Raw genomic sequence first — 47,506 nt, forward strand, 5'->3', positions numbered from 1 at the left:
GAGTTTGATGCCATCATTGGTGTTCCCACAATTGTTCCCACTAGAAAAGTGGGAACTAGTGGGAACTCAAAAAGCCTTAGTGGAATATCAACGTCAACAAATAATTGATTATAAGCAGGAAAAAGGAACGCATTGGAACACCTAGGAAAACACTATGGCGCCTCCTCGGTCCGCCACCTACCCCTATCTCTGTCAGCGCAATTCTTCTTTCCCTGTTTTCTAGCGTTTTTCCGGGCGCTTGGACTATGCCACCTGCCAGAGAGACGACCGTCATCCCGTGAGCTGGCGCGATTTCCGCGTACCGTCTCCGGAGGTACCATCATGCGCTTCGGTTATGGCTAAAATTCCCTGCTAACAGGGAATTAACAGGGAAATTCTTCGGATTTCGGCTATTTGAGTGATTTTCCGCCCGGAATCCTGATGCGTTATCAATGGGTTGCGAAGGAATTCCCTGTGTAAATTAACAGGGACCTTTTTCGCAATTAACAGGGAACTTTTCCGCGGGAACAGGGACCGCTGTGCTCAGATCAGGGATGTTGTTAACTAGTCTTGAACCCGTACACCCTGGCCTGTTCTTCCCAATCCAATGGCATCGGCTTTCGGATGATCCGTTCCAGTGTCAGATCTGTTGGTTGCTGCCCTTCAAGGATCGCGCGCTGGATCTCAGGGGACAGGAACGCAAGCCTCGATCGGCTCCGAATGTAGGAGATTGTATGACCTGCTGCGAAGGCAATCTCACTGAGCGGCTGGCCGCTCCGCAACGCTGCGACCCAGGTATGTGCCCGGGCCAGAGACCGCAGAAGCGTGCGGTCGGGTTGAGGCGCGCGGTCTCCGACGATGACCTTTCCCTCGACACCGCGCCGGCGCAGTTCGAACGAAGCTTTGAGCGTCAGTATCGAGTGGTCGATCTCGTCGGTCTGCAATTCCAAAACCTCGGCCAGAGCATCGGCTTTCAGCTTCAGGACGATGTCGTTCTTCCGGATACGCCCAGTGTCCAGGATCTCCTGCAGAAGATCTGGTGCGCCCCGGGACAGCCGACGGGCGAGGGGCCGTGCCTTCGCCCCGATAGCATTGTTTCGGTTTAGGTCAGGTGTCGCGCAGATCCGATGGTCGCTTGCATGCTTATCAATATGTCGCGCGATGGCATTCGCCACTTCTCGCTCCAGAGCCATCGCCGGCAACCGCCAGCCTCGGGGATCGGTTCCGCCCGAGATCAACCGGTTTGAGACGTAGTAGCGGATCTGCCGTCCATGACGTCGGGTGTGCGTCGGGGTCAGCCGATCGCCGGCTTCATCGCGCAGTTTTCCGGTGAGTGGCGCACCAGATTGAAGGGACGCTACTTTGCGACCCCGCGGTCGCGCACTTGCAGCCTGTAGCTTTTCCTGGACCCGTTCCCAGATCACGTCGTCGACAATGGGGTCATGCTGCCCGTCCCAGACTTTCGTCTTGTGGCGGATCTTGCCAATGTAGATCGGGTTGGCCGAGCACATAGCGGGTTCATCGAGCGGCATCCAGATTGGGCATTGGAAACGGTCATTGTCCGGCCCAACGAAAAACCCCCTGCATTCGGATCGTTCGCCTTCAGACTGAGTGATACAGCTTTGCTAAAAGACGTTGATGACTTCCTTGCAGAGTTCCTTGGGTCGGGGGCACATCGAAAGATGGTCGCATCTTTTGGCTTCTCGGCGGAAGAAGTCGATTTGGTGGCTGAAAATACCAACAAGCAGTTATCGGCTATCCGCTAACCAACGGCAGCATTGTCAGCATCGAGCCCTAAGCAGATAATCAATCCATTGATGTTACCGCCTGTTTCGATAACCCGACAGTTGTCGTCCGGTCACGACCGACCAAGAACGAAAATACTATGGACAAAAATGCCGCGCGGGATGAAGGGAAAGTCTGTTTTTCTGAAGTTTCGAGAATTGCAGGCAAGCTTTGGTTTTAAGCAGTAAATTTTGCAAAATAGCAACAATGATGTCCAATCGAACCCTTTGGTTCTACATCAATTGGCAAAAGCTGACCTGACCTAAACTTTTTTTGAATACGTGCCAAACTGTGCCAGCATTTGTTAATAGGTAAAGTTAAAGGTTAGGACACGTTATGTCACCAAGACTGATCGAAGATGTCGCTGGCCGTCCGTTTCTGATCAGCAAAATCGAGAAACCGGAATTTAGCCGACGTTTTGCCATCTATTGCCTCGGTAGTGCCACGCGCAACGGGGTAAACTTCGCTCGTATCTCGAGTTAATACTATGGCAGATATCTCACCGGAGGGAGCCATCGCACGCGTACGCGCAGCCAAGTCAATCGGCGCGCGCGTAACTATTCGCTGTACATCGACTTCCGAGTTCAAAGCTATACAGACAGCCATTCGCGAACTCGACAGGCCGAAAAACGTTGGCGTCCGTCTGGAGCTTGAAAGGCCGAAAGCAGGAAGCCTGCAACCACGCGTATTGTTCAGGTCTTAACGCAGTTTGTTCCAACCTGAAGTATAAGCTTCGACGAATAGTGCGAAAGTACACAATCATAAGGTGCCAGTTGGCCACTCCAAAGGCCTTTGAGTACCGCACTGTAACTAGCGGCTGGATCGTCCACAAATCAGACCAGGACATTCCTGCGCCCAACTTCCAGTCATCGCAAAAGGTCTCATCGAAGGGTCAAAGCGGAAGTTGCTTTCTCGAAAATGTCAGGATCATCCTGCACAGTCGCGAGCAATGCGGCACCTTCCAACTTAGCGAGCACCGCTAATGCGTCAGAATGCGGATCGTCGCTTTCCGGAAATGCCCCGGTAAGTCGATCGGCCAATGCCTGAAAGAACCTTTTGGCCGCCTCCGTGACCGGCTCAGGCAGACCTCCGCTTTCGGCTGCAAGCAAACCACAAAGGCACATCTTTCCGTCCTGCCGCAGGCTTTCCGCGAATAGCGCGCGCAGGCGTCCGACCCGTGTATCCAACGGGCATTCATCCAGCGTTTCAAGGAAACGGGACGTGTAATCCCTGGCAAGTCGAGCGACCAGGTCCGCCTTGGTAGGGAAGTAATGATGTATACCTGCGCTGGTCAGCCCGGTGTCGCGTGCAACGTCTCGGAACGAAAAGCCGTTGTAGCCGCCGGTGCGGACCCGCGCCTCGGCGGCGGCAAGGATCTTCTCTTCTGATGTCATGCCATCGCCCTCGATAATTCCCTGTGCGCTGTATCCACCGCTTCAAGGGCGCCTTCGAGGAACCCTCCGTGCGACGGCGCCGTTTCAGTTCCCGCAAAGATCACCCTATGGGAAGGAGTGAGTGCACCATACTCTGGATGGGAGGTTGCCGGTTTGAGGTCGGCAGAAGTGGCGGTTGCCGTGTCGGCGCTCCAATCCTTGAAGAATACGGCGCGAGGATCGGCTGCTTCGGGGCCAAACAGGCGACCCAGTTGCGTCACCGCGAGCGCTTCGAACCCGGATTGCCGAGCCGCGCCGGGCGAGGCAAAGCCGAACAGAGCGCCCTCGGTTCCGTCCAGGGGTGAAGCGTCATGTATTTCCGCCAGCGGACCTTGATGCGAGATTGCGTCGCCATTCAGGCCCGCACCCCGCCAGAATGGGGTGTTGTAAACGGCAACGAATTTGGCATGCCCGGCCATCCAAGTTGGCACATCTGGAACGACCACCCCCATCTGCGCAGCAAGACGCGGCGGCAATGCCAAAACCACGCGGTCGGCGCGCAATGAAAACCCGTCTCCGCTCAGGGTGACGCATCCGTCTTCTTCGATCACACGCCGAACCGGGTGTTCAAGGCGCAGCTTGTCGCCAAGCCTCTGGGCGAGCGCGTCGGTTATCTGGGCGAGCCCGCCGGCAACGCGCAGCGCGCCACCCATCGTGGCCAAGTCGAGATCGCGGCGCACATTCCCCTGCGCATCTTCGAAGACCAATCGACCATCGCTATGTTGCGGAAATACCCGTAGCCCAAGCTTGTTAAGCAGGGCCAGCATTCGGTGGTTGTGTGGCCAGATCCACGAAGGGCCAAGATCATAACCGTCCTGTGAGAGAACGCGACCGCCCGCGCGGTCGCGCGTTTCCAGCAATAGCACGTCGCGTCCTTCAGGCTTCAGCATGTGCGCCAGCGCGAGGCCCGACAACCCCGCGCCGACGATGGCAATTTCTACATCTGGCTTCATGCCACGCGCTCGGCGACGTGACTTAGGTGGCCTGTCTTAACCCAAACGCGCGCCCCTTCTGCACCTGTGGTCGCCTCGAAGCTCGCCCCGACGGGCAGGCGCAACCAATCCCAGCGGGACAGGGTATCGCCACCCTCGTTCAGGCTTCCATCGATCACAAAAATCTCGAGCCCGCCAGAGGCATCAAGCGTGCGTACCGTACCAGCATCCCAGTGTTCCATTGCAACAGTTTCACGCACATCTGTGTGAAGGGGCAACTTGGAAACACCTTCTTCCGTTTCAATCCAGCCCGCATTACCGGTGTCGATCTGCACCTGAGTACGGTCGGTCGGATCGAATTGGTGGAGTTTTACCAAGATCGTCGCGCCGTCCTGTGCTGCGGGTGTATGAGACGAAGTCGGCGGGTTCCGCACGTAGGAGCCAGCCGGAAAATCTCCGTCCTCGTCCTGAAAGGTGCCGTCAAGCACCAAGTATTCTTCGCCTCCGTCATGCGTATGGGCAGAGAAGGCGCTGCCTGGCGCGAAACGGACTATGGTGGTAGCGCGAGCGACTTCCTCTCCAATCCGGTCAAGCATCTTGCGCTCAACTCCGGGCATAGGGGAAGCAACCCATTCGTTCTCGTTGAAGCGCACAAGGGTACGTTTGTTGAAGTCAGCATTCACGCGCATGGTTTGGTCTCCTTTTAGTGTCGCTGTGTACGAGCAGTTTGGTTTTGCTTACCAACTGATAGGTAAGTTGTTTGTATACGTCGCCATTGCAACAGGGATCGCGCGTTCGTGAAGCTTTGACAAAAATCCAACGACTGGCAGCTTGTTGCGCAAAGCGGTCATTGAAGAAGTTTTACGGTTGGCATCATCGAGTCCAAAGCGGATATGACCCGTTGTCTTCCTTCCTCGCAGTTTCTACGGTTTAATTTCGGGATGACGTGACGGGCAGGCGTTGTCGTACCAACTCGACAAACCATTTGACGCCCTGCGCTAACGCATCGTCGTTGAAGTCGTACTCGGGGTTGTGCAAGGGGGCGCTATCCCCGTTTCCAATATTGACAAACGCGCCTGGAGCTATCCGCAAAGCCCGGGCAAAATCCTCGGAGGCTCCCATTCGTGGGGCATCCGGGTTTGTTTTAGCGGAACCGAATACCGCTTCTGCAGCTTTCAAGGCATGCTCAGTCGCACGATCGTCGTTAACTAAGGGGATGAACACACGGTCGTACTTGATCTCAACAGAGCAGCCATGAGCATTAGCAATTCCTTCAGCGATGCGGCTCATGGTTTCTTCTATCCGCAAACTGACATTGTCATCGAAATGCCGGCAATCGCCTTCGACGATGGCTTCACTGGCGATAGCGTTCTTGATATTGTCACCCTGTATCGACGTCACTGAAACTACAGCGAGTTCAGCAGGATCAATCGCCCGAGCTACGATTGTCTGAAGCTCGCTCACAATCGAACACGCACATAAGATCGCATCCCTGCAATCGTGGGGACGCGACGCGTGCCCACCATTTCCGCGCACAACAATCCGAAAACCATCTTCCGCACCCATGAACGGTCCGGGTCGGACTTCGAACGATCCCACTGGCAAACCGGGTTTGTTGTGCAACCCGTAAATCTCGTCAAACGGTATACGCGACCCAAGTCCATCACGGATCATCGCCTTCATTCCCTGACCCCATTCCTCGGCAGGTTGAAAAACAAACTTTACCGTACCGTCGAAACCACCTTCACTTGCCAGAATTGCTGCTGTCCCCAACAATATGGTGGTATGCCCATCATGACCACATGCGTGCATCAGCCCCGGTTTTTCCGAAGAATAGCTTAGGTTAGTCGTTTCGTGGATTTTCAAGCAGTCCATGTCAGCGCGAAGTGCGACTGTACGGTCGCCGTTCCCAAAACGCAGCGTTGCTACAATGCCTGTGTTTCCAACGGCTGTCTCAATGTCCTCGATTCCAAACTCTCGTAGCCTCTGGGCCACGAAGCGCACAGTTTCTTTTTCCTCGAAGCCAAACTCTGGGTTCCGATGCAAATGGTGCCGCCATTGGCGCATCGTCTTGTCGAGTTCAGTAAGAACCAAATTACTATCCATACGACCCATATTTTGTCACCTTGTGCGGGACATCAAGAGCTTTCGTACAAAGGCGGCTCTGTCCGAAAGGCAGAGTTGGACACCTCGCAACGTTGGGTTTGCCATCCGTCTCAAATCAGCCATCTTACGCAATCTTCTGATGAATGTGGCGAGCCCAAAGCGGACCATATAAATTGGCGGTGTTGAGGGTTAGATTTGAGGCAGTAAATCAAAAAGGGGCCTAAGCGATGCATCCTACCGAAAAGGTTGTCCGGCAGTTCCACGAGTCATGGGACATGCGTGACCCTGATCGTGGTGCGGAGGTTATCGCCGAAGATTGTGCGTTCGAAGATGTCGCCCGCGGCGAAATGCTTCCAGGAAAAGATGCATACAAAGCCGACTACTATCGCTGGCGTGAAGCTTTCCCAGATGGGCTTTGCAAAGTGGAAAACGTCATCGTCAGCGATGATGGACAATGGGCCACGGTTGAGTTTCGCAATACGGGCACCCACACAGGAATTCTTCGATCAAGCCTAGGAGATTTTCAGCCGACAGGTAAACGAGCCGAAGTTCGATACTGTTCGGTTATGCGCGTTAAAGACGGGAAAGTTGTTGAGGGTCGCGACTATTATGACAGCGCAACTATAGCCCGACAGCTTGGGTTGGTTCGTTAACTAAAAAATAAGGCTATTGGAAAGTATGCGAAATGTGGGCTGGCATGCGATGCATTGGCTCACTTCAACCGAAGGATCGACGCTTTGACTTTCACGTGCATGTAGTCGACGCTCGACCGGAATGCTCAAAAATCAGTTTCTAGCCCCAAGCAGATATCGATTGTCAGGACAACTCGGTTGCCCTGCTAACATCTAGGCTAAGGTAGAATGTGGATGACATTTTAGGGTTCACGAATTGCAATTTTTATGGTGGCCAGCATCGTAGGCTATTCGGAAATGATGTCTCGCAACCGGAGTAAAAACATAGACGCAGTTTGTCAGTTAAACTCACAAAAACATGAACCGACCTTCGAATTGCTGGATTGTCGCCTCGCTAGGTGTGTTCGCTGAATTTCTTTGGTTGTCGGCGGAGTCGAAGCCGAGCCGTGACCCGAAAATGCAAATTCATGCGCGTTTAGGCCGTTTTTACCCCGAAGCAGCAACTACTATGCAAAAGACGGGTTTGTTCGCGTAACGGGTGATCACGAAAATCCGTGAATGGTTGCATTGAGCCAGTACCGGAAGTGTATTGTAATTGACACTCGTCAACGTTGTTCTCAATCTACCTAGGTTGTCTTCGAGTTTTCTACCAAGCGCCGAAGTGCTGACCCGCCAACAATATGTGTCATTTTAACTCAAATTTACAATTCCAGAATTTCTGACACCTCACGAGCGAGCGAACGTATTTCGTCCGAGGCAGCTCCGGTTTTCTTAACTTCGATTGCACCCAAACCGCGGCCCAGAGCTTCTGCATAGATCACTCTGTTTGCCAGTGATGACTTTAGCTGCATTGCCTCAAGCTCGGCAACTGATTTGGCGACATGTTCACCTACCCGGGTACCAACACGTGTTCGGTTCATCACGATATGCGTTGGTTTCCCAGTCCGGTCGGCCAAATCTAAGATATCATGGGTTGCCCAGACATCAGCCTGGCTGGCTGAGACGGGCACCAGCACCAAATCCGAATCTCGCAACACCCAACGAACGTCACTGTCAGCCTTGGGCGGGGTATCAATCAAAATAACATCGACTTCGCTACCAACTCCACGAATGGCGCGTGAAATCCCGTATGATGTCGCGGTTGCGAACTGGAGGTTTGTATTTTCCCCCAGCGTCTCTTCGCGAATATCCATCCATTTCCCAAGACTGCCTTGGGGATCAGTGTCCAATAGAGCCACGCTTTTGCCTTCGGACAGATACGTGATTGCCAAGTTGGTCACTAGCGTCGTCTTGCCTGCGCCCCCCTTCTGCTGTGCTACACAGATGATACGACCGTTCATATGCTAAGCCTCCAAAGAGTTTTTCTGCGGTGCAGCATATCGTTTAGTGAATGAAAAGGCGATAGGGTCGTCGCATGAAAATTTCTGGCAGAGATTCGAAAACCGGTTGGAACGAAAGTTTACGGCAAACACTAGTTTCGTAGGCAAACAACACTCTCGATCCGCCTAAATTTCATCGGTCTCATTGTCCGCGGCTGTAATGGCAGCAAGGGCGTTTTTCAATTCGATGCGCAGCTGCTTGAAGCGATCATTCCCCATTCGTTTTGATAGTTCACGATCTATCTCTGCAAAGGCATCCATCGCCACTTTGTGCGCCCTTAGTCCCTTTTGGGACCGAACGATGATCTTTGCCCGGCGATCGCTGGGGTCCGGGAATCGGGCCAAATAGCCCAAAGCGATCATTTCATCGACGATTTCGGCCATAGCCTGTTTCGTCATATTGGCCATGCGGGCCAGTTCGGTCAGTCGACACCCGTCCGCTGGCAAGTGAATGAAAACCGGGTTGAACGTGCGGCGGCCATCGGGAAAGGTCTCTTGGATCTTGGCTATGTGCCGATAGTCAATCCACTCGGCCATGTGAAACAGCAAAAATTGAAGAGGTGGATCGCCGGGTCTGCCTTGGCGGAGCATCGCGATACCATCGGCCTGCAGCTCGGTGAGCTGTTCTTCGGAACCAGAAAAATCGGACAAGTCGCTTCCCCTTGACATATCGTCAGGTTGCTTGATTATATTTAGTCAGGCAACCTGACTAAATGAGATTCGCGATGACACTTTCAAACGGATGCAATCACGTCACAATCGTAACAAAAGACGTAGATCGATTTATCGAGTTCTACACAACCATCTTTGAAGCCGAAGTGCGTTTGGATCTGGACGAAGGCATGCTGCGACATGCTTTGATTGATATGGGTTGCGACTTTTGCCTGCACCCGTTTCAGGTGAATTGGCAAAGCGAACATGAAGAAGGGCTTTCCGAGATTTTTGCCCGTGGGCATGTCGATCATTTTGCCCTAAACATCTCAGATGAGAGTTCGTTCGACTTGCTTCGTAAACGTCTCGTTGAATGCGGCGCCAGCGAAGGGCGCGTCCGGGATTTTGGGATAGTACAAGTTTTGTCTTTCCAAGACCCTGACGGAATGGAGTGCGAGTTGGCTCTTTGGAAGGAGGGCGAACCACTGACAATGGCCGAAAGCAAATCCGAAGCTTATGCAGCTTGAATAAGCGAAATTTTACTGACGCAGACCATCCATTTTCACAATGGATCAACAGAAACGGCCTGCATCTGATACCCAATATCGAGTGACGAAACGCCATCGGAAAACCCAACAGATCGCGTTGCGTCACCCCTGGTCAGTAGTCCGGAAATAACCACAGCCTCGAACAATCCATTTATCGAAAATCCTTCCGGGTAGTTGACTACTATCATCTGGTTTCGGGGCGGAGGCGGTGTGTGAACACAAGCTCCTGCAAATGGAACCAAAACAAACTCGGTAATCGTGCTGCCATCGAAGTCCAGAGGCAACACGAACCCTGGAATTTCTATGGATTGGTTCAGAAGGCTTTCATTAAGTTCGCTGCGACTAGCTTTCAATTTTTCGCCAAACGCAGCTAAATCAGCGACTTTGGCAGGACCGTCTATTCCAACACTTTCCAAGGCTGAGATCGCGAGAGTTTCTCCTTGCAGCGCTCTAGGAGATAACACTTTGCCTGCCGTTCGTGCGTTCTTGGTATGAACGAGAACCCCAACTAACCTGGCTTCATCCGCGGTTAGCCCATAATACGGGTTGTCTTTAGACGACAATCTGTCTCCGAGGTCACTCCAATCCACAGGTCGAGCAGAACCTGCGAAACCAGTCGAGGACATGAAGTTTAGAACAAACAGGGCTACCAAGATACGCATGTGCTACGCGTCAATTGGCAAACGGATTAGGTATTGTGATGTCTTCGGTCAACGGCCACTCACGGACAAGCTCTGGCTTCTTCTCAGGTGGATACCAGAGTTCAGGGTCGATCTCGTTGGCCTCAATCGTTTCATTTATCACATCATAGACTTGGTGTTTTGGAGCCGGGAACGTGATCTCGTCGCCTGTATATACTGGACGCGGAACCTGATTGGATTCTCCCGTTACCCCCTCGCGCCACCATACTTTTCCGTCACCATGCAAGTTGAAAACAACGAGATCAGGCGCTCCGAACGCAAACGCTCCTTGGTAGTGGTAGCGTACTTCGGCGACCGTTTCGTTGTTGAAAACATCATCATAGCTGTAGTGAGAGGCGACACAGACTTTAGGCTGCGTTTGCTGGCAAATATAACCTAGGCCATAAGCTGGCGTGTGCGATGTATCGATTGTGTATGCTGCCATTGCAGCTGGCATTCCAAGTGCGCGAGATGTAACTGACACTGTGGCTGTTTGAACTTCGCTGATCAGCATATCCACACCTTCGCAATACTTTATGGTCAGGCTGTTCGGGCGGTTATCGCCGGTGTAGCAAAGGCTTTTGCCGTTCCAGTCCAATCTATAGCTCGTCGCACCATCCTTGGTGTGTGATGTCGGCCAATGGGTAATTTTGACGCCATTTGCTTCATAAACTGTTCCACCCTCATTCATGTAGTCGAATTCCACCACGTTGGGGTTATAGCCCTCACCAATTGGCCAGGCATTAAAGCTATCCTGGTGCCACGCTGTCATCGCCATCATGCTATCGACGAAATGCTGTGTCCCATATTGAGGTTCTGACCCGCTCGGGCCGTAAATATTCAATGGTGTGTAACCGCCTTGAATAGGGCGGAACATCGTAAAGTACGGCAAGTCGCTTACATGATCCATATGGAGATGGGAAATGAAGACGTGATTGATCGTATTGAAGGGAACGGAGAAGCTGTTGTAGTTTCTCAATGACCCAATCCCCATGTCAAAAACGAAACGATCACCATTTCCGAGTTCGACGTAGATACTCATCCCAGATTGATCCTGTGATGGGTAATATGTCGAACCCATGAAGCTTACGCGGATCTCGTTGTCCTGCAATTCCTCAGTTCCTGGATAGTAAAGCATGGCTGCGTTAAAGTGGGACGCGGCTTCGACGTGAGGAACCATCGTTTCGCCTTCAATCCATCGGCCTTCCGGATTTCCTGCTTGGCTGAAGAATTCGATTGCTTTCTGCATCTCCGGGGTTGGCTGCTCTTGTGCCAATGCTTGGATCGGTTGAGAAAAAGTCAGAAGCCCTAAAGCACAAACTTTCTTGAAACTGTTCATGACGAGTGTCCCTCCGATCCCGTGCCAGTTTTTTGCAAGGTTAACTGAGGATATTGAAATTGCAAAACGAGCTTCAGCTACTGAGAATTCAGCAAGTAAGGCGTTCTGATGAAAAACGGAAAGACCGCATTGGGCTCAATGCGAACGTTCAGTGAATCCCGCTCAATGTCTGCCTTGCAGACAAACCGGTCACCTATGCCACGGCCGTGGTGGTCGGGCCATTGATGTTAATAGAAATCTGATGACTGTTAGCTTGGTAGCATGAGCTGTGGTGGTTAGTGTGGTACCCATTGGAAACGAACCGGTCGGGTTTTGAGCAGAGGTTAGGGTGACTACAGATTTGGAAAGCGTGAATGCCGAAGTCGCGATCTTGCGTGAAAGGGAAGCGGCAATGCGCGAAATACTGCAAGCGATCAGCGCGTCGCGAACAGATTCCGGGCCTGTTTTCGAAACGATACTGAAAAATGCAGCACGTCTTTCAGGAGCGCCCTTGGCCAATCTCGTCATCCTGAACGACATGCGCAGTCATTGGACGCTGGAAGCACATTTTGGAGAGGGATTGCGTCATTTAACCGTGGGAAAGACCACGCGTCTTTTGGACAGTAAACTTGTACCCGCTGTTTCAATGCGGACAGCCTCAATCGTACAGGTTGAAGACTTGGTGGATACCGACCTTTACCGCCAAGGTGATCCCGGTCGGGTCGCAATGGTTGAAGTCGAAGGCATGCGGACCATCCTGGGTGTTCCACTTCTGCTCGATGGTGAAGCAATAGGGTGCATCACATTATTCCGACGCGAGGTGAAGGCCTTTACACAAGATGAAATTGAATTGGTGGTAACCTTTGCCGCTCAGGCGGTCATCGCCGTTGAAAATGTGCGCCAGTTCCGCGAAGTGCAAGAGCGGCTCATGCGGGAAAAGGCCAACCGCGAGATATTGGAGGTTATCAGCCTTAACCCTGACAATGAGCAACCAGTCTTCGATGCGATCATCAATCGCGCTGCCAAACTCTGTCGTGCACCGCATGCGGGACTGCTGCTTCGTGATGCTGACGACCGGCACCTTATTTTAGCGGCCGCTAATGTCGAGCAGTCTGGGTATGTGGACTTTCTTCGGGCGAATCCACATTCGATGAAGGATGAAACCTCGCTTTCGGTAGAAGCAGTTCGCTCCATGGAGGTACGCCAGTATCCAGATATCGAAGCGTTGGCGGAAGGCACGGCGATTTCAAATCAACTGAAGAACACTTGGAAACTGGAGCGTATGCGCACATTGCTATACGTGCCGCTGATCAAGGGCGACCGCGCAATTGGTGTAATCGCTCTTTATCGACTTCATGTCGAAGAATTCAGCAACGACGATATTGAGATTCTAAAGCTTTTCGCTGCCCAAGCAGTGATCGCGATTGACAATGTGAGGCAGTTCAAAGAACTCGAGAACCTGAACGCTGAATTGGGCGACCGCGTTAAATCCCAAGTCGGTGAACTTGAACGCTTGGGACGCCTTAAACGTTTTCTACCTTCTGCTGTCGCTGACGCTGTAGTGAGCGCGGGCGACGATAGCATGCTGTCCTCTCATCGTGCTCTGATCGCGACCTTGTTTTGCGATATGCGCGGCTTCACGGCGTTCTGTGAGGCCGCAGAACCCGAGGAAACCATCGAAATCCTCCAAACCTATCATCAGGAAATGAGTGAGTTGATCGACCAGTATGGCGGCGGCGTCGATCAGCGGGCCGGCGACGGCATCATGATTATTTTCAATGACCCTATCCCTTGTGATGATCCCGCGGGCTGCGCAGTGCAGCTCGCGCTGGCAATGCGTTCCAAAATGCGAGAGCTCTGCGCCAAATGGAGAAAACTGGGCCATCGATTGGGCTTTGGTGTCGGTATTTCCTTTGGTTATGCCACGGTCGGCATCGTAGGTTCGGCCGGGCGCTATGACTACACCGCTTCCGGAACATCTATCAATACTGCTGCCCGGCTATGCGACATGGCTGCGAACGATGAGATTCTGATCTCTCCACGCACTTGGGCCGCAGTTGAGGGCGCTATCCAAGCGGAAAGCCGGGGAGAGGTGGAAATGAAGGGTATCAGGGAGCCTGTAGAAGTTTTTGCGGTTGTTGCTGACTAGATTTGAATTAGACAACCAATGCCCGAGAATTTTCGGGCCAAGGAATGTCATCTTCATTGCGAACAGCCATATTGCTTCTTTTCTTTGAAGCGCACTTGCGGGGCATGCTTGGCGAAAGGCTGGTATCTTGATTGACGCAAGCAACAACCCCCAAGTACGCAAAAACTTTAGGAATAAGCGACTTCCAAATCTCCTGTTGTTATCTTGAAAGCGGCCAATCGAATAGAAAGACTAAAGAATATTAACTTTATCACGCCCTAATGGGCTTGCAGTACTTGGAATGATCGGCACATTCTGTCGACATGACAAAGACGGGAAATTGGATTTTTGCATTAACCCTGATGGTGCCGCCGTATGCTCCTGCAAAAGCTTTAGAAATGAGTTGCATCCACCCTGACCGTCCTAACCAAACATACTCGGTTGCTGGTGACCAAGGTGTCTACACTTGGGATGACCACGAGGTCGAACGATCATGGAGGCTAGAGTGCAACGAGCATAAAGAAGGCTCCGCAACGTGTCACAGATCAGAGCGCTTTGGGGAAAGCGGCAGCAGCGTTATAGTTTTTCGAATGTTTCCAGACGGCAGCCTGGTCGAAAGTGGGTATTGGGCTTTGCTAAATACCAGCCGCGTTATCGTTACACCCGGTTTCGTTTGCAGCACCCACCACGAATAATCGACCCTATTTTCGTCTACTGTCTGATTTTGGCGCGGACCAAACGTTCGCTGCGGTTGTTACATCGTCTGGCCCTCGGACGACTCATAAGGTTCCGCATTGACTAGCAAGTTGCTATTTACCTATTATTTCGAGATGATTAGCGGCAAATACTTTGACGATCTATCAGTTGGTGATGTTTTTGATACCGGTGGGATTACGCTTACCGAAGGCTCTATAATCGACTTCGCACTCACGTATGACCCTCAACCATTCCACGTGAACAAAGTAGCGGCGACGGATTCGATTTTCGGTGGCGTCGTTGCAAGTGGCTTTCAAACAATAGCTCTCACCTTCCGACTGTTTCGTGACACTGGTGTGCTAACCGGCACCAACCTAGGAGGCCACGGCATGGACGAGGTGCGGTGGCTCGCACCCGTATTTCCGGGCGACACGCTTCGCGCGCGTATCACGGTCGAGTTGCTCACTCCATCTCGCTCAAAGCCAGATCGGGGAACTGTCCGGTTCCGCTATCAGACGTACAACCAGAACGACGTCGAGGTGCTTAATCTTGTCATGCACCACGTGATGGCTCGGCGGAAGACAAATGATTAAATACATACTTGGCGATAATGTTGGCGCTCTTGAACCTTGGCCGTTTGACAACCCTAAAAGTGCCTACCGTATCGTTTCTGGCAATCCATATGCGTCAGGTCGGCTTGACGCTGGTGGGCCCGGAGATACGACACGGGCCGGTATCTGGCGCTGCTCCAGGGGCGTGTTCGAATGCACAGAGCAGGGCGATGAGCTTATGACGATATTATCTGGACGATGCCAGTTGACGAACAAAATTAGCGGCGAAGTATGTGTCCTGCGAGCAGGAGAAAGTTTGTTCGTACGTGACGGAACGCGGTTGGAATGGGATATAATCGAGGAAGTGACCAAGGTTTTTTTTGGTCACAAAGTGGATGGCTATTGATTTCTTTGAATTATCCAAACTGGGAAAGGAAATCACCTAAAGTTGCCGTAGTGTCATAAAGATTTTGGTGGTGAAACTGCCGTCGCCATCGTCCGACGGTTCCCCGAGATTTTGGCAAACTGGGTATGACCAAATCTCGAGATGTGAGCGTTGATTGCAGACGTCGATCAAGTGGGCATCGCGCTGATACCCCATGTAGTTTTCAGAGCTGAAAAAATCGAGCGGCTCGATTGCGCGGGAAAGGAAGAAAAAGGCCTCTTAGTAGTGCCCCTCATTTCTGTGAGGACGCGTCACCGGATGTGATCCCTCAACTTCAAATAACGCTTCTACGCCTCAACGGCAGTCATTCGAGGCTTTAGGCGCTCAATTCGCGCTGTCGAAATAGGTCATTTTATTTCTTTCACCGAAGACCGTCTGACAATTTCTGCATCCAGATTTTCTCGATGCAGCGGAACGCCTGTCTCAAGGTGGTCCATGATCTGCGTGGCAACTGCCTTACCCATTTCGGCTGCGGGAAGGTTGATGGTGGTCAACGGGGGGTGTGTTTCCTTTGCCCAGTCCAGATTGTCGAACCCCATGACTGACATATCGTCAGGAACCTCTAGCCCGGCTTCTCTCAACCCAAAATAAACTCCGAGCGCCAAAACATCAGAGAAACACAATACGGCTGTAGGCCTTACCTTGCCATGTAACACCTCGCGTACCGCTACGCGGCCACCCGATACGCTGAGTTCGGTCTCGTGGAACTCCAGCTCGACTAAAGGTGTATTTACTGTTTCTGCTCCTTGACGCCGCGCCAACGTTCGGTCGCTGGTTTTCAGCGGGCCATGAAAAATTGCAATCCTTTGGTGACCTAGAGATGCCAGATAGCGGACCGCCTCGGCGGCAAGTTTGCCGTTGTCGTAGCCAATAGTTGGAATTTTGAGGTTCGGGTCCCAAATCGAGGTGAACGCGATCGGCACCTGCCTTCTTAGGAACATATCCAGCAACTCTTTGCTGTGAGCTGCACCGCTTAGGATAAATGCCTCGGCACCCATGCCGAGAAGCTTGCGGGCTGCCTTCAACTCTTCTTCGTCTTCGCCGTTTGATATGGCTAGGACCAGTGAATAGCCCCGTGTACCAAGCGCTTGTTCGATTCCGGCTATAAACTTCGCAAAGACGGAATGCTCAATTGTTGGGATAATGGCTGCGATCGTATTGGACTTGTTTGTTGAAAGTGCGCGAGCTGCGGGATTCGGGAGGTAATCCAGCCGCTCGCATGCTTCAAGTACACGCTTTCGGGTTTTAGGACTTACGCTTTTCGAACCGTTCATCACCCGAGAGATCGTGGCAATCGAAAGACCTGTTTCTTTGGCTACGTCTCTGATCCTGCCCGGCGGTTTTCTCATCTTGCTAATGCCCAGCTCCAAATTAATTTGACGAATCCTTTCAAATTATGTTCATTGAAACCGGTTACATGTCAATTTCTAAAGAATTCAAGATGCTCGCGTTAAAGTTTTACCCAAAAATGTAACCGGTTACAAAGCGGAGCTCTAGTGAAGGTACAAAGAGATATGTCTCCAACACTGCAAGAAACATGCTGAATGTTCCAGCGGATCAGCAAGTCCTAAGACGCCGATATTCCGGGCTTAAGCAGCCAGGCACTATGCGGCTGGACGTTGGTTTTGGTGAGGCCGGGACACTGCGTGTTCCAAAAGACGCCGTTGTGTCGATCACTCAAATCGATGGTGGCGCTCGGGCATGGTTGACCGCACTTTCTGATGACGAGCCGATCTTTGGCATTTCGTCGTTGGATGTGCCGGGCGAATTGTCGGAACCATTGGAAACCGCGAACTATGACAATCGAATGATGAGTGAGCTCGTCACTTCACGGGGCGGAAGCCTTGACACGTCGCGCGGCATCCAAATCTTCGAATCTTCGACGGAAGCAGGTGAAAATTACATCTTCAGGATGCGGCAGTCTGCCAGAGTCTTCATAATAGCTCCGGTGACGCCGGGTTTTATTGAAACCGGTGGTGGTGGCGCATTTCGTGTCGAGGTCAAACTGCCCGAAAACCAAATTGAAAGAGCATCTCTGCCGGAACCACTTGGTAAAATCGTCGATGAATGGCGGGTCACACGAGGTACGGCAAGAGCGTATTCTGTCAATAAAGGGCAGTTCATACAGGTGATCGATGTTGAGGGCCAGCAATGTTCCGACTTTATGGCGATGAGAGCTGATACGCTTGATGCCGGTATAGAACGATATATCGACTCGACAGTCTCTCGAACCATGGCCCGCAGCGCTTATCCGCTTCCGGGTTTGCACGACAAATTCTTCGATCAGGATATCAAGCCACTTCTGGCGGTTAGGCAGGACACCGTCGGGCGGCATGACACGTTTGCGCTTGCGTGTACTGCGCGCGGGTACGAAGAGCGTGGTTTTCCCGGACACCTGAATTGTTCAGACAACATTAGCGACGCCTTCGAGCCCTTCGGTATAGGCCGCAGACGAGCATGGCCGGCAATAAACTTCTTCTTCAACTCGTGGATTGACTGGGCAGATAACGCGATCGCCAGTGACGAAGCATGGTCACGCCCCGGCGACTACGTTGCGATGCAAGCCCTGACTGATCTCGTCTGCGTTTCGACGGCGTGTCCAGACGATGTCGACCCCATCAACGGGTGGAACCCAACCGACGTGCACGTTCGAGTTTATGAGAAAAACAGCACGATCACGCACTCTGTTGCTTGGCGTGCCAACCCCGAGGACGCAGTGAAAATGACAGCACATTCCGCGTTTCATCCACGGACGTCGAAGCTGACGTCGTCTTTTCACGTCTCTCGCGATCTTTGGATGCCAACGCAATACGACGCCACCGGCGCAGTTGAAGAATACTGGGCCTGCAAACGCGCAGCGACTCTTCAGGATATGTCAGGTTTGCGCAAGTTCGACATAGTAGGGCCGGACGCACTTGACCTTTTGCAAGCATGCCTGACGCGAGATGTATCAAAGCTGTCGGTTCATCGCGGATGCTATGCCCTGATGTGCGACGAGCGCGGATCAGTATTGGATGACGGTACACTTTTCCGGCTTGAGGACACCGCCTTTCGCTGGTGCTGTGGGTCGGACAATTCTGCTTTGCACCTGCGGGAGAAAGCAAAACACCTGGGTTTGAATGCGCGCGTTCTCTCACCCGGTGATCGCATGGTGAATCTTGCCATTCAGGGGCCGAAATCCCGCGATATCCTAAAGGATATCGTCTTTACCCAACCATCACGCCCTTCGCTCGAGAATCTCAAATGGTTCGGTTTCACGGTAGCGCGGCTTCGTGACCGTGACGGGCCGATGTTCATGCTTTGCCGGACGGGGTTCACCGGAGAGCTTGGCTATGAGCTGTTTTGCGACCGAAACGACGCTGTAGAGATTTGGGACGGATTAATGGAAGCCGGTTCGCCGCACGGGTTGGTCCCGATGGGCGGGCAGGCCCTTGAAATGCTCCGCATAGAAGCCGGCCTGATGATCGCGGGTGCCGAGTTTGGGCCCGATGCCGACGCGATGGAATCCGGGCTAGGCTTTGCGGTGGACTTCAAGAAGCCCGAATTTATAGGTCGCGCTGCGCTGGAACGGAATGCCGGCGCCGTGCGGCGAAAGCTTGTCGGACTTCACCTTACGGGTAATGAACCACCTTTGCATGGCGATGCAGTTTTCATCGGGCGAGAGCAGGTTGGCATAATAACCAGTGGTTGTTTCTCTCCCCAGTTAGGGCATGCCATCGCGATGGCACGGGTGGCTGTTGAAACTGCCGACATCGGAACGGAGTTGGAGGTCGGGAAGCTTGACGGTCACATGAAACGGCTACCGGCGCAGGTCGTCGACATCCCGTTTCTTGATCCCAAACGAGAAAAGGCGCGCGCGTGAACAACATGAAAAATGAAGGCGTGGTCGTCACGCGGAATGTCTGGAAAATCTTTGGCGACCGGGCAGCAGAGGCTATGGAAGCGGTGCGCCGGGAAAACCTTTCGAAAGCTGAGGTGCTGGAGCGCTATCAGGCGGTAGTCGGGGTTAAAGATGTCTCAATCTCGGTTGGAGAAGGAGAGATTTTCTGCATCATGGGTCTTTCGGGTTCGGGCAAATCGACTCTCGTCCGGCACATAAACCGGCTTATCGAACCAACCGGCGGCGAGATACTGATAAACGGTGTGAACGTCGGTGAGCTTGACGCAGAACAGCTTCGAATCCTGCGTGCCGACAAGATCGGAATGGTATTCCAGAACATGGCGCTTCTGCCGCATCGCACCGTGCGCGACAACGTGGCTTTTGCGCTTGAGCTGCGAAATGTTGATGCCTTCACCCGCGCACAGCATGCTGAACGGGTCATCGAGCTTGTGCATCTCGAAGGCTACGGCGATCGCCTTCCAAGCGAGCTGTCAGGCGGAATGCAGCAACGAGTAGGGTTAGCCCGCGCCATGGCTGCGGACCCGGATATCCTTTTAATGGATGAGCCGTTCAGCGCGCTGGACCCGCTGATCCGGCGCGGTCTGCAGGACGAATTCCTCGAACTGTCAAAGACGATGAAAAAGACCACGCTTTTTATCACTCACGATCTGGACGAAGCGATCCGCATGGGCAGCCGTATTGCCATTATGAAAGATGGCGAGATTGTACAGACCGGATCTCCTGAAGAGATCGTGACCAAACCAGCGGATGACTATGTCGCTGACTTCGTGGCTGGAATCTCAAAATTGAAGTTGGTTTTCGCCCATACAGTGATGCAACCGGTCGCAGCATACGAGACGAATGGGCGGGAACTGCCACCCGTATCGGATTGTCCAACAGCCGGGCCCGAAGACAACCTTGATATTTTGGTGTCGCTGGCCGTCGATCAGGAAAACCCAATCATCATCATGGACGATAGCAAGCCAGTAGGCGTTGTCACGAAGGACTCGCTTTTGCACGGAATTAAGGGAGAGGTCTGAGATTATGGCAACCGAACAGGAGCTTCGCAAACCCTTCCTGGAATTTGCCGGCCCAAACGGCGCGTACTATGCCGACACCTTTTTGAAAATCCAAAAAAACGTGCTGGGCCGCTGGCACGTCAACAAAGCCGCAACGCTTGGAAGCTTTGTCTAGGCCGCTTTGCGTGGCAATTGGTTGCTTTTCGTCATCGGTTTCGTAATCGACCTGATCGTCGCGGTTAACCTGGCGCTTGTCTTTAAATATTCCAAAGCCGCCGCAGACAACGCAGACAAGGACTTTCTGGTTGAACGTTACGAAGGCTGGAGCCAATCCAGCCTGATCGGCGCAATTCTGGTCTTTTTCCTAGGCCGGTTGCTATTTGGTTGGATAGCTGACCGTTTCTATGCACGGCAGTATGAGCGCTGGCGGGTCGATCACACTGTCAACAATGGCGTTGAAAAAAGCCGCCTTGTCCTTGCTGGCCTGATCGTGCTGCTGGTCGTGCCGCTAATGCTCTATCGTTCAACCCAGTTCGCGCCGGATGAACGGACCTGTATCAAGCAAACCCGCGCCATCGCTGGGGGAGAAGAGGTTAGCTTCAAGAACAAATTCGATTGCGCTGTGATTGGCGAATTCCCGACGCTTCTTTGGATAGAACGACCAGACAAGATCACCTTTCCACGCGACGAAAACGGAGATCGTATCGTTCTGCGCGAACCAGCACGCGAAGACGCACCACCGATCAACCTGAACACCTATGTCAGTCAGATAATCGACGACGGTATTGCATATTTGACCGTTTTTTACGGTTTCCTTTTTGACGGTATCACCAAGTTTCTGCGCGGTATGCTCAGCGCGATTTCTTCGGTCACTGTCGGTACGCCCTGGCCGATCACCATGGGTGTGCTCCTTTGGATGGCTTACAAGATGGCCGGTCTGCGGGTAACAATTTTCGTGGCTGCATCACTTGTCTATCTGGCTTTATTTGGGTTCTGGCAGACGGCGATGGATACACTGTCACTGGTTCTTGCGGCATCGATCATCTGCGTCGTCGTGGGTCTGCCGCTTGGTATTTGGGTCGGCAAATCTCAAAGAGGCCACGCGATCATGACGCCCATACTTGATGTGATGCAAACAATTCCATCCTTCGTCTATTTGCTTCCGGCCATCGCATTCTTTTCCATTGGCAAGCCTCCTGGAATTCTAGCAACTGTCATATTCGCGATGCCACCCATGGTGCGCCTGACTGCGCTTGGCATCCGGCAAGTTGGCGAAAGCACGAAGGAGGCCGCGCTGGCCTTTGGGGCTAACTCCAGACAGCTTTTAACGAAAGTCGAGTTGCCGCTGGCATTGCCCTCTATCATGACCGGCATCAACCAAGTGGTGATGATGTCTCTGTCAATGGTGGTGGTCGCTGCTCTGATTGGTGCGGGCGGCATGGGCTACATCGTTACCGAGGCGCTTGAGAACACTGAAACCGGCCGGGGCATTCTGGCTGGCGTTGGAATTGCCCTACTCGCGATGATGATCGACCGGGTGGTGCAAAAGGCGAATACAACTCGCCAGTAAACCGCGCCCAATGCGCGACATATCGAAAGGGAGAAGCATGAAACCAATGACAAACCTTGTCGCCGCCGTGGCGCTCTGCACAGCCGGAGGAGCCTCGGCGCAAGAGACAGTCAAGATTGGCGATTTAACCTGGACTGGTGCAACCGCAATCGGCCATGTCATCCAAGCCGTAATCGAGGGGCCTCTTGGCAGCGAGGCCGAGATTGTCGAAGGTCTGAGTGACGGCTCGGTCATCGCTGCTGGTATGGACAAGGGCGACGGCTCGGTTGACGTTTATACTGATCTATGGATGCCAAACCGTCAGGGTATCTGGGACCAGTACGTCGACGGCGCGAAAACAGTTGGTGTAAACCAACCCTACCTTGGAACGCAGATGATGTATGTGCCGTCGTACCTTGCTGACCAGGTTGCTACGGTCGATGACCTCAAAAAGCCCGAGATTGCCGCGATGTTCGATAAGGATGGTAACGGGAAGGGCGAGTACTGGGCCGGAGATGCCGGTTGGAAATCCACCCGCATGTGGCAGGTGAAGTTTAAGGACTATGGCCTTGACGAGCTGTGGGAGCCGGAAATCTTGCCTGATGCGACTTTCAAGGCTCAGTTAAAGACCGCAATCCAACGCGAACAGCCGATCCTGTTTTACTACTGGACCCCAGAATGGGTGCACGCGGCTTACGAAATTTCACCTATCGGAGAACCCGAGCGCTACGAGGGCTGCGAAGACCACAATCTCGATGCCGAAGACTGGCTGGAGACGTCAAAGTTTGACTGCGCGAGTTCAGACGCGATGATCTATGTTGCGTATTCCAAGTCGCTTGAAGACCGGAACCCACCGGTCGCAAAGTTCCTCAGTCAAATGCAGCTTGATCCCGCTGTCGTAAACCAGTGGATCCTGCAAATCGGTCGTGATGAAGAAGATCCAAGGGATGTCGCCGAAAACTGGGTGGCCGAAAATATGGATGTCGTGAACGGCTGGATCAATTAATAGTGTTAAACAGGCTCGGCGCAGTTGCGTTTCTGCGTCGAGTTTACTTTACAACAACATTCTATGTTGAAGCTAGACGGCGTCATCTCCGACTCGGTGGCCTATTTGATTTCGTGTAAATAATGAAACTGGTCAGTTTCACATAAGAACAGATGCGTAGTTAGCGGCAGACGCTCTTTGAAGGCCATAGGCAAGCAAAACTGCCAGGACGCATATTGGTCCCACTATTTCAACAACAGCTTTGAAAGATATCGGAGATAAAAGCCCAATCGAGAAAGGCTTCGCGAGAAGCCATTCTGATGGGAACTGTTTCCATTTGCCTAGACTTACCATCTTCAACTCGTAAAAAATAACAACTGGCTAAAATTATCATCCATCACCCAAGCTGCATAATTTTATCGCAGTTTTCATGACAAATTCGCTTTATTGAACAACTACAGTGTACATTCGCAGCGGCAAACGGCGCATTGTTAACTCAATCACGTCTGCAGAACGCGGTTTCACCGACGTTTCCTCGTTGGGCGCTTCATACGAAGGCAGAAACCGGTTCGGCCCCACATCAATGGACTCACAGGCCGTCGAAACATAAAATGGCGATACAGGATCTTGTCCGGGGGAATCCGGAAGATGACAGACGACCAAGTTCAACGAAGGCTCACGACAATACTTGCAGCTGACGCAGTTGGTTTCAGCCGTCTAATGGATGCGGACGAGGAAGCGACCCTTCGAACGCTTAGGGATCACCGCGAGATTATCGATTTTTTAGTTTCTAGCCACAATGGGCGCGTGTTTGGATCGGCTGGCGACAGCGTGATAGTTGAGTTCCCAAGTCCGGTAGAGGCAGTACGCTGCGCTGTTGAAATCCAAAGCGGCATACAGAAGAGCAACTCCGGCTTTCCGGAAGAACGCGTCATGCGTTTTCGTATTGGCATAAATCTGGGTGACGTGATGGTGGAAGGTGAAAACCTTTTAGGCGATGCCGTAAACATCGCGTCGCGGCTCGAAGCATTAGCTGATGCCGGGGGTATTTTGATCTCCGGGACGATATACGACCAGGTTGCCGGAAAAATTACGAATACAGTGGAGTTTGACGGGGAGAAAACTCTTAAGAATATCGAAGGCTACATACGTACCTACCGCGTGTCCGTCGAAGAGACGAATGGGGAAACGTCTCAGAGAAATTCAACCGGCCTTGAATTTGACCCGCCAGAGCGACCTTGCATCGCGATTATCCCTTTCAAATTCATGGGGTCCGAACCAAACAAAGACTATCTGGCGGATGGCCTCAGATTCGGTATTTCGGCTACATTGACGCAGCTTTCGGGGCTCTTTCTGGTTCACGCGCCGGCCCTGAATTCTTATCGTGGAAAGGACGTGTCTGCGCCAACGGTGGGCGCCGAGTTTGGGGCACGCTACATCCTAGAGGGTGCTGTTCAGCAGGCAGGGAACCGTATTCGGGTCACGGTTCAACTCACTGATGTCGAAATAGGGCAAACGATTTTCGCACAACGCTATGATCACGTTCTTGATGACATTTTTCAGGTTCAGGATGAAATCACCCGTCAGATTATCTCTGCGCTTAACATTGAACTGGCGACAAACGAACGGAACCGAATTTGGTTCGGGAAACTCAACAGTCCGGAAGCGGTGGAGTACTATTACCGAGGCGCAAGCCACTTCTATGAATTGAACCCGGAAGACAATGCAATTGCTCGTGGTTTGTTTGAAGAACTATACCGCGTTCAGCCGGACTCGGTCGTCGGTCCGAGCTACGTTTCGGTTACACACTGGATGGACGGTTTCTTTTTCTGGACCGACCCCGGGGCCAGATCCATGAAATTGGCGGCCAGTTGGGCGCAAAAAGCAATGGAATACGAAGACAATAATGGTATTGGCCATGCCGTATTTGGACATCTGCTGCTGCTTGAAGGCAGGTATGAAGAGGCTTTGGCGCTGTGTAAAACCGGAGCAAGGCTTCGGGCCAGCTGCCCTTTGGCTCACGCTTTGCATGGGCTTGTGTTGAACTACTGCGGTGACGCGCATTCAGCGGTTCAGAGTGTGAAAGAAGCCCTTAATCTTGAGAAAGTGTATCCTGCATGGCTGATTGACATTCTCGCTGCCGCTTACCGGGACTGCGGGGATGTTGCGCTTTCGATTCCGGCGGCAAAAGAGTCATTGAGGATAAATCCTAGGAACAATGACGCTCGCGTCATTCTCTGCAGTGATTATGGGCTAGCATCGGAACGGGACGCAGCACGGCGAATTGCCGATGAAGTCATCACGATTGATCCTACGTTTCGTTTGTCCGACTATGCCAAGAGCCAGCCGTATAAGGATCCGGCAGCGCTCGACCGTGTGATGAACGTGCTTCGAGATGCCGGGCTTCCGGACTAAGCGAATGGCCTCGTGTTTTGGGTCCTAGTCAGTGGGTCGGCAGTCCGCGCAACTGGGTTTCCGAACGAAATACCCAGTGTCGCTACGCATTGGCAGCGTTCGTCCAATTACCCTAGTTAACTTATTCGCTCTGAGTCACAGCAACCACCGACCGAATACATTTGACTTATCGGCTTGCAGAAAGCGCAGTCATACGGAGGCATGCTTCATGTGGTTGCGTTCTGATCAGTTCACGAAGTGCAGCCTGTTAAACTCACCACGCCAGGCGGAGACCTCAGGCAGAATTTGCTCTGCGTTCAGGCCTCGCTTGATCAAATAAGCCAAACGCTCTGCATCATCCGAAGTCATACCCCAGCGAACCAATTCGGGTGTACCGATCCGAAGACCGTTCATATCGCCCTCAACGGGTTTCGTGGGCAATCCGATACCGCATGCGAGGAATCCGCTTTTTCGCAACTGTTTGGATGCCGTCTGACCGCCGCCGAAAGGTGATGCCAAAACTGCAAATTGGTGCGAGTTGGTAAAGCCATTTGTCCCGGCGAAGACTGGCACGCCATGCGCATCAAGTGCTTTGGCAAGTGATTTAGACATAGCGATCATCTCGTTTGCGTAGGCCTGCCCAAAGTCTTTCCAATCCAGCATGGTTACCGCAAGCGCGGCTGTTTTGGCGGCATCGAAATTGGCTGTCATACCCGGGAAGGCAATGGCATCCAGCGCTTTCGCTATTTCGGCGTCATTGGATACGATCAATCCTCCAGCCGGACCACCAAGGCTCTTGTAGGTGCTCATCGTCATGAAGTGGGCACCTTCGTTCAATGGGTTGGACCACGCGCGCCCAGCAATGATGCCGCACTGATGGGCGGCGTCGAACATGACCTTGGCGCCGGTGTCATCCGCAATTGCGCGTACTTCGGCTACGGGATGTTCAAAAAGGTTCAAACTACCGCCAATCGTGATCAATTTGGGTCGCTCGGCTCTGGCCAGGTCACGCAAATGGTCCAGATCAACGGTGTAGCCATCAGCGTTGACCGGAGCCTCGACGGTGCGCAAACCAAATAACCCAGCACAGCCGGACGAATGATGGGTCACATGCCCGCCGATTGATGCGGGCGGAGCAATAATAGTGTCGCCGGGTTGGCAAGTCGCCATAAAGCCATACAAGTTGGCAATTGCACCTGAGGGCACCCGAACTTCGGCAAACTGGGCACCAAAAACCTCGGCGCAAAGCTCTGCTGCGATGACTTCGATTTCTTCAATCGCTTCCAAACCCATTTCATATTTGTCACCGGGGTAGCCCAACGAAGGCCGTGACCCAATTCCCGATGACAAAAGCGCCTCGGCCTTGGGGTTCATCACATTCGTTGCCGGGTTGAGGTTAAAGCACTCTTGTTCGTGAATGCGGAGGTTTTCTTCTGCCAGATGCTCAAGCCGGGCCAAAAGATCGCCCGACGTTGTCGACGCGGACTTTGTAGCGATGTCCTGAATCAAGGTTTCGCTTGCGGCAGGCACCCAATCTCTTTGTGCAAGTGTCATCTGACGTTCTCCTGTTTTTCCAACATTGACGGCTGTCGCGTGACATCGCAAAGCAGATTTGCTATTTCTTGGCGTAGAAAAACTATGGCTAGTAAGATGAGCGTTGCTCCGAAACGCCCCAAGGGGCCTCCTCTGAACGCAATGCGCGCCTTTGAGGCAGCGGCGCGTCATGTCAGCTTTGTTGCAGCGGCCGAAGAGTTGAACGTCACACCAGGGGCGATCTCTCAACATGTCAAAGCCTTGGAGGGTTGGGCTGGAACGCCGCTATTCCGCCGTAATGCCCAAGGAGTTGAACTCACACGAGAAGGGCAGTTGCTTATTGCTGACTTTAACGAGGCGTTTGATCGCTTGGCCGATGCCGCACGAGCTTTGCGGAACCTCCAGCCCAAGGCGGAATTTCACATCGCAGCTCTGCCCGCAGTTGCTCAACTTTGGCTACCCAAACGGCTTCGCCGGATAAGAGCGCAACTTCCGAACATCAATTTTTCTGTCACCGCATTGGAAACACCACCAGGCCTCTCGCGCGAACTTTTCGACCTGTCGATATTCTTTGCTTTGCCTGACGGGTCACCAAATCAAATTGTCGTCTGTGAAGATGAGATTACCCCAGTTTGCGCGCCTACAGTTTTGTTGCGCGCGCAACGCCCAAATGGTTTTCAAGATGTTCCACTGCTACACGATCAGACTTGGAAAGGTGATTGGCCCAAGTGGTTGCAAAGCAATGGTTTTCATATGCGCGACGAAAATAGCGGCCCTCAGTTTTCGCTCTATAGCCTCGCGGTCGAAGAGGCAAAGGCGGGCGCCGGCATTTTGATGGGGCACTTGTGTTTGATCGAAGATGACATTGCATCAGGGTCACTGACAGCGGTAAATACGCAATCCTGCCCAACAGGTCTTTCTCTTGTAATCCAGTTGCCGCGGCAGTCACGACGAAGGCCCGAAACTGATCGGGTCGTTTCTCTGTTATCAAGTTGAGCGAGAGAACGATACAGCCTATCGGCCAGTACTTGGCATTTCCGTTCTTTCAGGTGCGATGACAAGATCAGTCCAGCCCAATGCCGTTTAGAAGATCGACCCCATGAAAATCGATACTTAAGTCAATTCAGTTCCGCTAAACCAAGTAGACTTGCCCACCCGACCGCTGCGAGAAGAGAGCTACCCAACCAGACTTTCAGATTCTCTGCTTAGGCGGCATTGCCAACTTAAAAACCAAGTAGGAGGCGTTTGGGAACAGTTTGGCGGCTCAGTGCGCTGTGTCCGCTACTGGAAATTTGAATAAAATGCGACGCTAAACCGATGAAAATTGGAGTTGAATCGAAGTCCAGTGTTGGCCTTCGTTAGTCAAGCGGTTAATTTCGACAGAGATTCATGCCGTGCGTCCGGCACGACCTGAGGCAATTGGGGGCTGCATGATCGGGATAGGGGGAACGCAGATGGCATCGTCTCGACTGAACAGAGGGTTGCTTATTGTTGCTCTGTTCGCCTTGTTACCGGGGTGCAGTAGCAAGGCCCAAGATCAGAGCAACTTGGCTGAAACCAGTTCGCAAACCAACGCTACTACAAGGAACTCTGCGAATGCTTTGGCTGGGATCGATCCTGCCACCTACGCTGGCGATTTCCAGATAAAGCTGAGCAAAGAGGTACCTCTGCGTGACATTACAGTGCCCTTCACTGTCTATGGTGGTCTTGAAGAATCCAGTCCTACCAGATTGCGTTTGAAGGCCTTCATGGATTTGCGTGGATTGCAGGACAAGGCACCCGAAATACTGACGGGCCCATTGGAAGAGACCTGTAAACGCCAAATTTACCTCGAAATTCAAGATGTCACCGCCAAGGGTGACACTGTGCAGGTCAAAGGTTCTGCCCGCGCCCAATTTTCAACGTGCAACCGTCGCGAGGAACCGGGATGGCGCTATTTCGGTGCAACCGTGGATGCAGTCGCGATCGGCAAGGCAGAGGTTAAAGGCCAATGCCTGACATTCAGCATCGAAGATATTGACCTTGATCCGCGCGGCTTGATCGGCGGTATTTCCAATCTTTTCGGTTTGACTGAACGTATAAATAACGCGGTCCTGGAAAAGGGTGGCGAGTTTTTGGCCGAAAACCCTGTCTGTCCGCCGTTACCCGAAGAATTTTCGGTTCTCGATCCGAATTACGAGTCGGGCGGTACTCGCGAAATTGCTCCTGGCGGGATGGGCGCAGCTATTGTTGGATCTGCCGATGTCAGTGCCGATACGATAGTTAAGTTGCTTGGAGAGCTCAAAGAGCTTGGTGTATTGGAGTTTGCTGAATGAGACTTTGGTTTGTCGTTCCGGTCTTGGTGACTCTCGTATTTGGTGCAGGCGCATCGAGCGCGCAGCAGGTGAATTTTGTCTTTGATGCTTCAGTTCCAGTGCGGGAAACGGAACTGCCATATAAACTTGATCTGGGCTTAAGTGCGGTAGGCCCGACAAGGGTAGGGGTGGATGCTCTTCTCGATCTTCGTGAAATCCAAAAGATTGTACCGGAGCGCTTGGCCGATAACGCAATAATCGACAATTGCGGCCTGCAGGTAAGGCTGGATGGTCTGAGCTTTTTGGCTGAAGGCGATGCAATTGATTTAGATGGGGACGTCACCATAACAATCTTCGAATGCAGCCGCACCGGTGACCGAGACTTTCAGCGAGGCGAAGAGAAAAACGCATTGTCAGCAAACATGTCCACTGCCGCAACCGTCGAATTGCGGGATAACTGCGCCTATTTCAAGCTTCTTGATCTTACTCTCGCGGCCCCCGAGTTAAATCGCGAGCAGGTTCTGGAGGAGGATACGCTTGAGTCGGTTAAGGAACTGATGTTGGCAGCCGTTGATCTTGTTTTGAATGAAAGCCCGCTTTGCCCGGAGCTTCCACCAAAACTTGCGTCGTTGGATCCGACTTACGACAAAGGTGGCCCGCGAGAGATCGGTGATGGTGGCCTTGGTGTTGTTCTTGAAGGATCCGTGGATGTGAGCCCTTCAACAATTCTGGACATTCTTACGGTTCTTCAACGTCAGGAGTTGATTCCGCCGGCACCTTAGCGGCTTTTAATGTACGCTGGGGTGTCCGACTAAAAGCTGCTTTCAAGTATTAGGGCCAAAATTGGCCCTCGGCAGGATGTTTGTCAGACAACGATTTTCTTGCACTGAGCACGTTCTTCCAGCACGTTCAAATTCAGTTAGGGAGCGGCGGCATATGCGGGATAACAAAGAAGAAAGTCTCGATCCGGATGAATGGGAGTTTAGCCGTGCTCTTGCCCACAAAATGGTGGACGAGGCCATCGACCACTTAGCGCGTGTCCGAGAACGCCCTGTATGGCAGGCCATGCCGGAAGAAGTCAGGGCCACTTTCCAAGATGAGTTGCCGCTCAACCCCAGCCCTTTGGAAACTGTTTACAAGGAATATAAGGAGACTGTGCGCTCTTACCCAATGGGCAATATTCACCCTCGTTTTTGGGGTTGGTACATGGGGTCCAGCAACTTCACAGGGGCTTTAGGTGATTTTCTTGCGGCTGTTGAGGGCACCAATCTTGGAGGCGGAAATACCGGCGCCGCCCAGGTTGAGCAGCAAGTCTTAGATTGGCTAAAAGAGATTGCGGGTTTTCCCAAAAGCGCCAGCGGCACTTTAACCAGCGGTGGGTCGGTGGCGAACCTCGTCGCGCATACGGTAATCCGGAATCTCTCTGCCGGTTACGATGTCCGCAAAGAAGGCGTCGCCGAATTGAGTAGACCTTTGCGTTTTTATGCTTCGGATCAAGTACACAGTTGCCATCAGAAAGCCTTGGAGATTTTGGGCCTTGGGTCAAAAGCGCTGGTGGAAGTTCCGACAGATGCGCATCAGAGGCTGCAGATCGACGCGCTGCAAGCCGCGATTGTCGAAGACAGGGCGAAGGGATTGCAGCCAGCTTGTGTGATCGGGACGGCTGGTACTACAAATACCGGAGCAATAGATGATCTGACTTCAATCGCGGATCTGTGCGATCACGAAGGCCTTTGGTTTCACGTGGATGGTTGCATTGGGGGCGTTCTGAGACTGGCCCCAGAGTATGCCGATCTGGTAGCCGGGATCGAGCGGGCGAGCTCTGTTGCCATCGACCCTCATAAGTGGCTTCATACTCCGTTCGAGGCAGGGGCCGTACTGATCAAAGAGCCCAAAGCCCATTTTGCCACATTTGAAATGCACGGTCCTTACCTGCAACTTCAAGAGCGGGGTATGATTGCCGGAAAATTCCTTGCAGATTATGGCTTAGAACTTAGTCGCGGCTTCCGTGCGCTGAAAATCTGGATGGCATTCAAGGAACAAGGCGCCGCGAAGTTCGGAAGAATCATATCGCAGGATATTTCCCATGCGCGGTATATGGCCAACCGCGTTGAGCAGCATGTTCAGCTGGAATTGGTCGCTCCGGTGAATTTAAACATTGTGTGTTTCAGACACGTTGCAGCCGACGAAGGAGCGGCAAAGACCCTGAACACGGAAATCATGCTACGCCTTCAAGAGCGCGGACTTGCAGTACCCTCTGACACAACGGTAAACGGCAAGCATGGCCTTCGTTGCGCTTTCAACAACCACCGCACAAAACGCGAGGACATCGACGACTTTTTGAACGATGTACTTCGTGTTGCTGACGAAATTATTTCGGAAGAAAACGCTTAATTTACCCTGCAAAATCAGGATTGGCACGCAATCCAATTTTATCTTGATCTCGTGGTTGATTTCCGGGGTTGGTCTGACCTTGGTTTAATTTCGACCATCTTGTTTCGCGCATACGCTGACACTTGGTGATCTCTATACATGGAGTGCCCCCTAGCCGCATAGGATTGTCATAATTGACGGGCGACAGCAAAATGCCGCCGCCCACTATGTTTTTGCATGGTCAATTTAACCGCCTTGGTTTCGCTGAAGGCTTTGCAAAACTTGATCGATTGAGAAGCTGGCTGGTTCTTGACGTGGTGGGTAGTCCTCAAAGGTCTGAAGGAATTGCGCCACAAATGCTTGTGCCGGAGCCAACGCAAACATTCGCTCTGCACGCCAACGACCGTAACCGATTGACTCGTGCTCTGCCCTCTCAAACGGGTCCGCATATAGATCAATCAATTTTGGAAACCGCAGCTGAACAAGTGGGTCCTGCCAAACATCAAATCCATGCGCGCGCTGTTCGGCAAAAACAACTTTGAAGCGGTTGTATCTCAGATTCATTAAATCGCCTCCGTCCGAGAAGTAGAAAAATTCCTTCCGCGGACCATCTTCGACTTCGCCGCTGAGATAAGGCAAAAAGTTGTAGCCATCGAGGTGGACCGGCTCGTTCCCATCGCCAAACGGCGCTTCAGTCAGCATTCGATCCTTCATATCGGCATCGCCCAATGCTGCCATTATTGTTGGGAACCAGTCGAGATGGCTGATGATGTCACTGGATCTGCGTCCAGGTTCGATCACGCCCGGCCATTTGATAATCAATGGCACCCGGAAACCGCCTTCCCAGTTATCGTTTTTTTCACCGCGGAACGGCGTCGTGCCCCCATCGGGCCAAGTAAACACCTCTGCGCCGTTGTCGGTTGTATACATCACGACCGTGTTGTCAGCGATGCCCAACTCATCCAGCTTGTCGAGCAATTGCCCGACCATACCGTCGTGTTCAACCATCCCGTCAGGGTAAATTCCAAGACCGGTAACTCCCTCACTTTCTTCTTTGAGATGGGTCCAGACATGCATTCGAGTTGAGTTCCACCAAAGAAAGAATGGGGTGTCTTGTTCAACAGCCCGGTCCATGAAGTCTAGCGCGCCAGCGGTGACTTCTTCGTCGATGGTCTCCATTCGCCTACGCGTCAGAGGTCCTGTGTCTTCGATTTGCCCGTCTGCCGTGGCTTTCAAAACCCCACGCGGACCAAAGCGTTCCCGGAATTCCGGGTTTTTGGGGTAATCCGGGTTCTCTGGTTCTTCCTCTGCATTGAGGTGATAGAGGTTCCCAAAAAACTCGTCGAAACCATGTGCTGTTGGTAGATGTTCGTCCCGATCACCAAGGTGGTTCTTACCGAACTGACCTGTCATATAGCCCTTGGATTTCAGGTACTCGGCGATAGTCGGATCTCGCGCATCCATGCCTTCGGCTGCCCCGGGAAGGCCAACCTTCAATAAACCAGTCCGAAAACCAGACTGCCCGGTGATGAAAGACGCACGGCCTGCAGTACATGACTGTTCGCCATAGGAATGCGTGAACAGCATTCCATCTTTGGCAATGCGGTCAATGTTGGGTGTTTCGTAACCCATCATGCCTTGGTTGTAGGCGCTGACATTCCAATATCCGATGTCGTCGCCCCATATCATGAGAAAATTCAGTGGTTTCTCCTGTGCACTGGCGCCTGAGGCGCCAATAGCAAATGAGGAAAGTACTGCAGTGGAACGCAGAAACTGCATATCTTTCACTCCCTGAAAAATTATTTGAATAGTGCGGTCAGGATCGCATGATTCCGCGAAAAACCGAAGCTATAAGGTCAAAGCGCCTCATTTGGCTTAGAGCGTCACGTGGTAATATCGGTCGCTATTCCGGATTTGCGGATTAACGTCTCAACCCTGAAGCAGATTTTTGGAGCTTCCTTGGGCGAACGAGGAAGTCAAAGTGTTTTTGGTGTGGATTTCATCCATTCAGTGAAAAAATGCGTCGCGAAAATCCGTATAGCTGTTTCTTCGGTTATTGTGAAAGTGGGGCGTGAGCTTAAAGTAAAAAACACAAGTCTCGGGGGGAGAATAGTATGAGCAAAGAGCGGATAGGTTTTGTCGGTGTCGGTTTAATGGGGCACGGCATCGCAAAAAACTTGTTAAAAAACGGCTACCCGTTGACGTTGATCGCGCACAAAAACCGCGCACCCATGGAAGACTTGTTAGCGCAAGGCGCACAAGAGGCAAAATCGCTCTCCGACCTCGCAATACAATCCACGGTAATTCACATTTGCGCGCCCGGCTCACCGCAGGTTGAAGCGATCGTGGAAGAGCTGCTCCCAACTCTTAGTGAAGAAGCGGTGGTGGTCGATTGTTCGACATCAAACCCAAATTCAACGGTCGCTTTAGCTGAGCAATTAAAGACCAGGGGTTGCCATATGGCAGACGCGCCATTGGGTGGCACTCCGGTGCAAGCCGAAGCCGGGGAACTTGCAACCATGGTTGGGGCTGACGAAGATGTATTTGAACGATTGCTGCCTGTTTTTCAGACTTGGGCCAAGTCAGTCGTGCATTTGGGTCAGATCGGTTCAGGTCACAAAATGAAACTGCTCAACAACTTCCTGTCGTTGGGCTATGCGGCATTGTATTCAGAAGCGCTGGCTCTTTCAGAGAAAGTTGGGATTTCGACAGAGCAATTCGACTCGGTTATTCGCGGCAGCCGTATGGATTGCGGATTTTATCAGACTTTCATGGGTTACGCTGTAGAGGGCAACAGAGACTCGCACAAGTTCACGATGAAAAACGCGCTAAAAGATTTGCGATATCTTGAGGCGATGGCGGATGAGGCTGCAATCGCAAACCCAATCGGCAATGCAATCAAGAACAGTTTTGCGATGGCGTGCTCTGCTGGCGGAGATGGAGTTGAGGATTACGTGCCGCATCTGGTTGACTTTGTTGCACAACGTAATGGGGTAAATAAATAGCCTTGGAATTTGGGCGTTTGGTAAACGGTTTGAATCGAACGCAACCCTTGGAATTCTCAAAGTACAAACATTTAAAGGCAAGGAAACCAGCGTCTATGCGCTCGATATGAAAGTTTTCATCCTGTTCAGAGCCTCGCGAATATTCTCTTGGCTGTTTGCGTAACTCAAGCGGATGTAACCTTCGCCAAGAATACCAAAATCTGGTCCGCCGATAGTTGCAACCCCGGGCCCCTCCAAAAGTGCCGAAGCCAATTCCTTGGCTTTGAAACCGGTCGAAGAGATATTGGGAAACGCGTAAAACGCGCCCTTCGGCGTGATGCAACTGACACCTGGAATATAGTTCAAAAGTCTGACAACCAGCTTTCTCCGCGCATCAAACTCAGACAACATCTCGCCCACAGCGTCTTGAGGGCCCGTCAACGCTTCGAGGGCCGCAAACTGAGCTGGAGTGTTGACGCAAGACCATGCGTTCACTGCAAGTTTTCTGGCTTTTTGGTAAAGCTCGTCCGGCCAAACCGAATAACCCAAACGCCATCCGGTCATCGCATAGGTCTTGGACCACCCGTTTAGCAAAATTACCCTGTCCCGGATTTCCGGATAGCTAAGCAGGGTTACGTGTTCTTCGCCGTCATAAAGCATTTGGTCATATATTTCGTCACTCAAGATCGCGATATCCGGTCGATCCATCAACCCAGCGACCAGGTTGTCCACCTCTGCCTTGGGCGTGACACCACCGCAGGGGTTTGCTGGCGAATTGAGGACAATTAACCGCGTTTGGGGCGTGATAAGGGAAAGCGTCTCCTCTGCTGAGAATGCGAAACCGTTTTCCTCGCGTATGGGCACCGGGATAGGACGCGCGCCAGTAAACTCAATCATCGATCGGTAAATCGGAAAACCGGGGTCTGGGTACAAAATGTCAACGCCTGGCTCTCCGAACATCAAAATGGCAGAGAACATGGTTACTTTTCCACCAGGTACGATCAAAACATTTCCGGGGTTTACGCCGACGGAAAAACGGCGATGCAGATCAGCAGCAACAGCCTCACGTAACGGGAGAATACCAGTTGCGTCGGTATACCCGTGGTGCCCATCGCGAAGCGCTTTGATGGCAGCGTCGACAATATTTGGCGGAGTGGGGAAATCTGGCTGACCGATGCCGAGGTTAATAACGTCCTTTCCGGAAGCTGCAAGCGCGCCTGCTCGGGCAAGTACTGCAAACGCATTCTCTTCTCCGATACGGTCAAACCCGTCGACAGTTTTTAGCATGGTCGCTCCCTAAAAAACCGAAATTCAAAGAACCCTGCGGCGGGATGACTCCCACCGTTGCCCAAAGGGTAGTTATTCTTTTGTACGGTTAATACGTAAAGGCGTATTTCGCTGACGTGAAGGGTTAATTCTTTTTCACGTTCAGGCGGATGAGTGCGAATTTGCAAACAGCAGTGATGACCGTATTGTGGTTCAGGACACTGATAAGCCAGCATTTGTGTTCAGCAAGAATTGGCGGAAAATTGGACTGCTTGCAGCGCCAATGCCCCGAGCGTTTTCGCCGACTGAACCGGCCTCCACACGCGGAGGTATCAGCCCTCGTTTGTCTTGGTTGACCAAATAACGCTTAACCCTTGCAACCAGTTCCTCGCGAACATCCGTTGGGAAGGCGCCATCTATAAAAATGGCCTCGAAATCTATGACTGCGCAGATCGAAAGCGCAGCCTTTGCAAGCTCCTGTGCAGTGCTACCGATCCAGGGGTCCACGTATCGTGCTATGCTGCTCCAGTCTTGAGGTTTGACCCAAAGGATTGCGGGGTCGACATTCGCTTGGATCAGGCGATCTTCAAGTAGGTGCAGCGATGCGACATCAATGAGTTGTTGGCTTTCACCCAACGGGCTCGTCGTGCGCATAGCTCCTAATGCGCCAGCGTTTCCCTGATTTCCCTCGAATACTGTACCGTTCAGCGCAACACCTCCACCGATCATCGATCCAATAAAGAAATAAAAGTAGTCACGGTATTCGCCTCCACGTCCGTAAAGATGTTCCGCGTGACAAGCGGCCGTTGCGTCATTGACCACGAACACCGGAAGATCGCTGAACTTGGCGACTTCTGAAAAGAAATTGACGTCTTTCCAAGACCGGAACTTTTCAGCCGCGATGCCTGTTAAGTCATGCCACCGCCAAAGTTCAAATGGTGTCCCTATCCCGATACCACAAACGCGGCGGCGGAGCCTGTCAGGTTCATCCGCCAGCAAATCAGTTAGCCCGCTTTTAAGAAATCCGAACACTGTTTCGGGAAAGGGGTAGTCGTAGGAAATCGAGAACTGCCGACGCGGATTGCCAGCAAAATCGATTAAAAGAAGATCAGCACTCCGCCGTCCGATCTTCATTCCAACAGACAAAACACCATCTGGATTAAGCTCCATGGGTATCGATGGTTTGCCTACTTTTCCTCGGATTGGCGTGCCGCGCCTGAGAATCTCGTCTTTCTCCAACTTTCGTAGAATTATGGAAACGGTCTGAGGGGACAGGCCGGTCAGACGCGCAACGTCAGCGCCCGGGGTGGGTCCATGCCTTTGTAAAACTGTGAGAATCAGACGCTCGTTGTGGTCGCGAACACCGCTTTGGTTCACCCCACCAGTTAATTTTACAAGCGTCTCTTTCTCCATGAAACCGACCATAATCAGCTCCTATCCCTTTGGAAAGATGACACCTCTAATTAATAAATCAAGTTTATTTATTTATTGACAGGCGCGTCAGAATCACCTTTCCTATGCTCAGACCCGCGTAACGTATAAAAGTGGGTCATTGCCGGAGACTTCGGTGCATTCAAGGACATTACCCGGGAGGAAACCATGAAAAAGCTACTTTATTTTGCCGCGTCAGCTGCTGCTCTTGCGATTGGAACGTCATCCGTTCAGGCTGCGGGTGAAACTGTTTGCCTGATTACGAAAACTGACACGAACCCATTCTTTGTGAAAATGAAGGAAGGTGCCACTGCCAAAGCTGAAGAGCTTGGAATGACTCTGAAGGCGTTCGCAGGAAAAATTGACGGTGACCATGAAACTCAGGTGCAGGCCATCGAAACCTGTATTCTTGATGGGGCCAAGGGTATCCTTTTGACTGCTTCAGACACCAGCTCAATTGTCCCTGCAGTACAACAAGCCAGAGATGCAGGTTTGCTTGTTATTGCGCTTGATACACCTCTGAGCCCAATTGACTCTGCTGACGCGACCTTCGCGACTGACAACTACAAGGCTGGTTTGTTGATCGGACAGTGGGCAAAGGCCAAAATGGGCGACGCGGCAGCGGACGCGAAAATCGCGACCTTGGATCTGAACGTCAGCCAGCCGACCGTGGATGTTTTACGCAACCAAGGGTTCCTGGATGGTTTTGGCGTAGACTTGGCTGACCCGAATGTTATTGGCGATGAAACTGACCCACGACTGGTTGGCAGTGACGTGACCGATGGCAACGAAGAAGGTGGCCGCCGCGCTATGGAGAACCTCCTTGCAAAGGACCCGACAATCAACGTTGTTCACACAATTAATGAACCTGCGGCTGCAGGTGCTTATGAGGCTCTGAAATCCATTGGCCGTGAAAACGATGTGTTGATCGTATCTGTTGATGGCGGTTGTCCCGGCGTTCAGAACGTAGAAGCAGGCGTAATTGGTGCCACCAGCCAGCAATACCCGTTGTTGATGGCTTCATTGGGCGTTGAAGCGGTCAAAAAATGGGCTGAGGAAGGCGTTAAGCCGGAAAATACTCCTGGAAAAGACTTTTATGATACCGGAGTAGCCCTTATCACCGATCAACCGGTTGATGGTGTGGAGTCTATCTCTGTATCCGAAGGTTTGGACCTCTGCTGGGGTTAATTGCCCAGTCTTTGGGTGGGGTGCCTAACAGCACCCCGCTATTCCCATCACACAATAATTGAAACTTCCTGTAAGATGAGTTCGTCGGCCGCAAAGCCCGCCGCGAAAAGGGGGAGATATGTCAGAAGCAAACCAAGGCGCCCAGGAATTTGAATCTGCTGCCAGCGGTAAAGAAGCGATCGCAGAGTTTGAGAGCCATCGTGTAGGCTTCGTCGGGAAGTTGCAGCACATCCTCCACGTCAATCCATCCTTTGTTCCGTTGATTGTCCTGGTTGGTGCAATTGTGATTTTCGGCGTGCTTCTAGGGTCGAAGTTCTTCTCTCCGTTCGCGATGACATTGATCCTGCAGCAGGTTCAAATCGTAGGCATTGTTGCCGCCGCACAAAGCCTTGTTATTCTGACCGCAGGAATTGATCTCAGCGTCGGCGCGATAATGGTCTTCTCTTCAGTAATTATGGGTCAGTTTTCTTTCCGCTACGGCATTCCGGTTCCGGTTGCCGTGCTGTGCGGGCTTGCAATTGGCACGGCAATAGGCGCAATAAATGGCTGGCTTGTAAGCCGCGTAAAGCTGCCCCCGTTTATTGTCACACTCGGAATGTGGCAGATCGTTTTGGCTACAAATTTTCTGTATTCAGCGAACGAAACGATCCGCAGTCAGGACATCGAGGCTAGCGCGCCATTCCTGCAATTCTTTGGAACCAAGTTCAGCATTGGCGGAGCGACATTCACCGTCGGTGTGATTTTTATGCTCGTTTTGATTGCTGTGCTCGCCTATGCGCTAAGGCACACGGCTTGGGGGCGCCATGTTTACGCGGTTGGCGACGACCCAGAGGCGGCAGAACTTTCGGGTGTTAACGTCCACAAAACTTTGATGTCTGTATATATGCTTTCCGGGTTGATCTGCGCGTTTGCAGGTTGGGCACTGATCGGGAGGATCGGTTCGGTCTCTCCAACATCCGGGCAGTTAGCCAACATCGAAAGCATCACTGCGGTTGTGATTGGTGGTATTTCACTATTCGGCGGGCGTGGTTCAATTCTCGGCTCATTGTTTGGCGCACTCATTGTCGGAGTGTTCACTCTGGGGCTCAGGCTTCTTGGCGCAGACGCGCAGTGGACCTACCTGCTAATCGGGCTTCTCATCATTTCCGCAGTCGCGGTGGACCAATGGATCAGAAAGGTATCGGGCTGATGTCGGACAATACTCCTGTCGTACAGGGCCGCGGAATCGTCAAGCGTTATGGCCACGTGACCGCAATAGACCACTCTGATTTCGAATTGAGACAAGGCGAAATTCTGGCTGTCATCGGGGATAACGGCGCTGGCAAATCGTCAATCGTAAAGGCGATTTGCGGTGCTACTATCCCAGACGAGGGGGAAATCCTGATCGAGGGTAAAAAAGTCAACTTCACCTCTCCGATTGACGCCCGAAATATGGGGATCGAAATCGTCTATCAACAGCTCGCGATGTCGCCGGCGTTATCAATCTCTGACAACATGTTTATGGGTCGGGAAATCCGAAAAACCGGTTTCATGGGTAAATTTCTGCGGCAGTTGGATCGCCCCGCGATGGAAAAGTTTGCCCGGGAAAAGTTGACCGAACTAGGGTTGATGACCGTGCAGTCTATCAATCAGGCGGTCGAAACCCTATCTGGCGGGCAACGCCAAGGTGTTGCCGTCGCACGCGCCGCGGCTTTTGCTTCCAAGTTCATAATCATGGATGAACCGACTGCTGCTCTCGGAGTTAAGGAAAGCCGGAAAGTTCTTGAACTGATTCAAGATGTAAGAGCGCGGGGAATTCCGATTATCCTTATAAGCCACAACATGCCACATGTTTTTGAGGTTGCAGACCGTATTCATGTGCATCGGCTGGGCAAGCGGCTCTGCACCATTGATCCAAAGGACTATACGATGTCTGACGCAGTTGCGTTCATGACAGGTGCTAAAGAGCCGCCAAGCGAGGATGCAGCTTGATTGAACGTGATACGAAAATAGTCTGCGATTTAGTCAAGAGTAAGCTGCGAACCGGAACAAGAACCGTCGTCGCGATCGCTGGTCCTCCAGCCTCCGGTAAATCGACCTTGGCCCAAGCGGTGGTTCGGGCGCTCAATTGCGAGCGCAATGAGAGTGCGCCTTTCGCCGCCTTGTTAGAGATGGATGGATATCATTTAGACAATCGGCTGCTTGAGTCGCGTGGGCTATTGGCAAGAAAAGGTTCGCCCGAGACATTTGATGCAGCCGGTTTCGCCGAAACCGTTCGGAGACTTGAGGCGGCTGACCGAGAAACGTTCCATCCTAAATTTGATCGTCAAATGGACCTTTCAATTGCAAATGCCGTTGCAATCTCGCCGGATACTCCAATTGTAGTCGTCGAAGGGAATTATCTTTTGTTAAAGGCCGAGCCATGGAGGTCCATGAAAGACCGGTTTAGTGCAAGCGTTTTTGTTGGGCCGACAATGGAGGTTCTACAGGAGCGACTCGTGCAACGGTGGATAAATCATGGACTGGACGCTGAAACGGCTTTGAAAAAGACATTAAAGAACGATTTGCCTAATGCAGAGCTCGTTCTTAGCGCAAGCGAAGAAGCCGATATCTTATTGAAACAAGACTACGACGAATACGTTCAATAAACCGATCAGATTTAGGATTGCTGGCCTTCTCTTGGGCTTTGCGGTTGCCTGAGATAGCAGGAAAAGTTCAAAACGTTTTAGTTCCCCGTGGAGGGATGGCAGGCTGCTCGTCGGTGGGAAGATTGAAAATCGTATGTCCTCCGAGTTCGCGCGAGACTGCTTACGCGTACTTGATTGTCCAGGGTGCCATATCTCAACAACAGTGGTTAGCAAGTAAACGAATGCTTTTCAGTGCATTGAGCGGCAAACTCCAAAAAAATTTACAAAATATCAGAATTTTTGTTTATTCGTTTACAAAACTTTCCATCAAAACTAATCAGTTATTGTGAAATTTTCTGACCCGTTTCCATAATCGGCTTGCACAAGTGTGCGCTCTCACCAGCTGGAAGAGGAGCCAGAAGGTGGGGAATGGAAATGGGAGGAATTTATGACTAACAAAAATGTCACACGCCGCGGCGTGTTGAAATCTGGTGCGGTCGCAAGTACCGGATTGGCCCTGCCAACAATTTTTACCGCCTCATCAGCGGCAGCCTTCACGAACGAGCCAACCGGATCGTCGGTTGTACTGGGCTTCAACGTCCCGCAGACCGGCCCATATGCCGAAGAAGGCAACGATGAATTGCTTGCGCAGCAGTTGGCCGTTGAGCACTTGAACGGTGAAGGCGACGGTGGGTGCCTGAACACGTTCTCGTCCAAGGTCCTTCAGGGCAACGGAATCCTTGGAAAGAAAGTTGAGTTCGTAACCGGAGACACTCAAACCAAATCAGACGCCGCGCGTGCATCCGCCAAGTCGATGATCGAAAAAGACGGCGCAATTATGATCAACGGTGGTTCATCCTCGGGTGTGGCCGTTGCTGTGCAGGGCCTATGCCAAGAGGCGGGCGTGATCTTTATGGCCGGCCTGACCCATGCCAACGACACCACTGGCAAGGACAAGAAGGCAAATGGCTTCCGCCATTTCTTTAACGCTTATATGTCGGGTGCCGCACTGGCGCCGGTTCTGGCGGCAGAAATGGGCAATGAGCGTCGCGCTTACCACTTAACGGCAGACTACAACTGGGGATGGACCCAGGAAGAGTCGATTGTTGCTTCGACCGAAGCTTTGGGATGGGAAACGGTCAACACGGTTAAGACACCACTCGCATCAACGGATTTCTCGTCCTACATTGCGCCGGTTCTGAACTCGGGTGCGGATGTTTTGGTTTTGAACCACTACGGCGGCAACATGGTGAATTCGCTGACCAACGCGATCCAGTTCGGTCTGCTGGACAAGGTGGCCAACGGAAAAGACTTCAAAATCGTTGTGCCGCTTTACTCTGAATTGATGGCTGCTGGTGCAGGCGAAAACATCAAGGGTGTGCTGGGTTCGATGAACTGGAACTGGCAGCTGCAGGATGAGGGTACCAAGGCCTTTGTAAAATCCTTCGGCGAGAAATATGGTAAGCCTCCGTCGAACTCGGCTCAGACCTGCTATGCACAGACGCTGCTTTATGCAGATGCGGTTGAACGCGCAGGTACTTTCAACCCGTGCGGTGTTGTCGAAGCATTGGAAGACTTTGAATTCGACGGGCTGGGCAACGGACCCACATGGTACCGTGGTGCGGATCACCAGTGCTTCAAGGACGTTCTTGTGGTGCGGGGCAACCAGAACCCAACAAACGAGTACGACACACTGGAAATCGTTGAGATCACTCCGCGTGCACAGGTTGAGTACGATCCGGAGCATCCGATGTTCGCCGGTGGCGATCTCGGCGAGTGCAACCCGGGTGCATAAGGTCTTTGGCCTTCGTCTGGTCGCTGATAGGCGGCCAGACACTCTCAGCCGGGTGACTTTTCCTCGTGCTGACCACTCAAATAACGCTGACCAACCTTGAGGTGGGGCAATGGACGCCATCCTATTGCAAATTCTGAACGGGCTGGACAAGGGTTCGGCTTATGCGCTTATCGCGTTGGGTCTGACACTGATTTTCGGCACGCTTGGGGTCGTGAACTTTGCCCACGGGGCCTTGTTTATGATCGGTGCGTTCTGCGCAGTGACCTTGCAAAAGCTTATGAACCTGAGTTTCGAAGTCGTTGATGAATCTCAGCAGGATTTTCTTGGTAATCCGCTGAAAGTGGAAACGCCCTATGTTGAAGCTTGGTTCGGACCAGAAGTCGGCGCTGCAATCATTGATTGGTCCGTTCCGTTGGCCATCCTTTTTGCGATTCCCATCATGCTGTTGGTCGGCTACGTAATGGAAAGGGGCCTGATTAAGTATTTCTACAAACGTCCTCATGCGGACCAAATTCTTGTGACTTTCGGCTTGGCGATCGTGTTGCAGGAAATCGTGAAGTACTTCTTTGGCGCAAACCCAATTCAGACACCTCCGCCAGATGCGCTGAGTGGGTCGATCGACCTTGGCGTTATGGTAGGTTTTGACCCGAACGCGATAATATACCCAATATGGCGACTCGTTTATTTTGGCTTTGCCGTTGCGATTATTGGCGCGGTATTCTCTTTCCTTCAATTTACAACCTTTGGGATGGTGGTGCGGGCCGGGATGGCGGACCGTGAAACAGTAGGATTGCTGGGGATCAATATCGACCGTCGTTTCACAATCATGTTCGGGATTGCCGCTGCCGTCGCAGGGCTGGCGGGGGTCATGTACGGACCTCTTAATCCGCCAAATTATCACATGGGTATGGATTTTCTGGTTCTTAGCTTTGTCGTTGTTGTTGTTGGCGGCATGGGATCGCTGCCCGGAGCGGTTCTCGCCGGATTTCTGCTGGGCATCCTGGAAAGTTTTGCATCGACTACGTGGGCTACAACTACAATCCCAGGCATCAACCAGATCATCATCTACCTTGTTGCCATCATCGTGTTGCTCACGCGGCCGCGCGGGCTGATGGGCCGCAAAGGCGTGATGGAGGAATAAGATATGTTGGGACTAAACAAAAAAGACACAAGCCTCCTGATTATAGTCGGCCTCCTGACATTGCTGGCCCCTTTCATCCTGAACCCGTTCCCAGAGGGCAGCGCGATGGCGCAGTTCAACGCGGGCTATCCGGACCTGATGCAGAGATTTGTGATCTTCGGAATCTTTGCAATTGGCTTCAACATCCTTTTTGGTCTGACTGGCTACTTGTCCTTCGGTCACGCGGCCTTTTTGGGGGTCGGCTCATATTCGGCAGTTTGGATGTTCAAGCTGCTCAGCTACAACGTTATTCCGGCTATCGCGCTTAGCGTTGTCGTCGCTGGGCTGTTTTCTTTGCTGATCGGCTTTGTCAGCCTTCGCCGGTCGGGGATTTACTTTTCGATCCTGACTCTGGCCTTTGCGCAAATGAGCTTTGCTCTGGCATATTCAGTCCTGTCGAACCCTAAGTTTAATCTGACAAACGGCGAAACCGGTTTGCAGGTTTACGCGGACGATCCGCAAATCTTGCAGGGGACCAATTCACCCGGCCTGCCGCATTTGTTCGGTCTGCCTATGCGTGCCACCTACACTATGGATGTTGGCGCTTGGAGCTTTGACTTTAACGCGGGTTACTACCTGTGCGCAGTTGTCATGATGGTGGTGTTTTATCTGGCCATCCGTATCTTCCGGTCGCCATTTGGAATGATGCTGCGTGCGGTGAAATCGAACCAACAGCGGATGAACTACACCGGTTTGAATTCCAAACCCTATACGCTTGCGGCTTTTGTGATTTCGGGAATGTACGCGGGTTTGGCCGGTGGTCTTATGGCGGCGATGGACCCGTTGGCTGGTGCAGAACGGATGCAGTGGACTGCCTCGGGTGAGGTTGTGCTCATGACCATTCTGGGCGGCACCGGCACTTTGATAGGCCCGATTTTGGGTGCAGGTTTTATTAAGTATTTCGAGAACATTTTCTCGAAAATCAACGACAACGTCCTGCACAGCTGGTTTGCGTTCTTACCTGATGGATTGGAGGATGCGGTTGTTTTCCTCATCCATCCGTTTATCGGTAAGGGGTGGCACTTGACCCTTGGCATCCTGTTCATGCTGGTGGTCATTTATCTACCCGGCGGTCTCGTGGAAGGCGGCCAGCGCATGCTCAACTGGTTCAAAAACAAAAAAACTGCAACCGACGACACTAAGTCGGGCAAAACCGAACCAGCGGAATAAGGGGTACGACAATGGCAATCTTAAGAGTCAAAGACGTCAGCAAACGTTTCGGTGGGTTAAAAGCCTTGACGGACGTGAACCTGAGCGTCGAAGAAAACTCAGTTCATGCGATTATCGGCCCGAACGGAGCAGGTAAATCCACCTTGCTGAATTGCCTCGTGGGCAAGCTGATGCCCGATACCGGGACAGTTTTGTTTGACAATGCTTCCGTCCTTGGACTTGAGCCGTATCAGATTAACCAAATGGGCATCAGCCGCGTGTTTCAGACGCCTGAGATTTTCGGTGAACTCACTGTTATGGAAAACATGCTTATTCCAATCTTTGCGATGCGGGATGGCGCGTTTCGGATGCACGCTTATGAGACAATCGCCAACGAGAAAACCATTGTAGAACAAGCTGAATCTGTTCTTGAAGAAATGAATATGGCGGACAAGCGGCAGATGCACGCCGCTGCACTGTCGCGTGGGGACAAGAGGCGTTTGGAAATCGGCATGTGCCTGAGCCAAAACCCCCGCTTGCTTTTGTTGGATGAACCCACGGCAGGTATGGCTCGGGCAGACACCAACAATACAATTGATTTGCTAAAGCAGATCAAAGATGAACGTGACATAACAATCGCGATTATTGAACACGACATGCACGTGGTTTTCAGCCTCGCTGAACGGATCACCGTTCTAGCGCAGGGAACGCCGCTGGTCGAAGACACTCCTGAAAATATCCGCGGAAACCCGAAAGTTCGAGAAGCTTACCTGGGCGAAGCAGCGTGAGGAAAAGCAATGAACGAAAAACCTGACTTTTCAAAAGACGCCAACATGGCCAGCACCGCGCCCGCGTTTCTTTCAGTGTGGGACATGCACTCTTACTACGGTGAGAGCTACATCGTTCAGGGTGTGAACTTTAACGTGCACGAAGGCGAAATACTTGCGTTGTTGGGGCGAAATGGTGCTGGAAAGACATCGACGCTTCGCTCGATTGCGCGGGTCGGTGAACCAGAGGTCAAGCACGGGGAAATCTGGCTGGATCACCAGCCATTGCACAAAATGACCAGCTATGAAGCAGCGGCGGCTGGTCTTGGTCTGGTGCCAGAAGACAGACGGATTATTCCCGGTTTGACCGTGGAAGAAAACTTGCAACTTGCGCAAATAGCGCCTCCTGTCGGATGGTCGCTGGAGCGACTTTACGAACTGTTCCCCCGTCTTGGCGAACGCCGAAAGCAAGAGGGAATAACGCTGTCAGGCGGTGAACAGCAGATGCTTTCGATTGCAAGGGCATTGGCAAGAGATATTAAGGTTTTGCTCTTGGATGAACCGTATGAAGGTTTGGCGCCGGTGATCGTCGACGAGATCGAAAAGACGCTCATTCACGTTAAGCAGCAGGGGATGACAACCATTATTGTCGAACAAAACGCCATCCGTGCACTGGAACTGGCCGATCGTGCGATAATTCTGGATACAGGCAGCATCGTGTTTGATGGAACCGCGAATGAAGTTCTGGAAAACAGTCAGCTTCGAGAAGAGTACTTGGCGATTTAAACGGACAAGGGCCGTCGAAACTCACGGCTTTCGTTGAGCACCACTGGGGGACTGATCACGCTCTGCAATGGGCGGTCATCCAGCCATGCGGTTTCACAAATGCCTTCTTGACGATCAGATTTTCAGGCGCAATGCTGAATTCATGGGCGTTTTGAAAACTTTGATTGCGTCGTCGGTGTTCCTCTGCGTGTCAGCTGCAAATCTTTATGCTGACGATGAGCTGGTGAAATCCTTTGCAAGCTGCGCTGGCAGGTATTCAGCGGAAATTGAGCACGCCTGGCTTTTGGATGATCCCAACGCAAAACAGTATGAAATGAAAAGAAAGGGATTTGTTTCCCTGCTGAATGCAACAATCGAGTCCGATAATGCGCAACACGTTTTGAGCCATCGCGTGAATGCGAAACATGCGCATTCGGCTCTTTTACAAACTGGGACCTTTGGTTCGGATGCGGCAACGTCGACAGCGGCGCGGAGAACTGCGGCTCGTCTCTTGTATCAGTGCAATTTGTTGCTGCTTGGTGGAACCTGAACCAAACCGTTGCTGCGATGCCGCATTATTAGGCCTGCGTTGCGGCAATGCTGTAAAATTAAGCGATCACCTGAAACTTCCGGAAATCCTCGCTTACGTGGCTTACTCGTAGTCGCGTAAGTGAATACGACAGAGTTGCGCCGAAATTCGGCTTTGGAATTGTGCGAAGGTGCCCGGCCTAGGAACCTGATGACACCCTCGCACTCCGCAAATATGCGTAGGGGGTATATGGGGTGTTTTCGCGTTCCGAGCAACCCTGCTGCGCATCGCAAACAAGGAAATGCTGATGCACAATACTCTTAAAACCACCGCTGCCGTTCTGTTGGCCTCTGCTTTGCCAGCTTTGGCGGATTGTCCGATCAAGGTCGGCGTTCTGCATTCATTGTCGGGTACGATGGCGATCTCGGAAACAACGCTGAAAGACACGATGGAGATGCTGGTTGAACAGCAAAACGAAGCGGGTGGGCTTTTGGAATGCGAATTGGAAGCGGTTGTTGTCGATCCAGCTTCGGATTGGCCACTGTTCGCTGAAAAG

The 47,506-nt window shown here is 52.2% G+C and carries 42 protein-coding genes and 1 pseudogene; 28 read left to right on the top strand and 15 right to left on the bottom strand.

Annotated elements, in window-relative coordinates:
- Nucleotides 1-539 precede the first annotated feature (539 nt).
- The 6 genes from AC2FNV_RS16045 to AC2FNV_RS16070 all read right to left on the bottom strand — a co-directional run bounded on the left by AC2FNV_RS16045 (nucleotide 540) and on the right by AC2FNV_RS16070 (nucleotide 6,244).
- Complete coding sequence (locus AC2FNV_RS16045; RefSeq protein WP_170603411.1) at nucleotides 540-1,511, bottom strand: hypothetical protein; 972 nt, start codon at nucleotides 1,509-1,511, stop codon at nucleotides 540-542.
- A 592-nt stretch (nucleotides 1,512-2,103) separates the two neighbouring features.
- Nucleotides 2,104-2,370, bottom strand: coding sequence for a hypothetical protein (locus AC2FNV_RS16050; protein WP_170603413.1), 267 nt, complete (start codon nucleotides 2,368-2,370; stop codon nucleotides 2,104-2,106).
- A 275-nt stretch (nucleotides 2,371-2,645) separates the two neighbouring features.
- Nucleotides 2,646-3,158 (bottom strand): TetR/AcrR family transcriptional regulator, encoded by a 513-nt coding sequence (locus AC2FNV_RS16055; RefSeq protein WP_170603415.1) that lies wholly within the window; start codon nucleotides 3,156-3,158, stop codon nucleotides 2,646-2,648.
- Complete coding sequence (locus AC2FNV_RS16060) at nucleotides 3,155-4,150, bottom strand: flavin monoamine oxidase family protein (RefSeq protein WP_170603417.1); 996 nt, start codon at nucleotides 4,148-4,150, stop codon at nucleotides 3,155-3,157. Before AC2FNV_RS16060 ends, AC2FNV_RS16055 begins: the two co-directional genes overlap by 4 nt.
- Nucleotides 4,147-4,818, bottom strand: coding sequence for a cupin domain-containing protein (locus AC2FNV_RS16065; RefSeq protein WP_170603419.1), 672 nt, complete (start codon nucleotides 4,816-4,818; stop codon nucleotides 4,147-4,149). The genes AC2FNV_RS16060 and AC2FNV_RS16065 overlap by 4 nt, the downstream gene beginning before the upstream one ends.
- Nucleotides 4,819-5,059: 241 nt before the next feature.
- The gene (locus AC2FNV_RS16070; protein WP_217362346.1) at nucleotides 5,060-6,244 is read right to left on the bottom strand and encodes an amidohydrolase; all 1,185 of its coding nucleotides are present in this window, start codon (nucleotides 6,242-6,244) and stop codon (nucleotides 5,060-5,062) included.
- Nucleotides 6,245-6,462: 218 nt separating this feature from the next.
- Here AC2FNV_RS16070 and AC2FNV_RS16075 point away from each other — a divergent pair, with 218 nt between their 5' ends.
- The gene (locus AC2FNV_RS16075; RefSeq protein WP_170603421.1) at nucleotides 6,463-6,888 is read left to right on the top strand and encodes an ester cyclase; all 426 of its coding nucleotides are present in this window, start codon (nucleotides 6,463-6,465) and stop codon (nucleotides 6,886-6,888) included.
- Between the two features lie 680 nt (nucleotides 6,889-7,568).
- Here AC2FNV_RS16075 and parA read toward each other — a convergent pair.
- Nucleotides 7,569-8,207, bottom strand: a complete 639-nt coding sequence (gene parA / locus AC2FNV_RS16080) for a ParA family partition ATPase (protein WP_170477067.1) — start codon at nucleotides 8,205-8,207, stop codon at nucleotides 7,569-7,571.
- 165 nt (nucleotides 8,208-8,372) lie between these two features.
- Complete coding sequence (locus AC2FNV_RS16085; protein WP_217362347.1) at nucleotides 8,373-8,897, bottom strand: MarR family winged helix-turn-helix transcriptional regulator; 525 nt, start codon at nucleotides 8,895-8,897, stop codon at nucleotides 8,373-8,375.
- A 74-nt stretch (nucleotides 8,898-8,971) separates the two neighbouring features.
- On the opposite strand from AC2FNV_RS16085, the gene AC2FNV_RS16090 reads away from it, so the two are divergent.
- On the top strand, nucleotides 8,972-9,424 hold the full coding sequence (locus AC2FNV_RS16090; RefSeq protein ID WP_170603423.1) for a VOC family protein: 453 nt from the start codon (nucleotides 8,972-8,974) through the stop codon (nucleotides 9,422-9,424).
- 35 nt (nucleotides 9,425-9,459) lie between these two features.
- Here the strand turns inward: AC2FNV_RS16090 and AC2FNV_RS16095 are convergent, their stop codons facing one another.
- Both AC2FNV_RS16095 and gntH read right to left on the bottom strand, forming a co-directional pair.
- Complete coding sequence (locus AC2FNV_RS16095) at nucleotides 9,460-10,107, bottom strand: DUF3299 domain-containing protein (RefSeq protein ID WP_170603425.1); 648 nt, start codon at nucleotides 10,105-10,107, stop codon at nucleotides 9,460-9,462.
- Between the two features lie 10 nt (nucleotides 10,108-10,117).
- Nucleotides 10,118-11,464 carry a guanitoxin biosynthesis MBL fold metallo-hydrolase GntH gene (gntH, locus tag AC2FNV_RS16100; protein ID WP_170477072.1) on the bottom strand — a complete coding sequence of 449 codons (1,347 nt, stop codon included), beginning with the start codon at nucleotides 11,462-11,464 and terminating at the stop codon, nucleotides 10,118-10,120.
- Between the two features lie 328 nt (nucleotides 11,465-11,792).
- Between gntH and AC2FNV_RS16105 the strand changes: the two genes are divergently transcribed.
- From AC2FNV_RS16105 to AC2FNV_RS16115, 3 genes are all read left to right on the top strand, one after another.
- Nucleotides 11,793-13,592: a GAF domain-containing protein gene (locus AC2FNV_RS16105; RefSeq protein WP_496773868.1), complete on the top strand. Its 1,800-nt coding sequence runs from the start codon at nucleotides 11,793-11,795 to the stop codon at nucleotides 13,590-13,592.
- Between the two features lie 773 nt (nucleotides 13,593-14,365).
- Nucleotides 14,366-14,860 (top strand): MaoC family dehydratase, encoded by a 495-nt coding sequence (locus AC2FNV_RS16110; RefSeq protein ID WP_217362348.1) that lies wholly within the window; start codon nucleotides 14,366-14,368, stop codon nucleotides 14,858-14,860.
- Nucleotides 14,853-15,224: a cupin domain-containing protein gene (locus tag AC2FNV_RS16115; protein WP_170477077.1), complete on the top strand. Its 372-nt coding sequence runs from the start codon at nucleotides 14,853-14,855 to the stop codon at nucleotides 15,222-15,224. The genes AC2FNV_RS16110 and AC2FNV_RS16115 overlap by 8 nt, the downstream gene beginning before the upstream one ends.
- A gap of 386 nt (nucleotides 15,225-15,610) precedes the next feature.
- Here AC2FNV_RS16115 and AC2FNV_RS16120 read toward each other — a convergent pair whose 3' ends face one another.
- Complete coding sequence (locus tag AC2FNV_RS16120; protein WP_170603429.1) at nucleotides 15,611-16,612, bottom strand: LacI family DNA-binding transcriptional regulator; 1,002 nt, start codon at nucleotides 16,610-16,612, stop codon at nucleotides 15,611-15,613.
- A 188-nt stretch (nucleotides 16,613-16,800) separates the two neighbouring features.
- Here AC2FNV_RS16120 and AC2FNV_RS16125 point away from each other — a divergent pair, with 188 nt between their 5' ends.
- The 6 genes from AC2FNV_RS16125 to AC2FNV_RS16150 all read left to right on the top strand — a co-directional run bounded on the left by AC2FNV_RS16125 (nucleotide 16,801) and on the right by AC2FNV_RS16150 (nucleotide 25,111).
- On the top strand, nucleotides 16,801-19,125 hold the full coding sequence (locus AC2FNV_RS16125; RefSeq protein ID WP_496773871.1) for a DUF1989 domain-containing protein: 2,325 nt from the start codon (nucleotides 16,801-16,803) through the stop codon (nucleotides 19,123-19,125).
- Between the two features lie 5 nt (nucleotides 19,126-19,130).
- Nucleotides 19,131-20,183, top strand: a complete 1,053-nt coding sequence (locus tag AC2FNV_RS16130; protein WP_170603703.1) for a quaternary amine ABC transporter ATP-binding protein — start codon at nucleotides 19,131-19,133, stop codon at nucleotides 20,181-20,183.
- Between the two features lie 4 nt (nucleotides 20,184-20,187).
- Nucleotides 20,188-20,337, top strand: a complete 150-nt coding sequence (locus AC2FNV_RS16135; RefSeq protein ID WP_170603431.1) for a hypothetical protein — start codon at nucleotides 20,188-20,190, stop codon at nucleotides 20,335-20,337.
- A gap of 21 nt (nucleotides 20,338-20,358) precedes the next feature.
- Nucleotides 20,359-21,732, top strand: a complete 1,374-nt coding sequence (locus AC2FNV_RS16140; protein ID WP_170603433.1) for an ABC transporter permease — start codon at nucleotides 20,359-20,361, stop codon at nucleotides 21,730-21,732.
- Nucleotides 21,733-21,769: 37 nt separating this feature from the next.
- The gene (locus tag AC2FNV_RS16145; protein WP_170603435.1) at nucleotides 21,770-22,717 is read left to right on the top strand and encodes an ABC transporter substrate-binding protein; all 948 of its coding nucleotides are present in this window, start codon (nucleotides 21,770-21,772) and stop codon (nucleotides 22,715-22,717) included.
- Nucleotides 22,718-23,344: 627 nt separating this feature from the next.
- The gene (locus AC2FNV_RS16150; protein ID WP_170603437.1) at nucleotides 23,345-25,111 is read left to right on the top strand and encodes an adenylate/guanylate cyclase domain-containing protein; all 1,767 of its coding nucleotides are present in this window, start codon (nucleotides 23,345-23,347) and stop codon (nucleotides 25,109-25,111) included.
- A 225-nt stretch (nucleotides 25,112-25,336) separates the two neighbouring features.
- Here the strand turns inward: AC2FNV_RS16150 and glyA are convergent, their stop codons facing one another.
- Nucleotides 25,337-26,644 (bottom strand): serine hydroxymethyltransferase, encoded by a 1,308-nt coding sequence (gene glyA, locus AC2FNV_RS16155; protein ID WP_170603439.1) that lies wholly within the window; start codon nucleotides 26,642-26,644, stop codon nucleotides 25,337-25,339.
- 96 nt (nucleotides 26,645-26,740) lie between these two features.
- On the opposite strand from glyA, the gene AC2FNV_RS16160 reads away from it, so the two are divergent.
- The 4 genes from AC2FNV_RS16160 (at nucleotide 26,741) to AC2FNV_RS16175 (ending at nucleotide 31,311) form a co-directional block, all read left to right on the top strand.
- Nucleotides 26,741-27,619, top strand: coding sequence for a LysR family transcriptional regulator (locus AC2FNV_RS16160; protein ID WP_170603441.1), 879 nt, complete (start codon nucleotides 26,741-26,743; stop codon nucleotides 27,617-27,619).
- A gap of 458 nt (nucleotides 27,620-28,077) precedes the next feature.
- The gene (locus AC2FNV_RS16165) at nucleotides 28,078-28,938 is read left to right on the top strand and encodes a hypothetical protein (protein WP_170603443.1); all 861 of its coding nucleotides are present in this window, start codon (nucleotides 28,078-28,080) and stop codon (nucleotides 28,936-28,938) included.
- Nucleotides 28,935-29,699: a hypothetical protein gene (locus AC2FNV_RS16170; RefSeq protein WP_170603445.1), complete on the top strand. Its 765-nt coding sequence runs from the start codon at nucleotides 28,935-28,937 to the stop codon at nucleotides 29,697-29,699. The genes AC2FNV_RS16165 and AC2FNV_RS16170 overlap by 4 nt, the downstream gene beginning before the upstream one ends.
- Before the next feature lie 154 nt (nucleotides 29,700-29,853).
- Entirely contained in the window at nucleotides 29,854-31,311 is a 1,458-nt protein-coding gene (locus AC2FNV_RS16175; RefSeq protein ID WP_170603447.1) for a pyridoxal phosphate-dependent decarboxylase family protein, read from the top strand.
- Between the two features lie 225 nt (nucleotides 31,312-31,536).
- Here AC2FNV_RS16175 and AC2FNV_RS16180 read toward each other — a convergent pair whose 3' ends face one another.
- Entirely contained in the window at nucleotides 31,537-33,069 is a 1,533-nt protein-coding gene (locus AC2FNV_RS16180; protein ID WP_496773876.1) for an arylsulfatase, read from the bottom strand.
- A 326-nt stretch (nucleotides 33,070-33,395) separates the two neighbouring features.
- On the opposite strand from AC2FNV_RS16180, the pseudogene AC2FNV_RS16185 reads away from it, so the two are divergent.
- Together AC2FNV_RS16185 and AC2FNV_RS16190 are read left to right on the top strand one after the other, a co-directional pair.
- A pseudogene (locus tag AC2FNV_RS16185) lies at nucleotides 33,396-33,878 on the top strand (NAD(P)-dependent oxidoreductase); the annotation flags it as partial.
- Nucleotides 33,879-34,295: an NAD-binding protein gene (locus AC2FNV_RS16190; RefSeq protein ID WP_496773886.1), complete on the top strand. Its 417-nt coding sequence runs from the start codon at nucleotides 33,879-33,881 to the stop codon at nucleotides 34,293-34,295. It begins immediately after the preceding pseudogene.
- Between the two features lie 93 nt (nucleotides 34,296-34,388).
- Here the strand turns inward: AC2FNV_RS16190 and AC2FNV_RS16195 are convergent, their stop codons facing one another.
- A complete protein-coding gene (locus tag AC2FNV_RS16195; RefSeq protein ID WP_170603452.1) occupies nucleotides 34,389-35,561 on the bottom strand; it encodes a pyridoxal phosphate-dependent aminotransferase in 1,173 nt (390 codons plus the stop codon).
- 192 nt (nucleotides 35,562-35,753) lie between these two features.
- A complete protein-coding gene (locus AC2FNV_RS16200; RefSeq protein ID WP_170603705.1) occupies nucleotides 35,754-36,953 on the bottom strand; it encodes an ROK family transcriptional regulator in 1,200 nt (399 codons plus the stop codon).
- A 186-nt stretch (nucleotides 36,954-37,139) separates the two neighbouring features.
- Here AC2FNV_RS16200 and AC2FNV_RS16205 point away from each other — a divergent pair, with 186 nt between their 5' ends.
- From AC2FNV_RS16205 to AC2FNV_RS16255, 11 genes are all read left to right on the top strand, one after another.
- Nucleotides 37,140-38,159 carry a sugar ABC transporter substrate-binding protein gene (locus AC2FNV_RS16205; protein WP_170477101.1) on the top strand — a complete coding sequence of 340 codons (1,020 nt, stop codon included), beginning with the start codon at nucleotides 37,140-37,142 and terminating at the stop codon, nucleotides 38,157-38,159.
- 118 nt (nucleotides 38,160-38,277) lie between these two features.
- Complete coding sequence (locus tag AC2FNV_RS16210; protein ID WP_170477103.1) at nucleotides 38,278-39,348, top strand: ABC transporter permease; 1,071 nt, start codon at nucleotides 38,278-38,280, stop codon at nucleotides 39,346-39,348.
- On the top strand, nucleotides 39,324-40,130 hold the full coding sequence (locus AC2FNV_RS16215) for an ATP-binding cassette domain-containing protein (RefSeq protein WP_170477105.1): 807 nt from the start codon (nucleotides 39,324-39,326) through the stop codon (nucleotides 40,128-40,130). The genes AC2FNV_RS16210 and AC2FNV_RS16215 overlap by 25 nt, the downstream gene beginning before the upstream one ends.
- A complete protein-coding gene (locus tag AC2FNV_RS16220; protein WP_174823097.1) occupies nucleotides 40,127-40,786 on the top strand; it encodes a nucleoside triphosphate hydrolase in 660 nt (219 codons plus the stop codon). The genes AC2FNV_RS16215 and AC2FNV_RS16220 overlap by 4 nt, the downstream gene beginning before the upstream one ends.
- 427 nt (nucleotides 40,787-41,213) lie before the next feature.
- Nucleotides 41,214-42,560 carry a substrate-binding protein gene (locus tag AC2FNV_RS16225; RefSeq protein WP_170477107.1) on the top strand — a complete coding sequence of 449 codons (1,347 nt, stop codon included), beginning with the start codon at nucleotides 41,214-41,216 and terminating at the stop codon, nucleotides 42,558-42,560.
- 109 nt (nucleotides 42,561-42,669) lie between these two features.
- Complete coding sequence (locus tag AC2FNV_RS16230; protein WP_170477109.1) at nucleotides 42,670-43,701, top strand: branched-chain amino acid ABC transporter permease; 1,032 nt, start codon at nucleotides 42,670-42,672, stop codon at nucleotides 43,699-43,701.
- Nucleotides 43,702-43,704: 3 nt separating this feature from the next.
- A complete protein-coding gene (locus AC2FNV_RS16235; RefSeq protein ID WP_496773881.1) occupies nucleotides 43,705-44,910 on the top strand; it encodes a branched-chain amino acid ABC transporter permease in 1,206 nt (401 codons plus the stop codon).
- 11 nt (nucleotides 44,911-44,921) lie between these two features.
- Nucleotides 44,922-45,677, top strand: coding sequence for an ABC transporter ATP-binding protein (locus AC2FNV_RS16240; protein WP_170477114.1), 756 nt, complete (start codon nucleotides 44,922-44,924; stop codon nucleotides 45,675-45,677).
- Nucleotides 45,678-45,686: 9 nt separating this feature from the next.
- Nucleotides 45,687-46,442, top strand: coding sequence for an ABC transporter ATP-binding protein (locus AC2FNV_RS16245; protein WP_170477117.1), 756 nt, complete (start codon nucleotides 45,687-45,689; stop codon nucleotides 46,440-46,442).
- An 85-nt stretch (nucleotides 46,443-46,527) separates the two neighbouring features.
- Entirely contained in the window at nucleotides 46,528-46,971 is a 444-nt protein-coding gene (locus tag AC2FNV_RS16250) for a hypothetical protein (RefSeq protein WP_170610735.1), read from the top strand.
- 286 nt (nucleotides 46,972-47,257) lie between these two features.
- The coding region (locus AC2FNV_RS16255; RefSeq protein WP_496773884.1) for a transporter substrate-binding protein at nucleotides 47,258-47,506 on the top strand (249 nt) is incomplete at its 3' end.

This window comes from Ruegeria sp. BHSA163, assembly GCF_059613365.1.

Coding starts and splice junctions, on each gene's coding strand:
- AC2FNV_RS16045 (WP_170603411.1), bottom strand. CDS start 1,511: ATGCCGCTCGATGAACCCGCTATGTGCTCGGCCAACCCGATCTACATT.
- AC2FNV_RS16050 (WP_170603413.1), bottom strand. CDS start 2,370: ATGGCTGTCTGTATAGCTTTGAACTCGGAAGTCGATGTACAGCGAATA.
- AC2FNV_RS16055 (WP_170603415.1), bottom strand. CDS start 3,158: ATGACATCAGAAGAGAAGATCCTTGCCGCCGCCGAGGCGCGGGTCCGC.
- AC2FNV_RS16060 (WP_170603417.1), bottom strand. CDS start 4,150: ATGAAGCCAGATGTAGAAATTGCCATCGTCGGCGCGGGGTTGTCGGGC.
- AC2FNV_RS16065 (WP_170603419.1), bottom strand. CDS start 4,818: ATGCGCGTGAATGCTGACTTCAACAAACGTACCCTTGTGCGCTTCAAC.
- AC2FNV_RS16070 (WP_217362346.1), bottom strand. CDS start 6,244: ATGGGTCGTATGGATAGTAATTTGGTTCTTACTGAACTCGACAAGACG.
- AC2FNV_RS16075 (WP_170603421.1), top strand. CDS start 6,463: ATGCATCCTACCGAAAAGGTTGTCCGGCAGTTCCACGAGTCATGGGAC.
- parA (WP_170477067.1), bottom strand. CDS start 8,207: ATGAACGGTCGTATCATCTGTGTAGCACAGCAGAAGGGGGGCGCAGGC.
- AC2FNV_RS16090 (WP_170603423.1), top strand. CDS start 8,972: ATGACACTTTCAAACGGATGCAATCACGTCACAATCGTAACAAAAGAC.
- AC2FNV_RS16095 (WP_170603425.1), bottom strand. CDS start 10,107: ATGCGTATCTTGGTAGCCCTGTTTGTTCTAAACTTCATGTCCTCGACT.
- gntH (WP_170477072.1), bottom strand. CDS start 11,464: ATGAACAGTTTCAAGAAAGTTTGTGCTTTAGGGCTTCTGACTTTTTCT.
- AC2FNV_RS16115 (WP_170477077.1), top strand. CDS start 14,853: ATGATTAAATACATACTTGGCGATAATGTTGGCGCTCTTGAACCTTGG.
- AC2FNV_RS16120 (WP_170603429.1), bottom strand. CDS start 16,612: ATGAGAAAACCGCCGGGCAGGATCAGAGACGTAGCCAAAGAAACAGGT.
- AC2FNV_RS16125 (WP_496773871.1), top strand. CDS start 16,801: ATGCTGAATGTTCCAGCGGATCAGCAAGTCCTAAGACGCCGATATTCC.
- AC2FNV_RS16130 (WP_170603703.1), top strand. CDS start 19,131: ATGAAAAATGAAGGCGTGGTCGTCACGCGGAATGTCTGGAAAATCTTT.
- AC2FNV_RS16135 (WP_170603431.1), top strand. CDS start 20,188: ATGGCAACCGAACAGGAGCTTCGCAAACCCTTCCTGGAATTTGCCGGC.
- AC2FNV_RS16145 (WP_170603435.1), top strand. CDS start 21,770: ATGAAACCAATGACAAACCTTGTCGCCGCCGTGGCGCTCTGCACAGCC.
- AC2FNV_RS16150 (WP_170603437.1), top strand. CDS start 23,345: ATGACAGACGACCAAGTTCAACGAAGGCTCACGACAATACTTGCAGCT.
- glyA (WP_170603439.1), bottom strand. CDS start 26,644: ATGACACTTGCACAAAGAGATTGGGTGCCTGCCGCAAGCGAAACCTTG.
- AC2FNV_RS16160 (WP_170603441.1), top strand. CDS start 26,741: ATGAGCGTTGCTCCGAAACGCCCCAAGGGGCCTCCTCTGAACGCAATG.
- AC2FNV_RS16165 (WP_170603443.1), top strand. CDS start 28,078: ATGGCATCGTCTCGACTGAACAGAGGGTTGCTTATTGTTGCTCTGTTC.
- AC2FNV_RS16170 (WP_170603445.1), top strand. CDS start 28,935: ATGAGACTTTGGTTTGTCGTTCCGGTCTTGGTGACTCTCGTATTTGGT.
- AC2FNV_RS16175 (WP_170603447.1), top strand. CDS start 29,854: ATGCGGGATAACAAAGAAGAAAGTCTCGATCCGGATGAATGGGAGTTT.
- AC2FNV_RS16180 (WP_496773876.1), bottom strand. CDS start 33,069: ATGCAGTTTCTGCGTTCCACTGCAGTACTTTCCTCATTTGCTATTGGC.
- AC2FNV_RS16195 (WP_170603452.1), bottom strand. CDS start 35,561: ATGCTAAAAACTGTCGACGGGTTTGACCGTATCGGAGAAGAGAATGCG.
- AC2FNV_RS16200 (WP_170603705.1), bottom strand. CDS start 36,953: ATGGAGAAAGAGACGCTTGTAAAATTAACTGGTGGGGTGAACCAAAGC.
- AC2FNV_RS16205 (WP_170477101.1), top strand. CDS start 37,140: ATGAAAAAGCTACTTTATTTTGCCGCGTCAGCTGCTGCTCTTGCGATT.
- AC2FNV_RS16210 (WP_170477103.1), top strand. CDS start 38,278: ATGTCAGAAGCAAACCAAGGCGCCCAGGAATTTGAATCTGCTGCCAGC.
- AC2FNV_RS16215 (WP_170477105.1), top strand. CDS start 39,324: ATGGATCAGAAAGGTATCGGGCTGATGTCGGACAATACTCCTGTCGTA.
- AC2FNV_RS16225 (WP_170477107.1), top strand. CDS start 41,214: ATGACTAACAAAAATGTCACACGCCGCGGCGTGTTGAAATCTGGTGCG.
- AC2FNV_RS16230 (WP_170477109.1), top strand. CDS start 42,670: ATGGACGCCATCCTATTGCAAATTCTGAACGGGCTGGACAAGGGTTCG.
- AC2FNV_RS16235 (WP_496773881.1), top strand. CDS start 43,705: ATGTTGGGACTAAACAAAAAAGACACAAGCCTCCTGATTATAGTCGGC.
- AC2FNV_RS16240 (WP_170477114.1), top strand. CDS start 44,922: ATGGCAATCTTAAGAGTCAAAGACGTCAGCAAACGTTTCGGTGGGTTA.
- AC2FNV_RS16245 (WP_170477117.1), top strand. CDS start 45,687: ATGAACGAAAAACCTGACTTTTCAAAAGACGCCAACATGGCCAGCACC.
- AC2FNV_RS16250 (WP_170610735.1), top strand. CDS start 46,528: ATGCGGTTTCACAAATGCCTTCTTGACGATCAGATTTTCAGGCGCAAT.